At 38.0% G+C, this 57671-nt stretch carries 57 protein-coding genes and 1 pseudogene (2 of these 58 running past the window's edge); 25 read left to right on the forward strand and 33 right to left on the reverse strand.

Annotated features, from left to right (window positions below; genetic code table 11):
- From LEP1GSC202_RS05835 to LEP1GSC202_RS05850, 4 genes are all read left to right on the forward strand, one after another.
- Positions 1-552 carry the 3' portion of an inositol monophosphatase family protein gene (locus LEP1GSC202_RS05835; RefSeq protein WP_015676353.1) on the forward strand. 291 nt of this gene lie to the left of the window's left edge, so the window shows 552 of its 843 coding nt (coding positions 292-843); its start codon lies off the left edge, out of view; its stop codon occupies positions 550-552.
- Between the two features lie 106 nt (positions 553-658).
- Positions 659-1231 (forward strand): superoxide dismutase, encoded by a 573-nt coding sequence (locus LEP1GSC202_RS05840; protein WP_015677243.1) that lies wholly within the window; start codon positions 659-661, stop codon positions 1229-1231.
- 112 nt (positions 1232-1343) lie between these two features.
- On the forward strand, positions 1344-2753 hold the full coding sequence (locus tag LEP1GSC202_RS05845; RefSeq protein ID WP_015677145.1) for an anthranilate synthase component I family protein: 1410 nt from the start codon (positions 1344-1346) through the stop codon (positions 2751-2753).
- Positions 2754-2763: 10 nt separating this feature from the next.
- Positions 2764-3369: an anthranilate synthase component II gene (locus tag LEP1GSC202_RS05850; protein WP_015676566.1), complete on the forward strand. Its 606-nt coding sequence runs from the start codon at positions 2764-2766 to the stop codon at positions 3367-3369.
- Positions 3370-3507: 138 nt separating this feature from the next.
- Here the strand turns inward: LEP1GSC202_RS05850 and LEP1GSC202_RS05855 are convergent, their stop codons facing one another.
- Positions 3508-4731, reverse strand: a complete 1224-nt coding sequence (locus LEP1GSC202_RS05855; RefSeq protein ID WP_039928268.1) for an LIC10025 family lipoprotein — start codon at positions 4729-4731, stop codon at positions 3508-3510.
- Complete coding sequence (locus LEP1GSC202_RS05860; RefSeq protein ID WP_244147642.1) at positions 4706-5275, reverse strand: TlpA family protein disulfide reductase; 570 nt, start codon at positions 5273-5275, stop codon at positions 4706-4708. The genes LEP1GSC202_RS05855 and LEP1GSC202_RS05860 overlap by 26 nt, the downstream gene beginning before the upstream one ends.
- A gap of 31 nt (positions 5276-5306) precedes the next feature.
- Between LEP1GSC202_RS05860 and LEP1GSC202_RS05865 the strand changes: the two genes are divergently transcribed.
- Positions 5307-6044, forward strand: coding sequence for an SHOCT domain-containing protein (locus LEP1GSC202_RS05865; RefSeq protein WP_083929986.1), 738 nt, complete (start codon positions 5307-5309; stop codon positions 6042-6044).
- Here LEP1GSC202_RS05865 and cysE read toward each other — a convergent pair.
- Complete coding sequence (gene cysE, locus LEP1GSC202_RS05870) at positions 6041-6757, reverse strand: serine O-acetyltransferase (RefSeq protein ID WP_015676841.1); 717 nt, start codon at positions 6755-6757, stop codon at positions 6041-6043. The two genes, LEP1GSC202_RS05865 and cysE, sit on opposite strands and share 4 nt — an antisense overlap.
- A gap of 282 nt (positions 6758-7039) precedes the next feature.
- Here cysE and LEP1GSC202_RS05875 point away from each other — a divergent pair, with 282 nt between their 5' ends.
- From LEP1GSC202_RS05875 to LEP1GSC202_RS05885, 3 genes are read left to right on the forward strand one after another with little or no spacing between them, the layout of a single operon-like run.
- Positions 7040-7969, forward strand: a complete 930-nt coding sequence (locus LEP1GSC202_RS05875; protein ID WP_015676591.1) for a site-2 protease family protein — start codon at positions 7040-7042, stop codon at positions 7967-7969.
- Entirely contained in the window at positions 7966-9363 is a 1398-nt protein-coding gene (locus LEP1GSC202_RS05880) for an NHL repeat-containing protein (protein ID WP_015676601.1), read from the forward strand. Before LEP1GSC202_RS05875 ends, LEP1GSC202_RS05880 begins: the two co-directional genes overlap by 4 nt.
- Positions 9308-10132, forward strand: coding sequence for a hypothetical protein (locus tag LEP1GSC202_RS05885; protein WP_244147643.1), 825 nt, complete (start codon positions 9308-9310; stop codon positions 10130-10132). The genes LEP1GSC202_RS05880 and LEP1GSC202_RS05885 overlap by 56 nt, the downstream gene beginning before the upstream one ends.
- A 25-nt stretch (positions 10133-10157) precedes the next feature.
- Here the strand turns inward: LEP1GSC202_RS05885 and LEP1GSC202_RS05890 are convergent, their stop codons facing one another.
- Positions 10158-11351: a DegT/DnrJ/EryC1/StrS family aminotransferase gene (locus tag LEP1GSC202_RS05890; RefSeq protein WP_015677410.1), complete on the reverse strand. Its 1194-nt coding sequence runs from the start codon at positions 11349-11351 to the stop codon at positions 10158-10160.
- A gap of 156 nt (positions 11352-11507) precedes the next feature.
- Between LEP1GSC202_RS05890 and add the strand changes: the two genes are divergently transcribed.
- Positions 11508-12860, forward strand: a complete 1353-nt coding sequence (gene add, locus LEP1GSC202_RS05895) for an adenosine deaminase (RefSeq protein WP_015677008.1) — start codon at positions 11508-11510, stop codon at positions 12858-12860.
- A gap of 9 nt (positions 12861-12869) precedes the next feature.
- Here add and LEP1GSC202_RS05900 read toward each other — a convergent pair.
- From LEP1GSC202_RS05900 to LEP1GSC202_RS05910, 3 genes and pseudogenes are all read right to left on the reverse strand, one after another.
- Positions 12870-13379: pseudogene (locus LEP1GSC202_RS05900) on the reverse strand (VOC family protein).
- 19 nt (positions 13380-13398) lie between these two features.
- Positions 13399-13905, reverse strand: coding sequence for a hypothetical protein (locus LEP1GSC202_RS05905; RefSeq protein WP_156825346.1), 507 nt, complete (start codon positions 13903-13905; stop codon positions 13399-13401).
- Positions 13906-13944: 39 nt separating this feature from the next.
- Positions 13945-14373, reverse strand: coding sequence for an ester cyclase (locus LEP1GSC202_RS05910; protein ID WP_015677237.1), 429 nt, complete (start codon positions 14371-14373; stop codon positions 13945-13947).
- Between the two features lie 213 nt (positions 14374-14586).
- Here LEP1GSC202_RS05910 and ygiD point away from each other — a divergent pair, with 213 nt between their 5' ends.
- Entirely contained in the window at positions 14587-15426 is an 840-nt protein-coding gene (gene ygiD / locus LEP1GSC202_RS05915) for a 4,5-DOPA-extradiol-dioxygenase (RefSeq protein ID WP_015677259.1), read from the forward strand.
- Positions 15427-15472: 46 nt separating this feature from the next.
- Positions 15473-16123, forward strand: coding sequence for an alpha/beta hydrolase (locus tag LEP1GSC202_RS05920; RefSeq protein ID WP_015676466.1), 651 nt, complete (start codon positions 15473-15475; stop codon positions 16121-16123).
- A gap of 276 nt (positions 16124-16399) precedes the next feature.
- Here the strand turns inward: LEP1GSC202_RS05920 and purB are convergent, their stop codons facing one another.
- Positions 16400-17704: an adenylosuccinate lyase gene (gene purB / locus LEP1GSC202_RS05925; RefSeq protein ID WP_015677190.1), complete on the reverse strand. Its 1305-nt coding sequence runs from the start codon at positions 17702-17704 to the stop codon at positions 16400-16402.
- 108 nt (positions 17705-17812) lie between these two features.
- Here purB and LEP1GSC202_RS05930 point away from each other — a divergent pair, with 108 nt between their 5' ends.
- Positions 17813-18580, forward strand: coding sequence for a glucose 1-dehydrogenase (locus LEP1GSC202_RS05930; RefSeq protein ID WP_004786786.1), 768 nt, complete (start codon positions 17813-17815; stop codon positions 18578-18580).
- Here LEP1GSC202_RS05930 and LEP1GSC202_RS05935 read toward each other — a convergent pair.
- The 4 genes from LEP1GSC202_RS05935 to LEP1GSC202_RS05950 all read right to left on the reverse strand — a co-directional run bounded on the left by LEP1GSC202_RS05935 (position 18567) and on the right by LEP1GSC202_RS05950 (position 23846).
- Entirely contained in the window at positions 18567-20531 is a 1965-nt protein-coding gene (locus LEP1GSC202_RS05935) for a M23 family metallopeptidase (RefSeq protein WP_015676960.1), read from the reverse strand. The two genes, LEP1GSC202_RS05930 and LEP1GSC202_RS05935, sit on opposite strands and share 14 nt — an antisense overlap.
- A 94-nt stretch (positions 20532-20625) precedes the next feature.
- Entirely contained in the window at positions 20626-21408 is a 783-nt protein-coding gene (locus tag LEP1GSC202_RS05940) for an enoyl-CoA hydratase/isomerase family protein (protein ID WP_015677555.1), read from the reverse strand.
- Positions 21409-21512: 104 nt separating this feature from the next.
- Positions 21513-22490, reverse strand: a complete 978-nt coding sequence (locus LEP1GSC202_RS05945) for a response regulator (RefSeq protein ID WP_015676972.1) — start codon at positions 22488-22490, stop codon at positions 21513-21515.
- A 6-nt stretch (positions 22491-22496) separates the two neighbouring features.
- Positions 22497-23846, reverse strand: a complete 1350-nt coding sequence (locus tag LEP1GSC202_RS05950) for an EAL domain-containing protein (protein WP_015676595.1) — start codon at positions 23844-23846, stop codon at positions 22497-22499.
- A gap of 88 nt (positions 23847-23934) precedes the next feature.
- Between LEP1GSC202_RS05950 and LEP1GSC202_RS05955 the strand changes: the two genes are divergently transcribed.
- Positions 23935-24180 carry a GlsB/YeaQ/YmgE family stress response membrane protein gene (locus LEP1GSC202_RS05955; protein WP_015676818.1) on the forward strand — a complete coding sequence of 82 codons (246 nt, stop codon included), beginning with the start codon at positions 23935-23937 and terminating at the stop codon, positions 24178-24180.
- Positions 24181-24296: 116 nt separating this feature from the next.
- On the opposite strand, the gene LEP1GSC202_RS05960 is transcribed toward LEP1GSC202_RS05955, so the two are convergent.
- On the reverse strand, positions 24297-25040 hold the full coding sequence (locus LEP1GSC202_RS05960) for a YebC/PmpR family DNA-binding transcriptional regulator (protein ID WP_015676619.1): 744 nt from the start codon (positions 25038-25040) through the stop codon (positions 24297-24299).
- A 123-nt stretch (positions 25041-25163) separates the two neighbouring features.
- Between LEP1GSC202_RS05960 and LEP1GSC202_RS05965 the strand changes: the two genes are divergently transcribed.
- The 4 genes from LEP1GSC202_RS05965 to LEP1GSC202_RS05980 are packed head-to-tail and all read left to right on the forward strand — an operon-like array spanning position 25164 to position 29246.
- Positions 25164-26330, forward strand: a complete 1167-nt coding sequence (locus tag LEP1GSC202_RS05965) for an acyl-CoA dehydrogenase family protein (protein ID WP_015677329.1) — start codon at positions 25164-25166, stop codon at positions 26328-26330.
- Between the two features lie 56 nt (positions 26331-26386).
- On the forward strand, positions 26387-26956 hold the full coding sequence (locus LEP1GSC202_RS05970) for an anthranilate synthase component II (protein WP_015677208.1): 570 nt from the start codon (positions 26387-26389) through the stop codon (positions 26954-26956).
- Positions 26953-28848: an ABC transporter ATP-binding protein gene (locus LEP1GSC202_RS05975; RefSeq protein WP_015676643.1), complete on the forward strand. Its 1896-nt coding sequence runs from the start codon at positions 26953-26955 to the stop codon at positions 28846-28848. Before LEP1GSC202_RS05970 ends, LEP1GSC202_RS05975 begins: the two co-directional genes overlap by 4 nt.
- Positions 28845-29246 carry a response regulator gene (locus LEP1GSC202_RS05980; RefSeq protein WP_015676443.1) on the forward strand — a complete coding sequence of 134 codons (402 nt, stop codon included), beginning with the start codon at positions 28845-28847 and terminating at the stop codon, positions 29244-29246. Before LEP1GSC202_RS05975 ends, LEP1GSC202_RS05980 begins: the two co-directional genes overlap by 4 nt.
- Here the strand turns inward: LEP1GSC202_RS05980 and LEP1GSC202_RS05985 are convergent.
- Complete coding sequence (locus tag LEP1GSC202_RS05985; protein ID WP_015676955.1) at positions 29233-31107, reverse strand: HEAT repeat domain-containing protein; 1875 nt, start codon at positions 31105-31107, stop codon at positions 29233-29235. The genes LEP1GSC202_RS05980 and LEP1GSC202_RS05985 overlap by 14 nt on opposite strands.
- A gap of 143 nt (positions 31108-31250) precedes the next feature.
- Between LEP1GSC202_RS05985 and hflX the strand changes: the two genes are divergently transcribed.
- Positions 31251-32807 carry a GTPase HflX gene (gene hflX / locus LEP1GSC202_RS05990; protein ID WP_015676728.1) on the forward strand — a complete coding sequence of 519 codons (1557 nt, stop codon included), beginning with the start codon at positions 31251-31253 and terminating at the stop codon, positions 32805-32807.
- Here hflX and LEP1GSC202_RS05995 read toward each other — a convergent pair.
- Together LEP1GSC202_RS05995 and LEP1GSC202_RS06000 are read right to left on the reverse strand one after the other, a co-directional pair.
- Positions 32794-33165 (reverse strand): STAS domain-containing protein, encoded by a 372-nt coding sequence (locus LEP1GSC202_RS05995; protein ID WP_015677534.1) that lies wholly within the window; start codon positions 33163-33165, stop codon positions 32794-32796. The two genes, hflX and LEP1GSC202_RS05995, sit on opposite strands and share 14 nt — an antisense overlap.
- Before the next feature lie 4 nt (positions 33166-33169).
- A complete protein-coding gene (locus tag LEP1GSC202_RS06000; RefSeq protein ID WP_015676367.1) occupies positions 33170-34453 on the reverse strand; it encodes a homoserine dehydrogenase in 1284 nt (427 codons plus the stop codon).
- Positions 34454-34597: 144 nt separating this feature from the next.
- Here LEP1GSC202_RS06000 and LEP1GSC202_RS06005 point away from each other — a divergent pair, with 144 nt between their 5' ends.
- Positions 34598-35257, forward strand: coding sequence for a hypothetical protein (locus tag LEP1GSC202_RS06005; protein WP_015676954.1), 660 nt, complete (start codon positions 34598-34600; stop codon positions 35255-35257).
- Positions 35258-35260: 3 nt separating this feature from the next.
- Here LEP1GSC202_RS06005 and LEP1GSC202_RS06010 read toward each other — a convergent pair whose 3' ends face one another.
- Positions 35261-35872, reverse strand: a complete 612-nt coding sequence (locus LEP1GSC202_RS06010) for a hypothetical protein (protein ID WP_015676820.1) — start codon at positions 35870-35872, stop codon at positions 35261-35263.
- Positions 35873-35966: 94 nt separating this feature from the next.
- On the opposite strand from LEP1GSC202_RS06010, the gene LEP1GSC202_RS06015 reads away from it, so the two are divergent.
- Positions 35967-37235 (forward strand): formylglycine-generating enzyme family protein, encoded by a 1269-nt coding sequence (locus tag LEP1GSC202_RS06015; protein WP_015677397.1) that lies wholly within the window; start codon positions 35967-35969, stop codon positions 37233-37235.
- Between the two features lie 8 nt (positions 37236-37243).
- Here the strand turns inward: LEP1GSC202_RS06015 and LEP1GSC202_RS06020 are convergent, their stop codons facing one another.
- Genes LEP1GSC202_RS06020 through LEP1GSC202_RS06030 form a run of 3 tightly spaced genes read right to left on the reverse strand, consistent with a single transcriptional unit; the run spans position 37244 to position 40762 of the window.
- Positions 37244-37705 (reverse strand): MarR family winged helix-turn-helix transcriptional regulator, encoded by a 462-nt coding sequence (locus LEP1GSC202_RS06020; protein WP_015676836.1) that lies wholly within the window; start codon positions 37703-37705, stop codon positions 37244-37246.
- Between the two features lie 37 nt (positions 37706-37742).
- On the reverse strand, positions 37743-39329 hold the full coding sequence (locus LEP1GSC202_RS06025; RefSeq protein WP_015677530.1) for a phytoene desaturase family protein: 1587 nt from the start codon (positions 39327-39329) through the stop codon (positions 37743-37745).
- A gap of 2 nt (positions 39330-39331) precedes the next feature.
- A complete protein-coding gene (locus tag LEP1GSC202_RS06030; RefSeq protein ID WP_015676930.1) occupies positions 39332-40762 on the reverse strand; it encodes a DUF4139 domain-containing protein in 1431 nt (476 codons plus the stop codon).
- Positions 40763-40854: 92 nt separating this feature from the next.
- On the opposite strand from LEP1GSC202_RS06030, the gene mtnP reads away from it, so the two are divergent.
- Positions 40855-41718, forward strand: a complete 864-nt coding sequence (gene mtnP / locus LEP1GSC202_RS06035; RefSeq protein WP_015676417.1) for an S-methyl-5'-thioadenosine phosphorylase — start codon at positions 40855-40857, stop codon at positions 41716-41718.
- On the opposite strand, the gene LEP1GSC202_RS06040 is transcribed toward mtnP, so the two are convergent.
- The gene (locus LEP1GSC202_RS06040; protein ID WP_015677164.1) at positions 41715-42107 is read right to left on the reverse strand and encodes an STAS domain-containing protein; all 393 of its coding nucleotides are present in this window, start codon (positions 42105-42107) and stop codon (positions 41715-41717) included. The genes mtnP and LEP1GSC202_RS06040 overlap by 4 nt on opposite strands.
- Positions 42104-43273, reverse strand: coding sequence for a galactokinase (gene galK, locus LEP1GSC202_RS06045; RefSeq protein WP_015677167.1), 1170 nt, complete (start codon positions 43271-43273; stop codon positions 42104-42106). The genes LEP1GSC202_RS06040 and galK overlap by 4 nt, the downstream gene beginning before the upstream one ends.
- Positions 43274-43317: 44 nt before the next feature.
- Here galK and LEP1GSC202_RS06050 point away from each other — a divergent pair, with 44 nt between their 5' ends.
- The gene (locus LEP1GSC202_RS06050) at positions 43318-44670 is read left to right on the forward strand and encodes a glucose-6-phosphate isomerase (protein ID WP_015676406.1); all 1353 of its coding nucleotides are present in this window, start codon (positions 43318-43320) and stop codon (positions 44668-44670) included.
- Here LEP1GSC202_RS06050 and LEP1GSC202_RS06055 read toward each other — a convergent pair.
- The 4 genes from LEP1GSC202_RS06055 to LEP1GSC202_RS06070 are packed head-to-tail and all read right to left on the reverse strand — an operon-like array spanning position 44647 to position 49541.
- Positions 44647-45369, reverse strand: coding sequence for a nucleotidyltransferase family protein (locus LEP1GSC202_RS06055; protein WP_015676541.1), 723 nt, complete (start codon positions 45367-45369; stop codon positions 44647-44649). The two genes, LEP1GSC202_RS06050 and LEP1GSC202_RS06055, sit on opposite strands and share 24 nt — an antisense overlap.
- Entirely contained in the window at positions 45366-46235 is an 870-nt protein-coding gene (locus tag LEP1GSC202_RS06060) for a phosphotransferase (RefSeq protein WP_015676996.1), read from the reverse strand. Before LEP1GSC202_RS06060 ends, LEP1GSC202_RS06055 begins: the two co-directional genes overlap by 4 nt.
- A gap of 8 nt (positions 46236-46243) precedes the next feature.
- The gene (locus LEP1GSC202_RS06065; RefSeq protein ID WP_015677550.1) at positions 46244-47755 is read right to left on the reverse strand and encodes a hybrid sensor histidine kinase/response regulator; all 1512 of its coding nucleotides are present in this window, start codon (positions 47753-47755) and stop codon (positions 46244-46246) included.
- Entirely contained in the window at positions 47748-49541 is a 1794-nt protein-coding gene (locus LEP1GSC202_RS06070) for an ATP-binding protein (protein WP_015676489.1), read from the reverse strand. Before LEP1GSC202_RS06070 ends, LEP1GSC202_RS06065 begins: the two co-directional genes overlap by 8 nt.
- Position 49542: 1 nt before the next feature.
- Between LEP1GSC202_RS06070 and LEP1GSC202_RS06075 the strand changes: the two genes are divergently transcribed.
- Positions 49543-50412, forward strand: coding sequence for an alpha/beta fold hydrolase (locus LEP1GSC202_RS06075; protein ID WP_244147645.1), 870 nt, complete (start codon positions 49543-49545; stop codon positions 50410-50412).
- Here LEP1GSC202_RS06075 and LEP1GSC202_RS06080 read toward each other — a convergent pair whose 3' ends face one another.
- Positions 50413-50646 carry a ferredoxin gene (locus LEP1GSC202_RS06080; RefSeq protein WP_015676628.1) on the reverse strand — a complete coding sequence of 78 codons (234 nt, stop codon included), beginning with the start codon at positions 50644-50646 and terminating at the stop codon, positions 50413-50415.
- Positions 50647-50695: 49 nt separating this feature from the next.
- Here LEP1GSC202_RS06080 and LEP1GSC202_RS06085 point away from each other — a divergent pair, with 49 nt between their 5' ends.
- A complete protein-coding gene (locus LEP1GSC202_RS06085; protein ID WP_015677376.1) occupies positions 50696-51061 on the forward strand; it encodes a response regulator in 366 nt (121 codons plus the stop codon).
- Here the strand turns inward: LEP1GSC202_RS06085 and LEP1GSC202_RS06090 are convergent.
- Genes LEP1GSC202_RS06090 through LEP1GSC202_RS06115 form a run of 6 tightly spaced genes read right to left on the reverse strand, consistent with a single transcriptional unit; the run spans position 51051 to position 57063 of the window.
- Positions 51051-51830 carry a TlyA family RNA methyltransferase gene (locus LEP1GSC202_RS06090; protein ID WP_015676940.1) on the reverse strand — a complete coding sequence of 260 codons (780 nt, stop codon included), beginning with the start codon at positions 51828-51830 and terminating at the stop codon, positions 51051-51053. The genes LEP1GSC202_RS06085 and LEP1GSC202_RS06090 overlap by 11 nt on opposite strands.
- Positions 51811-52737 carry a polyprenyl synthetase family protein gene (locus LEP1GSC202_RS06095; RefSeq protein WP_208597397.1) on the reverse strand — a complete coding sequence of 309 codons (927 nt, stop codon included), beginning with the start codon at positions 52735-52737 and terminating at the stop codon, positions 51811-51813. The genes LEP1GSC202_RS06090 and LEP1GSC202_RS06095 overlap by 20 nt, the downstream gene beginning before the upstream one ends.
- Positions 52738-52787: 50 nt before the next feature.
- Positions 52788-53201, reverse strand: a complete 414-nt coding sequence (locus LEP1GSC202_RS06100) for a nucleoside-diphosphate kinase (protein ID WP_012387121.1) — start codon at positions 53199-53201, stop codon at positions 52788-52790.
- A 42-nt stretch (positions 53202-53243) separates the two neighbouring features.
- Positions 53244-55352: a cation:proton antiporter domain-containing protein gene (locus tag LEP1GSC202_RS06105; protein ID WP_015676677.1), complete on the reverse strand. Its 2109-nt coding sequence runs from the start codon at positions 55350-55352 to the stop codon at positions 53244-53246.
- Positions 55353-55370: 18 nt separating this feature from the next.
- Entirely contained in the window at positions 55371-55853 is a 483-nt protein-coding gene (gene coaD / locus LEP1GSC202_RS06110) for a pantetheine-phosphate adenylyltransferase (protein ID WP_015677103.1), read from the reverse strand.
- 1 nt (position 55854) lies between these two features.
- Positions 55855-57063, reverse strand: a complete 1209-nt coding sequence (locus LEP1GSC202_RS06115) for an argininosuccinate synthase (protein WP_015676837.1) — start codon at positions 57061-57063, stop codon at positions 55855-55857.
- A gap of 81 nt (positions 57064-57144) precedes the next feature.
- Between LEP1GSC202_RS06115 and LEP1GSC202_RS06120 the strand changes: the two genes are divergently transcribed.
- Positions 57145-57671, forward strand: partial view of a nitrilase-related carbon-nitrogen hydrolase gene (locus LEP1GSC202_RS06120; protein ID WP_039928282.1) — the beginning only. It continues 622 nt past the right edge of the window; 527 of the gene's 1149 nt are visible here — the first part of the coding sequence; its start codon is at positions 57145-57147; the stop codon falls past the right edge of the window.

Consider the following 57671-nt stretch of genomic DNA (forward strand, 5'->3'; position numbering starts at 1 on the left):
CCTGTTGATGGATCGATGAATTTTGTACGAGGTTTGCCGCTTTATGCCATTTCCTTTGGTTTGGAACATAGAGAAACTCCTGTCGGTGGGGTTGTCATTGTCCCACCGCAAGAATCGGTGTACTCAGCTGTGATGGGGGAAGGGGCGTTCAAAAATGGGGAACAAATTGTAACCTCGAGAGTATCCGAACTCAATCGTGCCATCTTTTCGCCGAACCTTCCGACAAAACGTGCCCACATGATCCAAGAGATCATGGCTGACCTTTCCGGATTTTTGACCTATGCACGTTCCTTTCGGCGTACAGGATCATTTGTATTGGATTCCTGTTTCATCGCAGAGGGTGTCATGGATGCGATTTGGGAAAAAACCGTAAAACATTGGGATGTTTCTGCCATTTCTGTGATTTTATCAGAGGCGGGTGGGAAATTGACTGACTTAAATGGAGTCCATTACTATACAGGACTTCCTGAGTTGGTAGCTTCCAATGGAGTTTTACACTCAGAAATTTTAAAATTATTAAAGACAGTTCGTTCTACCGTCAGTCGAAATTGATAGAGAGAATGATTAGAATCATTCTACTTTTTTAGTTTACGATTTGCTTTTGTGAATGAGACTAGAGACAAAATACAAATACACTTGAATCCATCAGGAGACCACAATGGAACATAAACTCCCAGAACTACCTTATGCAAAGGATGCACTCGCTCCCCATATTTCTGCTGAAACATTAGAGTTTCACTATGGAAAACACCACCAAACTTACATTACAAATCTAAACAATCTCATCAAAGGGACTGAATTTGAAAGTGCAACTTTGGAAGACATCGTGAAAAAATCTTCTGGCGGTATTTTCAATAATGCAGCGCAAGTTTGGAACCACACTTTCTACTGGCATTCCCTTTCTCCAAATGGTGGAGGAGCACCAAAAGGTGCAGTAGCGGACCTCATCACAAAATCGTTTGGTTCGTTTGATGCATTCAAAGAAAAATTCACTCAATCAGCAGTAACAAACTTTGGATCCGGTTGGACATGGCTTGTGAAAAAAGGTGACGGATTGGAAATCGTGAACACTAGTAATGCTGGAAGTCCTTTAAAAGACGGATTACAAGCGCTACTTACAATTGATGTTTGGGAACACGCATACTACATAGATTTCCGCAATGCACGTCCAAAATACGTGGAAGCATTCTGGAATTTAGTAAATTGGGATTTCGCAAATAAAAATCTCTAAAATCGGATTCTAATCTGAAACAAGAAAAGGCAGGTTCCGGAATCCGGCTCCTGCCTTTTTTATTTCTAAATTTGATTCGAAATGAATCTTGGTAACAAACATTGAGTACACTATGAGCCAATCACTTCCGAAAATTACGATTCCTAAAAAACCCAATTACACTTCCTTACATTTGCCGGAAGGGATCGAGTTTTGGGAACTCTTTCGGGTGATTGAAAAGGAATATGAAAACTGTTTCCTCTTAGAGTCCGCTGGAGACAACCAGTATGATTCTCGTTATTCTGTGATTGGATTTGATCCCTCACATCTAATCACGGGAGAACCAGGTGTGCTTGAAATTGATGGGAAACCATTCAAAGTCGAAAATCCCTATTTTGCACTCCGTCAAATTACAGATTATAATTCATTGAGCATTAGTTATGCGGGTGGACTGGTTGGATACTTAGGTTACCAAAGTATGCAGTTTTTTGAACCCAAATTACATCTATATCCACACCCAGATTTCCCAGCGATGATTTTTGGGATGTATTTAGATGGACTGATTTATGATAAATTTACCGGGGAATTGATTTATTTTGATAATGGAACCAATCGGATTGAAGTTGTAAAATCGATCCTCAGTTCTTTAAACATCTCCGTTTCCAAAAAACCAGAAGCTAAAGTGAAACTTTTACAAGAGGGACTATCAAAAGAAGTCCATAAACAAATGGTAGAAGAAGCTTTGGAAGAAGTGAAAGCAGGGAATACCTTCCAATGCCAAATCGGTTTTGAAGAAACATACACTGTAGAAGGCAATCCACTTGCCATTTATGAGACCTTACGAGAGATCAATCCTTCGCCTCATATGTATTATGTGAAATTTGGAAAACGAGTGATCCTTGGAGCCAGTCCAGAACTCCTTTTCCGGTTAAGACAAGGGGAAATGGAATCGTTTCCACTTGCAGGTACTACGAAACGAGGAAAGGATGCGAAGGAAGATACAACCTTAGCACGTAAACTTTTAACAGACCCTAAAGAAATCGCTGAACACAATATGCTCATTGACTTACACCGAAATGATGTTGGTCGAGTCGCTAAATTTGGAACGGTGAAAGTTAGGCGAAGATTCGATATCAAACGTTTTTCCCACGTGCAACACATCTCAAGCGAAGTTGTTGGAATACTATCTTCAAAAGAGGATATGTTTTCGGGATTAGCATCCTCATTCCCAGCCGGTACACTTTCAGGTGCTCCTAAAATTGAATCGATGAAAATCATCGAACGTATTGAGAAATCACCACGAGGTCCATATGGTGGTGCTGTGGGTAGTTTTGGATTGAACGGTGATTGTACCTTCGCCATTCCGATCCGTAGTTTTTTTGTCCATGATGGAAAGGGATTTGTTCGGGCATCGGGAGGGATTGTTTATGATTCGAAACCGGAAGACGAATACTTAGAGATCATCAATAAAATGGCATCTGTACGCAAGGCATTGGATTTGCACAAAAATCCATCGGAAAATAAAGAAAAAACAAAGGGTTAAGGAAACAAATATGAAAGTTCTCATTTTAGATAATTATGATTCCTTCACTTATAATTTGTACCAAATCATCGGTGAGATTTTAGAAGAAAAGGAAACACCATTTCGATTGGATGTGATCCGAAATGATGAAAAATCATTTTCGGAAATCAAAGAAGCCAACTACGATAAAATTATCATTTCTCCAGGTCCTGGCCATCCAGCAGATCCAGCTTATTTTGGAGTGAGTGCTGACATTCTAAGAGAGTTAGGAAAAACAACTCCCGTTTTAGGAATTTGTCTTGGAATGCAAGGAATGGCCACCGTATTTGGTGGTGAAGTTGTGCGCGCAAAAGTAGCGATGCATGGAAAACTTTCACCGATTGAACACGATGGAAAAGGAGTATTCTTTGGTTTAACCCAAAATATTGAAATCATGCGTTACCATTCTCTCGTGGCAAAAGAAGATTCGTTACCTAAAGAATTGGAAGTATCGGCTCGTGTTTCAGCGGGGGAAGGAAAGGGTGAAATTATGGGCCTACGTCATAAAACCTTGAAGATTGAAGGGGTACAATTCCATCCCGAATCCTTTGGTTCAGAAGAAGGAAAGGAATTACTTCGCAATTTTATCTATCGGTAGATTTCCCATCATTAGAAAATTCCGAGATAAATCATTCAAAACAAAAATCCTCTTTTCGTTCATTTAACTAAAGATCGTATCAACAAATTTCGATTTGAAAACAATAAGTGGTGTTGATTTAGAATCGTATGAAACCAATTACTTCAAATCACCTAACATAGATTCTTCCCATGCTGCAAAAAAATCAAAGTCATTACTCGCTTTTTGTGAATCATCATTTCCAAACAATGAAAATTTTTTCCTTTTGATTTCATTATAAGTAGTAATGGTATTTACTTGGCCTTGTTTTGTTTTTTGAAACTTAGCATGGATTTGGGAACCACCTCTGCCTTGGGTTCCATGGATAAGAAGTGTAAAAAAATCATCAAAGTATTCGTCCATATTGCCAGGGATAAAGAAGTTAACAAATCCTTGAGGGATTACGTAAAAAAAGTTTCCATTGATTTCCTTTTTCCCAATGCGTAAAAAATTGCCATGAAGTGTATCAGAATCTTTTTCCAAAATTGTTTTCAGTCGGTATTCTAAATTTTCAATTTTCAATGTGATTCCATAAGAACGGATTTCGATATCACCCATAAAATGGATTTCTTTCGGGGAAAGAAAATAATCTTTTGGTGGGTTTACTGGAAAATGGAAAATCAAAGTTTTGCCCAAATTTGAAATTTTTAATTTATGTGATGGATTGGTTTTATCCCAAATTGTGATATTCAGTTTTGATTTTTCTAAACGAGAACCTGACCTTTGGTAAAAACCAGGAAACTTGGCTTTGGTTGTTTCATTGATAGTGAATTCTAAGGTATGCCATTCCGCTGTTTCTGTGACATGACAATACATGACACTACACAAAAATTGCAAATTTTTAGAATTGGATTTTAAATCTTGGTAGGCATTGTGATCATTCACAACTAAAGCAAATTCGTTTAACCATGTAAAGAAATCCTTAGGTTGGAATCCCTTGAGTTTATGTATGATCTTTCGTTCCACTGCATAAATATCTTTTTCTTCCCAGGATTTTGGAGTGTATGTTACATTCGCATAATAGTCGTATTGTTTTGGTTCCACTTCATACCAACGCATTGACCAATTCTGATTTTGGTCCTTTCGACCAGTAAGACTAACCATTGGAATTCCATCAGAATTTTTTAAGAGTTGGGTCTCCGTATCTTCTGACAATGAACCAGCCAGAGCGGCTAAATGAATTTCATTTTTTGCTGTTGATTTAATCGTTTTTTGTAAATGATCATACCCAGTCCAAAACTGATATTGGTCTAGGTTTTTATGCATACATTGATAAGAAGTGAATCCAATCAAAATAACAAGAATGAGAAAATGGATGTTAGATTTCTTTTTTGAGAATTTCATAAACTTCTTGGATGAGTGTTTCCTCAATCTCTGATTTGTAGGTGGTGGATAATAGTTTCCCAGATTTATTGTAAATTCGAATGAAAACTTCTCCTTTCGATAACCCATTTGCCAATTGCCCTTTGCGATCTAATAATATGTTTTCGTATTGTTTGTGTTTAGACTCTTCTATATAGTCTTCTACCAATTTGTTGGATTCTTTTAGGTCTAAGTACATCAAAAAATTGACTTTGTTACTGTCCTTCCATAATAAATTTTGCATTTTCCAATAGAGTTTACGACCTTGTTTTCGGCAAACTTCTACATCTCGTAAAAAACATCCCATCAAAACAATGGGTTTTCCTTTTATGGAACTATCAGAATACGATTGCCCATATTGGTCCTTCATTTGAAATTGTGGTATGGAATCGGCTTCTAGTGTTGCGGAAATACAAAAAAATAAAATAATGAAAAAACTTCGAAACACAAGAAAAAATATCTTCATCAATTCATTAACGGCAAGTTCAAAAATAACTTTTGTTTTGTTTTTTCTTTTTTCTAACATTCGTTGTCATCATTTCCAACAAAAAATCAAGTTGGTTGATTCCACTAGTTCCATTGCTTTTTTTGAAGTGGAAGAAGAAGATTGGAAAGAACTTTTTCCTCAAACTTTATTACAATCGGAACGCAGTATGGATCACTTAGGAGATTTGCCTAAAATTTTATCTTCCATACAATACAAAAGGGGAGTACTTGCATATGAAGATTGGGACCAACTTGTTCCAGATTCCTATTTATCTGAGATTGATAAATTCGTTCAAAAGGTAAAAGACCAACAAGAAAATAAAGTATACCTTTGCAGTTTTAAAATTGATGATCTGCTTTCACCAAATGTAAAAATTCTAAAAACAAGTTTTTATATTCTAGGAACAAAACAAGGATTGGTTATTTTATTTCAGGAGATCAATACCAATATCAGTTTTCCCACACAATATTCTTTCGAAGATTGGGTAATTTTCCAGCCAATGCGAATCAAACCAATTTACAAACCAGAACTATGGATCAAAAACAAAGATTCATTAAGTATGTACAAAGAAAAAAATGATACAAAGACATTGGTATATGGAAATGTGATTGTTTATAAAGATGTGAACTTGTTAGCAAATCCACCTTTGTATCGTTATCCGAAAGAGGATGAAACTTTTCAGAAAGAATTAGACCAATGGAAAACGGTTCCTGAAAAATTAAAAGTTTTGGAAGAAATGCGAAAAAATAAACTCATCACCGACGAAGAATTCCAAAAGAAAAAAACTGAGTTGTTAAAAGAATTTTAAATTCCATCTCCATGGATGAATTCTTGTAAAAACAAATCATCTTCCGGTGGACCTGGGTTTGACTTTTCCAATAATTGTTGTTTTTCGTAAAGTTTATTGATAAGTTGTTGTTGGGTTTCTACCTTTTCCAATAAAACAGAAAATACTTTTGCAATTGGATCTGGCATTTGGTTGTGATCTAACATCTGTTCCATGCTATCTGAAGTTCCATCCCCAGCCTTAACCACTTTTCCGGGAATTCCAACTACCGTACAACCGGCTGGAACGTTTCGCATAACAACTGATCCGGCTCCCACTCGCACATGGTCTTCCACGGTGATGTTACCTAAAATTTTTGCGCCAGCACCGATCACGACATTTTTTCCAATAGTAGGGTGTCGTTTCCCAGATTCTTTTCCAGTTCCTCCTAAGGTGACACCTTGGAAAATGAGGGAACCTGCTCCAACAATGGCAGTTTCTCCGATCACAACACCAGCACCGTGGTCGATAAAAACACCTGGGGCAATTTTTGCACCAGGATGGATGTCTATGCCCGTGAGGAATCGGCTGATATAGTTAAACAGTCTCGGAATGATGGGCAATCGAAGTCGGTAGAGGAGATGGGCAAATTTGTGTAACCACAAAGCGTGTAATCCTGGGTAACAGAGGATGATTTCCAAATAGGATTTTGCCGCTGGGTCAAATTTTTTAATGATTTTTATATTTTCAAACATCGATTTGTTGGGAAAAGGATCTATCCTTAGACAGTTCTATGGCTGCCAAATTTGAGTGGAACCATATTTTTAATTGAACAATCTTCTCAATTGTATCTTTGGTAATTTTCTTTGGTAATTCCGATTGTACTCAGAATTATGCCACGTAAATTAAAAAAAAGCAAAACATTCCACTCACTTTACATCCAGAACGAGAAAGGAAGTTTGGGTTTAGAATCTAATTGATTCTTTTCCGTATATTGATCAAATGAATCATAAAATTATTTTCTAGGTTGTATAACTTTGGAATCCAATAAAACAACACATCTACTGTTATTCTTTTTTACATTTTTAACCCTCACGTATTCAGATATATTTTTAAATCCTGGAGTACCACAAACATTAGAGAATTATAAACTATATTTTTTTGAAAATTGGCCTTATTCAGTTACTTTATTAATCATCTTATTGGCGCACGAGATGGGACATTACCTTCCTGCTCGTTATTATGGAGTGAGGGCATCCTTACCATATTTTATACCGTTACCTTTTGGACCTATTGGCACGATGGGGGCTGTGATCAAAATCAAAGACCAAATACCAGATAAAAAAGTTTTATTTGATATTGGAATTGGAGGGCCCGCAGCAAGTTTAGTTTTATCCCTTTTCGCATGGACAATAGGAATATCACTTTCTAAGGTAATTGAGATTCCAAGTGATTTTGATCGTTCCGGTTTTTTATTTTTTGGGGATAGTGCTTTCACATACTTTTCGACACAGTGGATCCTAGGTCCCGTTGATTTTGTTACGATGGAAATCCAGGCACATCCATTGGCAAAAGCGGGTTGGGTGGGTTTACTCATCACAGCAATTAACTTGTTACCCTTCGGTCAATTGGATGGAGGCCATGTTATATATTCAATGTTTGGTGAATCCTATCGAAAATGGATTCATATATTATTTGGCTTATTTTTAATTTTTGCCCTAATCCATTTCACTTGGTTGATTTGGGGATTTTTGCTATATTATGTTTTACGAGTGGAACACCCATTCATTAAAGATGCTTTGAATGGAATTGGTAAAACTCGATTTTTGTTTGGTATTGTAATTTTAGTATCTTTCCTAATTATTTTTGTACCAAAACCAATTATCCTTGGATCCGAATATGATAATCCTACTTTACTCGATGATCTCTTTCGTCTGATAGTAAAGACAGTAGGTTTAAGCGAATGAAACGATTTTTGATTTTTTTATTAATATTTACATTTCCCATATTGGCTCAAGAGAGTAAGGAATATAAACTTTCAGATAAAGCATATGGTCTTGCTTGGGATGGTGTAAACTTTTGGTACATTGATACAAATCGTCGTGCTATTATTAAAATCAACGAAATTGGTGAGCAGGAAATTTATAACCTTGGTTTGGCGAATTTACGGGGGATAAGTTTTGATTCCCGTGAAGGAAAAATTTTGGTTGTGGCACCAAAACAAATTTTGAAGTTAGATCCAAATTCTGGTGGGATCACAGATAAAATCTCAATTCCATTAGCGAATGTGGCAGGCATTGCAAGCGTAGGAAACTATTATTATATTTTAGATTTAGATTCTGGGAAAGTACAAATTTATGACCAATCTACATCACTTTTGATTGGTGGTTTTTTTACAGATAGAACTAGACCTCGAGATATCTGTTATGGTCGAGATTCACTTTGGATTTCAGACTCAGCTGACAATAGTATTTATCGGTATGATACGAAAACTGGAAAAATCACAGGATCGATTAAAACAAATTTACGATCTGTAAGAGGAGTTCTTTTAAGTGGTTCCAAACTTTGGGTAGTTGACCGAGAAAATAAAGAAATAAAAAACATTCCCTTCATAGAAACAGAACGATTCATTGCTTCCGGTGAAGAAGAATTTAACTTAGAAGTAACTTTAAAGTTCAAACTAGATTCTGTATCTTTGTCAAAAGCTCAGATTGCCATTTTGCACCCACCTTCCAATGAACAACAAAGGATTCGAGGAGTTAAGTTTACTGATGTTTCCTATTCACCTTCGTTCATCCAAAGGAATCGAGTTCATTTAAAAAAATTATCCATTGAAGATTTACCTGGGGAACAAGTTGTAAAATACAAATTTTCTTCAAAAAACCAATTTATCAAGTATTATGTAACGGATGATTATTTGGACAAAGAGGCCTCGTATCCAAATGATGTTGTTTCTTTTTATGAAAAACCAAAAGAAGATATTAAATTAACAACCAGAGATTATTTGGATTTAATTTACCAAGCAAGGCAAACAAGTATTAGCTTTTCTGATTTTAAAGAAATTATGAAGACTAATGGGATACCAGTTCAATCATTTCGAATGATTCGATTTGAAAAGGGAAAACCAAAATCTATTGTTGATTCATTGTCAGTATTTTTGTTAGGTTATGGTTGGATTCCAATCGCGGACTTGGGTTTAGGTAATAATACCGACAAACGTTACTTTGAAAAAAAAGAAACAGATCTCATTTTATACCAAAGTTTGAATCTAAAAAATTCAATATCACCAGTTTATTTTCGGAAAGATGCGAATTCTGAATGGGAGAATTTACCTGCAGAAATTACTTATAAAATTAAGTAAATGTTCCTTAATATTACTCCTTTCTTGTTCGGGATTACAACCTTCCTTACAATTTGTCACGAAAGGAAAAATAACAGAAAGGGAGCAGAGGTTCAAATCTCTTGTAGAAACTACTTGGATCCAATTTTCTAAAATTGGTTTGTTTTGTGAGAAAGAAGTTTCTTATCATAAACTTTTTTGTAAGATACAAACGGTTATCAGTTTACACAAACTTTCCGAATATTTTGGAATAAAGATATTTATTTCCGGCCCACATTCTAAGTATTATTTGGAACGAAATGACCAATTTGATTTTGGGCATTACAACCCTGAATTTCCAAAGAAGTTAAAAGAATATTTGCTTCCCGCAAAACAGAATCCAAAATTATTACAGATCACAAAACCTATATATGAAGAGTGGATCAAACAAACTGCCAGGGATTTTTTTATCATCTATCAAAAACTAGATTCAAATTCTAATTTTTTTCGAAAAGAAGCAGATCGTTATTTAATGTTAGTGGAAGAGGGGAGACTTGATCCATTTTATTTTGATCGTTTCATTTTATTTTTATACCCTGCATTTACAGACAATGAAGACCCTGAAGAGGCTTCAAAATTTAAGGTATTTGTTGGTGATGAAGTGATGGATGCTCAAATTGTAAAAGAATTGGTTGGATTTTGGATTCGCAGAAAAGCAGATGGTACAGACTTAGAATTTATTTCGGGACTTGTTGAATTGTTGAATCTATATGATCCGGAATTTTTAGAATTCCGAACCAATGGCAAATAATCAGTTTTTAATTCAGTGATGACAGTTATGCGAGAAGTTCCTTCATTGCATCAATGACATCTTTTTCATCAGTTTGGGTCATTCCTGCAAATAAAGGTAAAGAAACAGACCTATCATACATCAAACAAGCGTTTGGATAATCTTTTCTTTGGAAACCGTAGGTTTTTTTATAGTAAGGGTGTTCAAAGATTGGAATGAAGTGTAAACTTGTTCCAATGTTTCGTTCCTTTAATTCTTCAACAAGAGTATCACGTCCAATTTTAGCAATTTTCGGATCAATTTCGATTCGATACAAATGCCAACTATGAATTCCATTTGCATCTTCTTTCGGAAGTTTAACTCCTTTCAAATTGGAAAATTCGGCATTGTAATGTTTGGCGATTTCCGTCCTTCTTTCCCAAAACCCATGTGATTCTTTTAGTTGGACCACACCTAGTGCCGCAGCAATGTCCGTCATATTGTATTTATAACCTGCATCCACCACTTCATAATACCAACCTGGACGATTGAATGCATCTCGGTTGATTCCATGGAGGCGCATCCTTCGAATGCGATCTGCAAATTCTTTATGAGAAGTTGTGATCATTCCACCTTCTCCAGTTGTAATCCCTTTCGTTGCATAAAAACTAAAAACAGTAAAATCTCCCCATGTCCCAATCATTTTGTTTTTGTGAACTGCAGGGAAGGCATGGGCTGCATCTTCAATCACATAGAGATTGTATTTTTTTGCGATGCCTAGTATGGCTTCCATATCGCAAGTATACCCAGCCAAGTGGACAGGTAAGATTGCTTTGATTTGTTTTCCTGTTTTTTTACTTGTTAGTTCTTTTCCGTTCCATTTGCACTTTGTACTGATGGTTGCTTCTAAGGTTTCCGGAGTCATTAAGTTGTGGATGGGATCTACATCCGTTAAAATCGGTTCTGCTCCAAAGTAACAAATCACTTCTGCTGTGGCAGTAAAGGTGATGGCACTTGTGATTGCTGCATCGTTTGCTGTCAGTCCAATCGCTTCTAAGGATAAATGAAGGCCTGCCGTTGCTGAGTTGACTGCGATGGTTTCTTTACTTCCGACAAAGTCACCAAACTCCATCTCAAACTGTTTTACTTTGGGACCTGAAGTCACCCAACCGGATCGGAGGACTTGGGCCACTTCTTCTATTGCATCTTCTGAAATGGAAGGAAGAGCAAACGGTAGGAAAGTTTTACGAGATGTGAGCATATTCATTTATACGACATAATTCGGAAAAAATTTCCAGTCTTTTCCGCTCCCAAACTTCCTATCGACGGGATTTTTCAAAGCTAAATAGGGATTTTCACCTAAGGTTTAAAAATCTACTTGTAGGCACTCATCAAATTCGGCATTCTTTCCTGGAACATGGAAGTTCCTTTTTCTGAAATCCTTAGCCGAATTGCCGTCATTGACCGTGACATTGCGGAATTAAACCGACTCAAAAGTCGATTGCCAGCTGACAGACCCTATTCGCCAACCATCCAGCTAACCTTCGATAAACAAATCAACACCCTACTCAATGAAAGGGTGTCACTCATGGAATTGCCCGTACTCCACCCACCACTTTGGTTATTGCCAAAAGAGGGAGAGGGAAGCGCAGAACAAGTTTCCATACTGAAAGAGAGAAAATCACTGCTTGCAGGTGATCTTTCTGTAGCCCATCCTAATGAACAAGACGTAATCAATTTTATCCGTGAAATACCAAAAACAGAAGTCCATTTACACTTAGAAGCGTGTGTGAATAAAGAAACACTTAAGTTTTTGTATAAAAAAAATGGGATCGAGGTTACAGACCAAGAATTCGAAGATAAATATAATTTTAAAGATTTGAATGGGTTCATCCAAGTATTCTTTTTTGTTCAAGGTTCTGTTAAAGAAGCTTCCGACTTGGGATACTTTATCGATAGTTTAGCGGACTATTTGCGATCCAATAACATCGTATACTGTGAAGCCTTCTTTGCTCCATCTAAGTTCATCCAAAACGGTTTGGACTTTGATGAAATGGTTGAAGTGATGGTGAATCGAATTCGCCAAATCGAAGTGAAAGATGGAATCTCAATTCGTTTGCTTGTTGACGTTTCTCGCTCTTTTGGTCCTGAAAACGCAATGAATAACCTAAAACGAGTATTAGGTCTAAAACACAAAGAAGTGATTGGGATTGGACTTGGTGGGGCTGAACTTATGGGTCCTGCAAAAGATTATGCCGAAGTTTTTAAAATCGCTCGTGAATCTGGATTACGTTGTGTTGCTCACTCTGGTGAGGATGATGGACCTTGGGCGATATGGGATGCGGTGAATTTATGTAAAGCGGAACGAATTGGACATGGAACATCTGCTATCCAAGACCCTGAACTGGTTCGTTACATGAAAGAAAACAAAATTCCAATTGAAATCTGTGTCACATCGAATGTGTTCACAGGAAAGTATGTTAGAAAAGAACAGAACCATCCAGTTCGATACTACTATGACCAAGGGTTGATGCTTTGTATCAATACAGATGATCCTGATATTTTTAACGTAAACTTAACTTACGAATTCTTTAAATTGTATCGCTTTTTAGATTTTTCCATCGATGAGATCATTGATTTGGTGAGACAAGGTGTACTGTGTACTTTCCATCCAGAAAAAGAATCTCTTTGGAAATCCATGGAAGAAAAAATTGATCGAATCAAAGTGAAATACAACTTAAACACAGAAAAACAAGTGATTTCAGTTTAATTGCTGGGGTCACTTGACAGCTTCTTTTAAAACGCTGATATCAATTTTACGCATTTTTAACATAGCCTGTGTTGCCTTCTCACGTTTGATTGGATCTTTGTGAGAGATGAGCTCTAAAAGGATATTTGGTGTGACTTGCCAAACCATACCGAATTTATCTTCTACCCAACCACACATCAGTTCTTTGCCACCTTCGGACAACGCATTCCAATAATGATCTACTTCTTTTTGTGTTTCCACATGGATCATAAAGGAAACACCCCAAGAGAATTTAAATTCAGGACCACCGTTATAAGCAGAAAACCTTTGTCCATTCAACACAAACTCTGCTTACATCGGATTCACTGAAATGACTTTGGATTGTTTGAAGATCCCAGTGTAAAAATTTGTTACTTCTTCCAAGTTCGCATTGAACATCAAAAAAGGAGTAATGGGACTCGAACTTTTTGAGTTAACAGTGGTTTTGATCTTGGGTGACTTCTTTTTTGCAATGTTTTTCTTTTTTTTGGGTGTAGCCATCGGGTAATCCTTTTATCCTTTAATCTTCGTTTTCTTCATCTGGTTTTGGAATATAATCAGCAAACGGTGATTTGTATTTTTTTACATCTTTGCAAATGAGTGTTGCTACGAAGATGCCAAAATTGGAATCACTTACCATTCTTGCACGAAAGTGATCGCAGTTAAAAAATTCTATATCTTTGGAACACCTATCAATATCTTCCGATTTATATTGATAATCCATACTAAAAACTTCAAAACGAGAAATGAGTTGCACCATGAGAAACAAAGCGTTGTTTGTTTCTGTCGAAAGGCTCCTGCGCCAAGGATCAGGATTGGAATCTCTTTCGTTGTAAGTGTAATTGAGTAATCCACAACTATTGAGTTTGCCAAGGATTCTACTTGTAACCCTTTTGTTTGCTTCAGTCCCCGAGATAAAATCTGAACCAATCACTAAAAAGTTACAGCTTATATTTCCAATTCCCATCCATAGGAGTAAAATTCTAATTAAGAAATATTTAATACGTTGCACGTGAGATAAATTCAATGGATTTTTCCTTTAAGATTCTGGTTTAAAAAATTCCTTTCATTTATGTTGTGATCGAAGTGATGATTTCTTTTTAGTTTTTGGAAGTAATGCTCCCAAAAATTCACTTGAAATCCATTCTTCTTCAATTTTAGATCCGTTAAATTTGGAGACGATCATTTCTTCCCATTTGATTATGTTTCCCACATTTTGATTTTGAAGGGAAGAAGATTTTATTTTTCCTTTTAAAGTACGTTTCCATACGACCGTATCATCAGTTTCATGAATGAATTCCAAATTTACGATTTTTAAATCGGACAAAAATGAATTTAAGTTTTGAATCCATTGGCTTACGATCTTAAGTCCGTTATATGTTTTCTTAGAAGTGTGGGCGATATACTTAGAAGAAAAATATTCTGGAATCACTTTCGTTTTTGGATTGGAAAAAAGTTCATGTAAAATCGAAGTAATCCGTTGTTTATGATCCATATTTTTCCGTTTCCAAAAAATCATTCTTAGGTGAACAAAATGTAACCTGAGTACAATGTAAAAATTGATACATTTGTTTCGTATTTGGAAATCAGAAAAAAGTAGAATTGGGAAAAATTGTTTACCAAGGGTTAAAATAGGTTGACAATAAATAGTTTGATATTAAACTATATGGAAAGAGGAGGCATTGGGTATTTCTACCTGAGAAGCCATATGGACCAAAAAGAATTGAATACAGAAAGGAACGAAAATGGTGGAAAACGAGTTTATCCATCCCTTTTTTTGGGACATGGAAGCCCTATGAATGCAATCGAGGAAAATGAATTTGTCGACGGACTTCGCTCTCTATCGAAAACAATTCCAACACCTCGGGCTATTCTTGTGATTTCTGCGCATTGGCTAACAAATGGAACCTATGTCACGGCAATGGAACATCCTCCCACCATACACGACTTTGGTGGATTTCCAAAGGCATTATTTGAAGTCCAATACCCCGCGCCTGGTTCTCCTTCTTTAGCGAAAGAAATTCAAACATTGGTAAAATCACAATCGGTTCAGCTGGATTATGAATGGGGTCTTGATCATGGAACGTGGAGTGTTTTAAAACATATTTATCCAGAAGCAAACATTCCGGTTGTCCAATTGAGTATGGATTACAAACTTCCTCTTCAAAAACATTTAGAGATAGCAAAGGAGCTTTTGCCATTAAGAGAACAAGGCATTCTCATTATTGCCAGTGGTAATATTGTACACAATCTAGGAATGGTAGCTTGGGACAGATTGAATGAAATTTATGGTTTTGACTGGGCAATGGAAGTGAACCAAAATGTGAAAGAATGGATTTTAAAAGGAGATATTGAATCTTTAATTCAGATTAAAACGAAAGGTAAAAAATTCGAATGGGCAATACCAACAACCGAACATTATTTACCTCTATTGTATACGATAGGAACTCAAATGGAATCGGATTCGATTTCTTTTTTCAATGATAAACCAGTTGCTGGGGCCTTGACAATGACCTCTGTACGTTTGGATACTCACCCAATCAAGTGATGAACAAAAATTACAGTTTTCCAATGAAGGTATCGAAAGAATCAATATGAATTCACCATTAACATATCTAATCCGAAAACCAAACGTTTCGATTGAGAATCCCCCACTTTTGATTTTGTTACATGGTGTCGGCAGTAATGAAAATGATTTATTTTCTCTCACAGATTTTTTACCAGATTCACTTATGGTTGTTTCTGTAAGAGGGCCCATCACTCTCGGCCGAGATCGATTTGGTTGGTATGAAATTACTTTCTCTGGTGGCGTTCCCAAAATTGATACCGAACAACAAGTAAAGAGCCATAAAATAATTTTAGAATTTTTAGAATATTTAAGTAATAAGTATCGATTTAATTCCAAACAAGTTTGGATCGGAGGTTTTAGCCAAGGTGCAGTGATGTCGTATTCCGTTGGTTTAGAACATCCCGATCGCATCAAAGGGATCATTGCTTTGAGTGGTCGGCTATTAGAGGAAACAAAAAGTCAAATTTTGATCGAGGATCAATCCAAAGGACAACGAATTTATATAGCCCATGGAACAAACGATAATGTGATTCCAGTCACTTCTGCAAGGGCCTCTAAAGATTATTTAGAGTCGGTAGGATTGGTGCCAATTTACAAAGAATATATGGAAGGCCATACCATCAGTCAAGAAATGTTAAAGGATTTGGTAAGTTGGTTGGAAAAGGAATTGGCATAAAAATGTTTTTGTTAGGTAACATATCCCATTCGCAATAAAAGTGGAAAGGAAACTTTTTTCTCTTTTTGAATTACCCAAAACGGTTTCATCAATGATTCTAATTCTGCCACTGGATGATTACCAATCGAAAATGATACGCTTAAGTTAAATAGAATGTGTTTGCCATCCGAGAATTTTTAGACGATTTTACCAAGGTAAAATAAAAAGGGTTAGGTTTGTTTTGAATGCATAACCTAACCCTCTAAAGAGTTTAAAAAATCTTTGAATGAATGATTTTTAATCAGTGATTCCCAATCGTTTGAAGATGAGCGGAATTCTTTCTAAATATGGTTTGATTTGGAAAATTTCATCCAAGTCAGAATCATTTAATATCGAAGAACAACGAGGGTCTTGTTTCAATAGGTCTCTTAGATTTTTGGATTGGTCAGCCCAAACCGCCATTGCATTTTCTTGTACGATTAGGTATGCATCTTCACGAGTGATTCCACCTTTTTCGATGAGCCACAACAATACTTTTTGTGAAAATATTAAACCACGTGTGACGTTTAACGTACGTTCTGTTGCATCAGGATACACATGAAGGCCTTTTAGAACGAAATTCATTTTTTCTAAGATGTAATCGAGTGCTATTGTAGAATCAGGTAAAACAATGCGTTCCGCAGAAGAATGGGAAATATCCCTTTCGTGCCAAAGACCAACGTTTTGTAATCCGACATTCACATTGGAGCGAATCACACGAGAGATACCCGAAATTCTTTCACAAACCACAGGATTACGTTTGTGCGGCATTGCTGATGATCCCTTTTGTCCCTTTGCAAATGGTTCTTCCACTTCGCGACCTTCTGTTTTTTGTAACAAACGAATTTCCGTTGCCATTCGGTCTAAGCTAGCTGCAACCACACCAAGTACTGACATATAAAATGCATGTCTGTCTCTAGAAATCACTTGTGTTGCAATTGGATCTACTGTTAAACCGAGTTTGGTTAATACATACTCTTCAATTTCTAAATCGATATTGGAATACGTTCCAACGGCTCCAGAAAGTTTTCCAACGGCAACTTGTGCGCGGGCATCTTTCATTCGTTCTAAGTTACGAGTCATCTCTGCATAAAAGAGTGCAAACTTAAGGCCAAGAGTCATGGGTTCCGCATGGATTCCATGTGATCTTCCGATACAAGGAAGGTCTTTGTACTCTTTTGCTTTTTGTTTGGTTGTTTCTAATAATGTTTCTGTCCGTTGGATGAGGAGGTCCATTGCTTGCACCATTTGCACACAAAGTGCGGTATCACCTACATCACTGGAAGTGAGACCGAAGTGAACATGACGGCCAGCTGGTCCTATATAAGAATTTAAATTGGTTAAATACGCGATCACGTCATGATGCACTTTGGATTCGATTTCTAGAATTTCATCCACATTGAATTTTGCTTTTTGTTTGATGGTTTCGAGGTCTTCTTTTGGTACTTCTCCTCGATTGGCGCGCGCCTCGCAGGCATAAATTTCTATATCTGTCCAAATTTTAAATTTGTTCTCTAATTCCCAAATGGCGGAAATTTCTGGATGGCTATATCGATCGATCATAAGGGCAGTCTCTCAATGCAAACTTCTGCTTCAACTGGTAATTTTACGATTGCCGAACGATGTTCGAGTTTCATGTTTAGAATCTAGTAATAAATCCTAGGGGGGCATATGTCCAAAGAATTCGAAGGAAAAGTAGCACTGGTAACGGGAGCTGCCTCTCCCATTGGTTTGGGAAGAGCAATTGCAAACCGAATCGCATCGCATGGTGCAAGTTTGGTGCTTGTTGATTTGAATCAGGAAAAAATTGAAGAAGCGGCAAGAGAAGTCGAAGCAAAATTTGGTGTAAAGGCAATCGGAGTTGCATGTAACGTAACTAAACCTGAAGATTGTGACGCTGCGATCAGCAAAACTAAGGAAGCCTTTGGAAAACTTGATTTTCTAGTGAACAATGCTGGTGTTTTGAAAGACAACCTACTCATTCGTATGTCAGAACAAGAATACGACTTTGTTATGGATGTTAACTGCAAGGGTGTTTTCCTTATGACTAAGTCTGCAAGTAAACTCATACTCAAATCTGATTCAGGAAGAATTGTGAATATCTCTTCCGTATCAGGATTAACAGGCCAACCTGGCCAAGCAAACTACTCTACTTCTAAAGCGGGAGTCATTGCTCTGACAAAAGTTTCTGCACGTGAATTTTCAGGAAGGAACGTACTCGTTAATGCTGTATGCCCAGGATATGTACAAACAGAAATGACAGGCACACTTTCCAAGGAAGTACAAGAAAAGTTAACAGATCCTGCAGTCATTCCACTCAAACGTCCTGGAAAACAAGAAGAGATCGCATCTGCAGTTAAGTTTTTCTTAAGTAATGATGCATCCTATATTACAGGAACATACCTCCGCGTTGACGGTGGTGCTGCTATCGGGATGTAGACTTTTTATCCTTTGCCTTAGGTGCGATCGTGATTGGTTTTACCACCTTTTGTACCTTAGGCGAAGATTGTTTTGATTTGGTTTCTTTTGTAGATTTTTTTTCTTTTGGATTTTCGACTACCGTTGTTTCGGTGACAATTTTTTTCTTCTCTTCCACAACCGGTGGGGCCTGAATTTCATAATCGTATCTTACCGTAGAACTCCAATTCCCAGCAAAATCTCTTACGCTTGCAAGAACTGTGTGTTTGCCAGGTTCGTATAAAATCTCTGGTTCAAAAATTTCAAGGCGACCATCTTTTGGAAAAAATTCCGCCTTACCAGGAATTCCATCCACCGTAATATCAAATCCATCTGGCATAATCCCTGATCCAATATCCACAGCTTTGAGATATAAAGCAAAGTCCTCTCTTGGATAAACCGATTTATTCATCAATTCATGCAAATAGATGTTTGGTGGAGTTTGATCGGATAAAACCACAAACAGTCCCGTTTTGCGGAGGCGGACTTTAAAAAAATGCCCCCAAGAACTAAAGGAAGAACCGTTGATTTTTTTAACATTTCCATCTGGTAATACTTCATACAAATCAGCCGAATTGATATCTTTCGTTTTGGGGACTTTCACATACAGATCGTAACCCAGATTAAAGTCTTTGAAATCGGGGCCAATTTTATACACACTTGAAAGTTGGTTTAGACCTTGTGTGTTGATTTTGATATGTTCTTGTGCTTCAATTTCAAAGAATGCTTTTGAATAAACTGCATTCACGGGAAAAAATAATTCCACCTTCGTATCCTTTGATTTGAATGTAGTATAACGATCATAATACACATTATATTTCCATTCTTTAGTGACAATGTGGCTGTAATCCCCTTGGTCTTTTAAAACATAAAAAGAAGCAAGAGACATCTGTCCTCCCATACCAGTGGCACGAATGGTTACCTCTTTCGGTTCACCCATTTTCATTTGTTCACTGTCAAGAAGGCCTTGTTCACGACCGTTGCTTCGCATTCCAAGTAAATCATTTCCATCTCTGGTATGTAAATAATAGGAGAAAGGATTTCCATTGGGTTTACTGACGGAACTGTCGTACAATAAAACATTTTTTCTAGTGTGTTCTTTTAGAATCTTTGAAAGTTGAAAACCTTGTAATACATTATCACCAATTAACATATCTAAGGTGAATATACCTAATCGATTATTATTCGATTTTTGATGGATCGCAATCTGAATGCCCACTTTTCCTTGGATAAAAAGTGTTGGTGATTCTGATAATTCAAAACGATTCCCACTAGTTTCATAAAATGGTATTTCAATTGTTTCATTTCGGCCATTGATGAATGTTCGTGGAGTTTGCGGGGTGATTCGTAAGGTATTAAATACAATTGGTTCTGCAGCATTATACCCCAATCCAAAATGCATTGGATTGTAATACACATTGTCTTTAAAAAGTTCAAAGTGTAAGTGAGGGGGACCAACACCCGTGTCTCCAGAGAATGCAATGGTTTCACCTGCCTCCACGTCTACAGGTTCTGGAAGTGCAATGTCAAAATCCGTTCTGTCTTTGAATCGTCTCGCTTGTTTGGATTTTAAGATTTGTTTGACAACTTTTGGCGCGAATTTGTGCAAATGGCCATAACGAGAAGTCATTCCATCATCATGTTGTAAGAATAGCGCATAACCAATGCTAGTCCATCTCCGTTGGACTCTGGTCACTTTTCCTTTTGCCACAGCAAGGATGGGAACACCTATCTTTCCACCCGTGGAAAAATCCTGACCCATATGAAAATGACCAGTTTGAAATTCGCCAAAGGCTCCTGTGATGGAATCAAAACCTTTTACAGGCCATACATAGGGATTTTTTAAAACAAATCCTGGTGGATAATCAGAGGATGATATTGCAAAGAGAGTGAAAAAACTTGGAATGAGGACTAATACGAAAAAACGCAACATCAGATTTCACTATAATTTTCGGCAAGTATGGTGAAAAGACTTATAAGAAATCAGGAGACAGAATTCTAGACTCCTGACTTTCAATGTAGAACCGTTATTGGAAAACAGGTCTCCTTTTTTCTTTGAGTGCAGTCATTGCTTCCAGTAAATTATCCACTACACCTGGTTGTTCAAATGATTTTGTCGTATCAATTTTGTATTGTTCCAAGTTACGTAAAAGATTTGCATTCAATGTATTTTTTGTCGCACGGAAAGCGGAAGATGGAACCTTTGCGAGCGACTCTAATTTTTTTAGAGCAAGTTTTCTAACTTCTTCAGGTGTTGGAGCAATTTCATCAATGAGACCTATTTTTTTGGCTTCAGGTGCTTTATAAATGGTTCCCTCCAAACAAACTTCTGCCCAATATCTCGGCTCGACACACATCTTAATTCGATCAATGAAACTACCAGGAAGTGGTAATCCAACATTCACTTCAGTAAAACCAATGCGACATTTACCGTCTAACATGTATTTGAAATCAGATGCAACTGTTATCACTGCACCTCCACCCATTGCATAACCAGTAACTTCAGTAATGAGAGGTTTATCGAATTTCACAAGTTCTCCAAAAAGGATAACAATGCCACCCACTTCGTCTATTAGTTTGTCTTTAGGTGTGGCTAAAAGATTCTCTGCATCAAGTCCATTACAGAAAAATTTTGGATTGTCAGTTGCAAAGATCACACCTCTTTTTTTAGGATCTGCTTTGATTTCATTTAAAATCTCACCGAGGTCTCTCATGTTTTGGCCTGTGAGTGAGTTTTGTTCATTCATTTGGAAACGAATGATTTCTCCTTTTCCATTAGGTAGATCGATTTCTTCTCTTTTATAGTTCATATATCTCTTCTTTTATCTTAAATTTCTATTGTTTTACTAAATATTTTCCGCTTGGTTGGAATCTTGATTCCCTTATATTAACAGGTAAATGGCAATTATGATTCTTATATAGGATTTGTATCTTTGATATTGTTTTTTATTTCGTTTGCAGTAGTTTGAGATGTTTCCGCTGGGTTCACTTCAGTAGATGGCGATGGAGTCAAACTCGTTGGACCAATTTCCACTTTGACATCACCTAAATTGGTTGGAGGAACTGATGGACTTTGTGAAGCTTCTTTGTTGGAATCTTTCGCAAACTTTTCTTTTTTTTCCTTTTTTCGTTGTTCCTCTTTTTTCAATTCTTCCATCTTTACGTATTCATCGAATTCGTTCGGTGCCATAAACACTAACATTCTTTCATCGTCTTTTGCATGTTCAATAAAAGCACCCATATGTCGGCCCGCAATGAAAATGATTTTATCGTGATTCTGAAATATTTTCATTACACGTTCAAAAACTTCGACTTCATCTTTTCCAAGTTCTGGAACTACCCTAACATCAAAACAAATTCTTTCTGCCTGGATCGATTTTAAAAAATTAATCGTAAAAATTTTTTTAAACTCTGGGAATACATATCGTTTTAAATTGGCACGGCATTGGAACAATACCCGACCATGACCTCGATCAACTACGACAAATGAAACATTATCCCTTGTTTTGGAAGATTCACTGAATTTATACTCTTCAATATGAGATTGGATTCTATCAAGTAATGCCTGTTTAGCGAGTGGTTTTATCATGTAATCTGTAAAACCAAGTTTTTTATGATTCGTGATAAAGTTATTTTCTTCCTTCGGAATCATTGCCAAAATAGGAATGTTGTGTGTGATTACGTCGCGGCGAAGTTCTAAAATGAATTCTAACTCTTTTTTGTCCTTAAACGTTAATCCCATTAAAATAATATCTGGGTTAGAAGATTTAACATATTCTTGAACGGTCACCGAAAACTTGGTGATCACTACACGTTGGCGCAATCCTAAAAAAATATTTTCCAAATCTTGAGAGGAATTTGGATCATTTTCGATAGCCATGATAAAATGCATAAAATTTTAAATGAGTCCTTCTTCGGATGCAACTAAGAACAAGTTGCCAACTTTCTTTTGTTTTTCCGATAAAATTTTATCTGTTAATACTTCTTTCACAACATCCTCGTGAATGGAATGGAGTAAATCAAAATCCCTTTTGTAATCCGTAACTGTCATTTTTCCAAATAAGATATTGGCTTGGAATTGATAAATTTGGTGTTCCATTAAGAAATTTAAGGTATCAAAATCTTCGACAGCTTCGGCCGTAATCACTGCTTCGCGGTTGTCTGCCAATCGTTTGCAATAATCAATAAAAGCTAAATTATCCAAAAATTTAATTTGGTCTTCTTCGATTTTAAATTTAAAACTAATCGGATCCAATTTGAATTCTTTGATCATAATCCCGAGATCGAGTACAATTTGATGAGACTGACTTTTGACTCCAAAGTCATCAGCAGCAAAACTCATTCCGTGCGAATAAAATGCATGGCACACATCTTTTAAATGAAATTTAGATTCATCGTATGGTTTTTCTACAAGTTCAAATCGAACATTCTCAGGTGATAGGTCTTTGCTTAGGATGAGTTTTTTTAATCGGTCGACTCTGTCGTTTTGTGAGAAGGTATCTATCAATGATTGGGGAGAAATATTAAACTTTAATAACCCTGGTGCACCTTCACATGCTATGATCAGTTTTTCTAAAATTAATAATTCGATCCGGTTGATGTCCTGGTCAGATGGGATGTCATTGATTAGATCTTTATAACCTATGTATGCCCCTCCACCTAAAAACACTTCCCCACCTTTCACAGAATAGGTTTTGTCTTTTGGATTGAAGATCACTGTCGGTTGGATCATGGCTTCATGAACAGAACCTGAAATGTATGTATTGGCTTTGTTGTAATAGGTCCAACTCCAACGCACTAAGTTGTCGTTAAGATTTTTTTCAGAAGACTTAAATAGTTCTGCAAAAATTTCTTCGTTATCAGAAATAAAGTTAGATTGTGTTCGGGATACACCAAAGTGAAAGGAAACGATTTTGTTCTGCAGGCATTGTTGTTGGAATTTTCCAACTGAGTTTTCGATATTGGGAAATTTTTCAATGTCCCATTCAAATAAAGGTGAGATTCCCATTAACAAGATGTTTTGTTTTTCCAAGTAGTGGAACCCAAAACAAATATCTTCCAAATCCAAACAGGAATAAAATTCAGTGCGTAATAAATCTAAAAATTCGGTAAGTTCAATGCCAGTGATATTTTCGAATCGAATGAGAAAGAGTGGTTTTCCTTTATTTTCTTGGATGAAATGTTTTTTGAATACTTCCAAGTCTTTCATTCCGAAATAATAGGGACCTGTTAAAAGTTGATTTTTCAAATGTTACCTTCGTATATGATTTGATTCTTTAACGACGTCTTGTAATTTTATGAGAATTCAATAGAAAAGGCAACAAGGATAGTCACTTATGTATAGTTTTATTTGGTTTTTACTCATCGGACTGGCGGCAGGTTGGCTTGCAGGTCGAATCCTCAGAGGGAAAGGTTTTGGGATCATTGCCAATTTAGTGATTGGTGTGGTAGGATCGTTTTTAGGTGGAATTGTATTTGGTTTACTTGGTTTCCGTTCTTACGGAATCATTGCCGAACTCATTGTCGCCGTAATTGGAGCGATCCTTTTGATTTTCATCGCAGGCATCATCAAGAAAAAATAAACCAAACACAAGGAATCGAAGTGTTCCTTGTCGCTACGTTTATCAATTGATCTGGAATTTGACAGGGAGACATAAATCCCTGTCTGCTGGTTGATTTTGTAAGGCAAATCACCGCATCAATCGAGTTCGACACCGTCGCCTAACTCAAAATTGGAACTCACACCTTGCACATCATCGTTTGCTTCCAAGTTCTCAATCAATTTCATTACTTTTTCAGCAGTCTCTTTATCATTCACTTCAACAGTTGTCATCGGGATGTATTTGATTTCCGATTCTTCCATGTTCAATCCTTTAGATGAAAGGGCTGACTGTACTGCTTCATACTCTGCAGGCGATGTGAGGACCACATACATGCCATCGTTCACTTGGATGTCTTCTGCGCCAGCACCTAGCGCCAAATCAAACAATGCTTCCTCTGAAATTTGATCTGCTTTGAGTGTGAGTTGGCCTTTTCTTTCGAACAAACGTGAAACAGCACCCGCATTGGCAAGGGATCCACCAAGTTTTGTTAAAATACTTTTGATTTCGGGAGTTGTACGGGATTTTTTATCTGTCAAAACATCCACCATGATGGCAACGCCACCCGGTGCATAACATTCATAGAGACACTCTTCATACACCATGCCTTCAAGACCACCCGTTCCCTTTTTGATGGCACGTTCGATATTGTCTTTGGGCATATTGGCAGCTTTCGCTTTTGTCACCGCTAATCGAAGCCTTGGGTTTCCTTCTTGGTCCCCTCCACCTTCTTTGGCTGCCACAGAAATTTCTTTGGCTATCCTTGTAAAGATGGCGCCTCTTTTGGCATCAATGGCTCCTTTTTTTCTTCGAATCGTCGCCCATTTCGAGTGTCCTGACATTGTTGTCTCCCATGGCTAGGATTTTGGATTCAAAAGATTTTTCAACAGATTTAAGTCGCCCTAGTTTCTTGACTCATAGAGAAAATTCCAAAGTACTGTAAAAAAACATCCATAAGGCAACCCATGATCGACTTTTCAATCACCGATGAACAAAAAGCCCTCCGCGATTTAGCCAGAGATTTCGCAAAAAATGAAATGATTCCGAAAGCGGAACACCATGACCACACTGGTGAGTATCCAAAAGAAATTTTGAAAAAAGCATTCGATGTGGGGCTCATGAATATGCACATCCCTGCCGAATATGGTGGAGCAGGACTTGGGGTTCTCGACGAACTCATCGCTTCCGAAGAATTATTTTATGGATGTTCTGGGATGGCGACTGCAATCCTTGCAAACAATCTCGCACTCGCACCAGTACTACTCGGTGCTGATGATTACGTGATGAAAAAATTCATCCAACCGATGTCGGAAAATTTTACCTTAGCCGCCTATGCTGTAACAGAACCAGGTGCTGGATCCGATGTTGCCGGTATCCGTACAACGGCAAAACGTGTGGGTGATGAATACATCATCAACGGATCCAAAATGTGGATCACAAACGCAGGTCATGCTGATTGGTTTTTTGTATTAGCAAAAACAGATCCAAATGCGGGACACAAAGGGATGACTGGATTTATCGTGGATGCCAAAACTCCAGGAATCATCATCGGCAAAAAAGAAAAGAATATGGGACAACGTTGTTCCGATACCCGTGGTGTAACTTTTGAAGATGTAAAAGTTCCAAAAGAAAATATGATCGGGAAAGAAGGGGAAGGTTTTAAAATTGCGATGGGTGCTTTTGACCAAACTCGTCCCGCTGTTGCAATCGGAGCAGTTGGTGTAGCTCGTGCAGCGCTTGACCATTCCATTCGTTATGCAAACACTCGTAATGCGTTTGGAAAACCAATTTCCGTAAACCAAGGTGTGAGTTTTATGATCGCTGAGATGGCTCGTGACATTGAAGCAGGTCGTTTGCTTTGCTGGCAGTCTGCATGGCTCATCGACAATGGATTCCGAAACACATACCAAGCATCGATTGCAAAAGTTTTCTGTGCTGATATGGCGATGCGTGTCACGACAGATGCAGTTCAAATATTTGGTGGATACGGATTCAACGAAGAGTACCCAGTAGAAAAATTGATGCGTGATGCAAAAATTTTCCAAATCTACGAAGGAACCTCACAAATCCAAAGAGTGATCATTTCGAAATTCCTCAACGACGGAGTTGGGATCGAAACTCCAAACGCTTAAAAGTTGGAATTAGGATCGGTGGATTAGAAACTCAATTCCACTGGTCCAATCCTAGTATGTTTTTACTCATCGATAACTACGATTCATTCACCTATATTTTATACCAATACCTAAACAAAATCGCACCAACGACTGTTATGCGAAATAATGAAACGCTTCCACTGGATTCAAATCAAAAGTTTAAAGCAGTTGTATTATCTCCGGGACCTGGTTTGCCGAAAACATCAGGGAAACTGGTTTCCCATTTTACTAATTTATATCCCAGGTTACCAATACTTGGAATTTGCCTTGGGCACCAAACCATTGCGGAAACCTTTGGTGCAAAATTAGAACAAACAAAAGATATCCATCATGGCCGACCGTCACCCATTGAACATACGGGAGAGGGACTCTTCAAAAAGATTCCCAACCGATTTTTAGCAAATCGTTACCATTCGTGGGCTGTTTCAAAACTGAATTTTCCCGAGGAATTGGAAGTGACAGCAGAAACAAAAGATGGTGTGATCATGGGAATTCGTCACAGAAAATGGAAAAAGGTTTTTGGGGTCCAATTCCATCCTGAATCCATCCTAACGGAATATGGAGAGACCTTACTTCGTAACTTCTATGAGGAAGTTCTTACATGAAATATTTTTTAAGATTACTGAGTTATAGCGTTCATTATAGACAAAGGTTTGTTTTAGGACTCATCTTTGCTTTGTTAACTGCTGTACTCAATGGTATCTCCCTTACTGCATTAATCCCTCTCTTTGATTCCTTGGGAAGTGACAAAAACAATAGGTTTCACTTAGATCTCACACTACCAGAAAAAACCATATTGGTGCAAGAAGTGTTACTTGGTGAGGATAGCCTTGATGGGCTCGAACGTATCAAAAGGGTGATCATCTCTTTTAAACTCCAAGTCAACGACTACACCAAAGACATGGAACCAAAAGAAGTTGTTTGGGCAGTATGTATTGCAGTATTCCCATTGTATTTATTAAAATTAGGAACATATCTGTTATCGGTGTATTGTATCGCCACTGCTGGTTACAAAGCTGTCCGCGACATCCGTCAGGAGCTTTTCCAAAAAGTTCAAAGATTACCTCTCACCTATTTTTATAAAGAAAAAACAGGACTCATTATGAGTCGTGTCATCAACGATGCAGAAATTGTGGCAGCAGTGATCTCAAGTAACTTACGTGATGCGGTAATTAATTTCTTTTATGTGTTAACACATTTGGTCATTCTAATTTATCTAAATTCAGAACTATTAATTTTGGCATGTTTGACAGTGCCTGTAGTGATCTTACCAGTTACACTTTTCACACGTAAAATATCCTCATCAACAGCAAGGTTCCAAGAAAAAATAGCCGATCTCAATGGGCATATCCAAGAGTTTATTTCTGGTATCAAAGTGATCCGTACGTTTCGACAAGAAACCCAAGACCTCAAAAAATTTGATAATATCAACCAAAAAGTATATCGTCGAACATTCAAAGGCCAGTTTTATCTGCAAATGGCCCCCAGTCTTGTGGAGTTAACTTCTTCCATTGTGGTTCTGGGTTACTTTGCGTTAGGTGCAAAATTCATTTATTCAGGTAAATTCACGCAAGGTGAGTTTATGGCATTTTTATTGACCTTATTATTTTTAATGCGACCACTCACACAACTTTCCCAAATGGTTGGTAAAATCACCCAAGCCAATTCGGCCGGGAAACGAATTTTTGAAATTATCGATCGGGACCCAGAAGTCATCGAACATGGTGATGAAACTGTTTTGGAGAAAATCACCGAAGGGATCAAGTTTGAAGACATTCATTTTTCTTATCCTGGAACCAACCAAGAAGTTCTCAAAGGGATCAATTTAGATATCAAACTCGGAGAAACCTATGCCTTTGTTGGAACCAGTGGATCTGGTAAATCAACAATGATGGATTTGATTCCTCGATTTTTTGATCCAACTTCGGGTAAAATTACAATTGATGGGATAGATATCAAACATTACTCCCTTAAGTCTTTGCGTAAGAAAATAGGAATCGTCACTCAGGAAATTTTTCTCTTTCATGGAACCATTGCCGAAAACATCGCTTATGGAACAGGGGCCGCGACAAGAAAAGAAGTGGTGAGAGCCGCTCGTTTGGCGAATGCTCATGATTTTATCACAAAAATGGAAAATGGTTACGACACCATGATTGGAGTACGAGGTTTGGATTTGAGTGGTGGCCAAAGGCAACGTTTAGTCATTGCTCGTGCTTTGTTACGAAATGCAGAGATTATGATATTGGATGAGGCAACAAGTGCATTGGACGCTGAATCAGAACGACTGGTGAGCCGAGCTTTAGAAAGGCTTTTCCAAAATCGAACTACATTTATCATTGCGCATAGATTATCTACCGTTAGGCGAATCAAAAACATTGTTGTCATCGAAGAAGGTGAGATCAAAGAACAAGGAGACCATGATTCCTTACTTCAAAAAAATGGGATTTATAAAAAATTATACGATAGCCAATTTGCTGATGCAGAGATCCAAATATGAAAAAAATATTGATTGTTGATGATAATGATCGTTATGCGAATCACTTAAAAAACTATTTTGACCAAAAAAAAATCCAATCGGATCGAGCTTATGATGCAAAACAAGGTTGGGAATTATTTCAGAAGTCAAATGACTACGATATGATTGTGTCCGATGTCACCATGGAAACACAAACTTCAGGTTTGTGGATGATGCGTAACATTTACAAATCAGGTTACAAGGGTGTGATGGTCATCGCATCCACTGGGTTTGATGTTTGGGGAGTGATGCCTTTTTCTGCTTATTTTTTAACTTGGTTTTGTGGACTGCATTGGATGATTCCAAAGGTTCCACTCAAACAAGGGATAGTGGAGTGGGTCCCCACCATCCTCGTGAAAGGAAAATCTAATCCTTTTTAGGGAGTTTCACTTCTTTTTCTGGATTGAATAGGTTTTTGTGTTTTCCTTTTTTTAACTGAGAATACTTACCTGAATTCCCATCACTTCCTAATTGTTTTACTTCAATGATGTCAATTTTTGGATAAAAGACCCAACCAGAAACAAACGCACTCCTTGCACCAGGTAAAGTGGATTCCATTTTCACTTGGATGTATTTATCTGTGACAATGTTTTCACCCATACGAACTGCGAATTCCTTTTTCGTTTCTGATAGAATGAGACCAATTTCTTTTTCCTTGATATAAGAAATAGGTGTAGATCGTTCATTTGCTTCTGCTCGCAAGTAATCATCTTCAACTAATATGATTGCATACTTACCAAAGGCTTTTCTTTGTAATAAGGATTCACCAATTCGTTTGGTGAATTTTTCATCGGTGAGTGATTCATTCAATCGTATCAAAGCAAATGTTGCGGATAAAGAAGGATTCTTTGTAATCTCGTCAATGGCCATTATGGCTAGAGTTGGGTCTTCCGTAGCAACCCTTTCTAAGATTCGTAAACTTTCTCGGCTACCATGAATGGCTAAAGCTTCAATTGCTGCTTCTTTGATTTCTTGTTCTTGGGATTTCAAAAAACGATCAAATATTTCAACATCCGCATCTAATTTATGATAAGCGAGTCCCCGTAAAGCACCCGAAACGATGACTACATATTCGGAAGCAATCCCTTGCGTTAAAATCAATTCACGGCCTGCAGGATCTTTAGTTTTACCGAGTCCTTCAAAACTGACGGAAATCACTTCTGGGTCTTCAGCTTTGGTTCCTGCGATAAAATATGATAAAGAACGTTTGTCTCCTAAGTCGGACAGAGCTTTATAAGCAGATGGCCTTACTTGGTAACCATCTTTGTCAATGGCCGTTTGCAGGGCGACTCTACCAGCTTTCAATCTTCCCAATGCCAAGGCTGCTGCAGAACGAACTCTTGGAATTGGGTGTGTTGCTAAAATTTTCTCAAGGTTTTTTGGTTTGCGGTAGTATTCCCAACGAAAGACTTGTACGAGTCCGTTTCTGATTTGTTCTGTGTATTCCTTGTCTTTTTTTTCTTCATCAGATAGGACTTCTTCCTCTTCCTTTTTTACCATCTCATCAATTTGTTCAGTGGCTTTTCCCGTAACTTTTGTTTTGCGATTCAATCGTTTGATGGAAATTTTTTTGGAAGGATCTTCTTTTTTAACGGTTGGCTTTTCCGGTTTTTTTTGGGTTTCAGAATCTGTATTGATAAGGATAGGATCCGCAGTTTCTGGTTTCACATCTACTTCTGCGATGTCACGACCTTGGTTGTAGTTACTGGAATCAGCTCTTAGATTACGGATTGCATTTTGAATTCCGATTGCCTTTGGACTATACTGTTGTAAGGACTCTAAAATTGTTCCTAATTCACGAGTCACTCTTCCAATGGTTGGTCCGTCAAAATCATTTGGTGTGCTATCAATCAGTGATTGGTTGGTTTGGATGAGTTCTGGAAGTCGAGTGATGACAGAAGGTAAATCTTCTTCTAAATAGGCAGCCGCTTGCATTTCTTTTTCAACTGGTTCCCCAACGGTTTTTTTGCTATCGGCTCGTAAGGCAATATTTTCACCAAATTCCAATAAGGCGATCGTTTTATGGGCTTCTTCAATAAAGTTATCATATTTACGATTTTTAGTAACGGGGATGATTACATTTTTTGATTTATGAGGATCGAGTTCACTGCCTTGGTATTCGCGATACTTTGGTGAAACATCTGTTAACTGAAAGGGTTTGGTGCTGGAACATCCAGTGAAAAGGAATAAGACCACCCATAAACTGCCTTTCCAAATTATGTCTTGACCCTTTTGAAACATATGATAGCCTACTTCCATACTTTGAATATCGGATACGTACTATAAGTAAAATTAGCGGCAACCTCGCCGGTCTCAAGCCAAACCAACTAAAAAAGTTAAAATCTCTCTCAGAAAGGCGACTTCGGGAGGATTCTATCATCTCCATGGAGCTCGCACGCCTTGTTGGAGAGATTTCTGTCGAAATTGGTAGGCAAGTTGGACTTCTCATCGAGAGGACAGGTTATGTCACTCATCTCATTGTCGGCAATGACCATTCCATCGAAATTCCTCATTTGGATCGTTACCGTGTTGCCCACTCACGCCTTCGTGGCTTGCGACTCTTCCATACCCATCTCAAAGAACAACCGTTAAATCAAGAAGATTTGATGGACTTAGTTCTCAACCGGTTTGATTCGATCACAGCGGCTTGTGTGGACAAAGATGGGATTCCCAAATACTTTTTTTCCGCCTTTATCAATCCAGATCCAGATGCAAAAGAACCGTGGATATTATCTCCGAAACAATACCCTGGTCAAATTAAGTATGGATATTCGGAACAAGTAGAAGCACTTGAATCCGAATTCACTAAAAAAACATCCAACCTGAAAGAATCACAAAAAGAAAACAGAGCATTCCTTGTTGGTGTGTATGATGTAAGGAAGATGAAACGTTCTCCCGAACACTCAATGGAAGAACTAAAAGAACTTTGTCGAACTGCTGGGATTCATGTTGTTGATACTTATGTACAAAAACGGGATCCGGATCCTCGCACAGTTGTGGGGAAAGGTAAATTACAAGAAATCATTTTGACTTCAGTTCACAAAGACATAGAACATCTGATTTTTGATTTGGAACTCACTCCTTCCCAAGCCAAAAAAATTTCAGATGCGAGTGATTTAAAAATCATCGATCGCACCCAACTCATTTTAGATATTTTTTCCAAAAATGCGAAATCCAGAGATGGAAAACTACAAGTAGAACTTGCTCAATTGAAATACCTTAAAAACAGATTGTCTGAATTAGATGACAATATGAGTCGCCTAACGGGTGGTATTGGAGGTAGGGGGCCTGGGGAAACCAAATTAGAAATTGGAAACAGACGTGTGGAAGAAAAAATCAATCGTTTGGAAAACGAATTGAAAGATCTCAAACGAAGGAGGGAACTCAATCGTAAGTCTCGTTCTCGTAACGAAATTCCCATTGTGGGAATTGTTGGTTACACCAATGCAGGAAAATCAACTCTTCTCAATGCCCTAACCAATTCCACAGTCATTGCTGAAGACAAACTATTTGCTACTTTGGACCCAACGACTAGAAGGATTCGTTTTCCCGAAGAAAGAGAAATCATCATCTCTGACACTGTTGGATTTATCCATGACCTGCCACCGGATTTATCACAAGCCTTCAAAGCTACGTTGGAAGAATTAGGTGATGCAGATTTATTATTACATGTAGTTGATGTCACAAACCCAAATTACTCGGAACAAATGGATGCAGTTGATACAATTCTCAATTCTCTGCAATTAAACGAAATTCCACGAATGGTGGTTTATAATAAAGCAGATGGTTTGGATGAGGAAACACGTGAGAACCTACAAAAAAACGGATCCTTACTTGTATCAGCGGTGACCAGGGAAGGCCTTTCTCGTTTGTTAGATTTGATTGAATATGAAATTTGGAAAAAACAAGAACAAAAACAATTAGAAGTTACGTCCAGTTGAGGATGGCTTCTTCTTTAGAATTGTGAATGTGTACTTTTTTGGGTAGGTCCATAAGTTGGATCACATTTTCCAAAAAATGATTCAATCCCCCGATACGAATTTTCCCATTTTGATTTTCTACTGTTTTGATGATCCCAATGAGCGTGGCAACACCGATGCTATTGATGTATTCCAATTTGCTTAAGTCCAAAATGATTTGGTAAATGCCACCTTCGAAAACCGAAGCAATGTTTCGATTGATCTCATAAGCATTTGTGTTGGTGATTTGGCCCACAAATGAAACAACTTGTACCGCTTCCCCTTTGATTTGAATTGATTCCGTTTCAATTGTGAGTGAAGGGAAACTAAAGATAGTCATGGGATTAGAGGTTCTCCAATAACCGAATTGCCACCGTCTTCTGTTTGATGATGTTTGTCATGGTATCAATTTCCAATAATGATTTTTGGAATTCCCCTTCGGTAGCGGCATGAGTGACAACAATGACAGAAACGGGTTCCGAAGAGGATTCCTTTTGTTGGACGGAAGCAATCGAAATATTATGACGTCCTAAAATTTGTGAAATTTCAGCAAGTACACCTGGTTTATCAACAGTTGAGAAACGAAGGTAATACCGTACTAAATTCTCTGGTTCAGGGAAACGTTTCCCTTCTGGAAATAAATTATTCTCTTTTGCGATGTCCTTACTTCCTAATCTGGAAGCATAATAAATGATGTCAGAGAGGACTGCACTTGCGGTTGGCATCCCACCAGCACCTTTCCCTGTCATCATCCCAGAATCCGCTTCTTTCGTTTTATAAAATACAGCGTTTGATTCATTCATAACATTGGCAAGTGGGTGGTCGAGTGGAACAAGCGTAGGATGGACCTTCGTTAGGATTCCCGCCGAACTTCGTTTAGAGATACCTAATAATTTGATCCGGTAACCAAGAGAGAGTGCTGATTGGATGTCAAGGGATTGTAATTCAGAAATTCCTTTGACCGATACAGTTTGGAAGGAAACAAATTCCCGAAACGCAAGGCTTGCTAACAAACTGATTTTATGGCCGGCATCAATGCCTTCGACATCAAACGTAGGATCGGCCTCTGCAAATCCGAGTTCTTGTGCTTTCTTTAATGCAGTGGCATAATCCCAAGATTCTTGTTCCATTTTGGTTAAAATAAAATTGGTGGTTCCATTCAGAATTCCACAAATCACTTCAAATTCACAGGAAGCAAGACCATCTCGTAATGTTCGAATGATGGGAATGGAGCCTGCAACGGCCGCTTCGTATCCTAATTCCACACCTGATTTTTCCGCGATTGCGTAAAGTTCTCGGCCTTTTTCGGATAACAATGCCTTGTTTGCGGTGATGACTGATTTGCCATTTTCAAGTGAGGAGCGAACGGCCTTGTAGGCGATGTCTGTTCCGCCTATCAATTCAACAATCATATCAATATCCGAACGTTTTGTAACGGAAAGCACATCTTCCGTTAGAGAAATGTTCGTTTTTCCTTGGAGTTTTCCCGGGCTACGGGTCGCAATGGCTGTTAGTTGTAAGTTGATTCCATAATGACGTTGGATTTTTTCTCGGTTTTTGTCCAAGAGTTGGAGTAGACTTGTGCCGACAACTCCGGCACCCAATAGACCAATGCGAACTTCTTTCATCTAGGATCATCATTTCTTAGGAGAAACGGAAACACACTTAAAAAAATTTTAAAAAAAAACAAAATTGAGAAGAAGTTCTTCAGCTTTTTTTGATTTTATGTGATAACTATAATTAGAATTGTCTCGGCAATAAGGATTATCATTATGGCAACGAAAAAATCATCATCTGCCGCTAAGAAGAAGGCTGTTAAAAAAGCGGCCAAGAAAACAAATACGGTTAAGAAACAATCTACAAGAAATGAGAGTGCATCACTCTTCGGAAATGACGAGTCGGCGCAAGCATCCCTACAATCGCCTGTTTCCCATTCAGATAGTTCTGATCACGGAACGAAAGAATCCGGAAATGGTGTGTATCTATTTTTAGTATTAGCGGGAATTATCGCGATTGGATACCTCGGGTATGCCAAATACCTCAAACCAAAGGCTCCCACTGCGACTACACAAGTAGAAGCAACAAAAACTCCAGCGGATGCCCAAACAAAACCAGTTGCTGATGCATCTGAGAAAAAAGCGGAAGAAACTCCGAAAGAAGTGGCAACGGCAGGTTTCCTCACTGACAAAATTGCTTCCAAAAAGTTCACAGAAGCAGCTGCGTATTGCAAGTCGGTTGGTGGAGTCGTTCCTTCGAAAGAAGATTTGGTGAAATTTGCTGCGACAGCTCCAAATGAAATCAAAACTAGCGAAGACAAGTTTTGGACAAAAACGGAAGTTGATAAGAAGTCTGGTTTGGCTTACCGTTTTTCCAACGGGAAAGCACCAAAAGTTGACAAAGCAACTTCCCTAAAGGTTCTCTGTAAAAACTAATCTCTAACGAGAGTTTGATTGGATCGGGGCAAGGATTTCTCTTCTGATTTTGAGAGCAAGATCAGTGGAAGCAAACATCTGCCCCGAACCATCTGTTAAATAAAAACTATCCTTCGCCCTTCCTGTTTCAAAATCAGTTTCAATCGTAGCACTTAAAATATTGATTTGGTTTTGCATTAGGATGCGAGAAACATAATACAACAAACCCCGACCTGCACTGCTTTCTAAATACAAACAAGTTTGGTTTCTTTCGGGAAGGTCTGAAAAGATAAACTCTGGGGTTTCCTTAAAGAAGGTAGCAACTGCAGGTTCTTGGATTTGTAATTTCTCTAAGATTTCTTCAAATTTTGCATTTTTCGAAAATACGGAGTCCATCATCATTCCCAATTGGAACGCTGCTTTTGTTGTGTCACCTTCAGCTGCTTGCAAAATAAACGAATCGATCGTAAATTCATTTCCTTGTTCAATGACTGTGCTAAGTTCACCCGAAAGGATGTCCATTTTGAGTGCATAAATGATGGTCGCAATCCTATGAAAGGTTCCAATTTGTGTGGAATCTGTTTTTAAGGAAATGAGGATGTTTTCTTTTTCCCGTTTGTATTGAAACTCAATCAATTTTGCATTTCCTTTTCCCACTGATTGTATAGATGCACGGGAAATTTCAATCAAAAGGTTTCGGCGAAATAGGCCGATGATGATAAAAGACAGTATGAAAAATTTACTTTTGGTTCTATTCGTTTTGGGGTTTTTCTTCACACCCCTAGTTTCAGAAGAGGAAACGTCGGAAGAATCACCCTTCGCTACGACTAAAAAGAAAGTCCAACTCTGGAAAGGGGAAGTTGTTGGCGTATACAAAAATCGACTTTGGATCAAAGTTCGCATTTATCGAAATCAAAAGATTTCCAAATACTCAGTTTCTGAATTAAAATCTCTTTTTAGCGAAACAAAAGAGTTTCCAGTTTATCAAAAACTTACCCAACTCAAACAAGGACTGCTCATTGTTAGAGATACGATTTGGGAAGAAAAAAACATCAATAAAAACAATCAATTCATTGAAGTAGTGTTAGTTGGAGATTATAAGCCAGACCCTACTTCCAAAATGAAAGAAATCACAACAGATGCTTATATCTCGAGTTATGTGGAAGAAGATTTTTTCACAGAACCAGATGCCTTTTTTAAAGGAAGGTATACCTCGCCTCGTAAAACTGTTTTCCATCCCAAAGATAGAAAGGAAATGGTTCTAGTTTCCCGAGGTTTATTTTTATACGGTCAGGGGACTGATCCCTCTTCAGATAGTTTTAACCCTTATTTTTTAGAACCGAAAGCTTCTAATCTCAAAGAGATACCATCCTTTTACATAGATAAGTATGAAGTAACGAATGCAGAATATGAATTCTTTTTAAAACAAACCAATACAAAGGCACCTCCCCACTGGATTGGAGGCAGATACCCTGAAGGGGAAGCTGAACATCCTGTGGTCCATCTCACTTATCGTGAAGTTGAACGTTATGCAGCATGGGCAGGCAAACGAATTCCCACTGAATGGGAATGGGAAAAAGCGGCAAGGGGACCAGGAGTGGTGGAATATACGAACCGAGATGAAACGTTGGGATACCAAATCACAGCCACCAAATATCCTTTTGGTGATGAGTATGATTCCCTCTATTGCAATACGAGAGAATCAAAATTGGGAAAAACCCAATCGGTATTAGAACTATCCACAGAAGGGGCAAGTCCCTATGGAGCCATCGGAATGTGTGGGAATGCACCTGAATGGACATCTAGTGATTACCAATTGTATCCAGGGCATCATATCAAAAACTTTTCTTTCGGGAAAATTTATAAAGTGGTGAGAGGAGGTTCGTATTCGGACTCAGCGAAAAATGCAACAGCAAGTGCTAGATCATATGGAGGGATTCCAAACCTAAGTGAAGATAGGCGAGCGGGGTTTCGATTGGTAATGGATTACCGTGATTAAAATTTCAATTACTTGGATGTAGGTTCGGTTTTTTTGCCGAGTTTTTTGCAGATTTTTCCTAACACGTCCTGTTCTTCTGGAGATAGGACAGAAAATTCAGAAGTGATCCTTTTGACATGGTCAGGAAAAATTTGTTCGATCAGTTTTTTACCTTCGTTGGTTAAGTGCACAGAAATAAACCTTCGGTCTTCCACACCACGTACTCGTTCCACCAAATTTCGTTTTTCTAAGTTATCGATGACTAACGTGATGTTTCCCGTACTTTTTAGGATTTTATCGCCTAAGTCTTTTTGGCAAAGGGGACCTAAGTGGTACAATGTTTCCAGAACACCAAACTGGCTTTCTGAAATATTCCATTTTGAGAATTCAGAAATGAGGCGAGAAGACAAGGATTCCGAGGCTCGTTTGAGTTTGATAAACGAGTCTAGAGCTTGTACTTCTTTTTTAGATCCTTTGAATTTTGTTCCCATTGGTTTAATATCAAACTATCAAACTTCAAACCATTTGTCAAACGGTTTCTTGGCTCTTTTGGAAAAGTTCCTTCATGAGCCGTAAAGTCCCTGTCAGCCCAAGTACGACGGAAGAAGTGGCAACACCACCCATCAGCGCACCAGCAACGCCAGGAGAACAGGCATCTGCTCCCGTGAGGTAAAGGTTTTTCACAGTTGTCCTCACTCCTAACCATTCTTGGCGGAACCGTTCTGGTGTACAGGAAAGTCCGTAAATGGAACCTTCTTTGTGTCCAGTAAAGAATTCCGTTGTGATGGGAGTTGAGAGCTCGGTGAACTCGATCAGGTCTCGGAAACCAGGGAATCGTTCTTCCAAAAACTGCAACATCCCTTCTGTAATCGTTGCCTTCAATTGGTTGTATTCTTCCCCTCGTTTTTTCCAAGGTTCTTCTTTCCATTTGGCAAAGTTGGAATAATCAGCAAAACTTATCGCCTCGGCCGTATGCCCTTCTGCCTCTGGGTTCTTTAAGGATGGAAACGACAAATACATCATTGGTGGGTTTCCATGGATTAGGTCATTCCGTTTCGCATAACTTTCGTCATGGTTAAGATTTGGGAAAATCCAATGGTTTTCGCCATGAAATCCCAATTTTGTTGGAGATTCCTTAAAACCAATGTAAAGTGTGATGGAAGTTGTGCCTTGGGTGCTGAGTGATTCCAAAGGAATTTGGAAATCATTTGAAAATTGTTTCGGCAATAGTTTGTTGTAGGTGGTGTAAGCACCAGCATCGGAGATGATGAGATCAGCAAAAAAACTTTGTTCTGAAAAGGTTTTTCCTTTTTGTACATCTACCTTGACACCAATCGCTTTGTCTCCATCCAAAATGATTTCTTTTACTATATGGAGGATCTTCATCGCCCCACCATTTTTTTCCACGATCGGTTCGATTGACTCCACAATTTTACTGGAACCTCCAATCGGGAAATAACCTCCGTTAAAGTAATGGGTTACGATCATCGAGTGAATGGCAAAGGAGGAATCTTTTGGTGGTAGTCCATAGTCCCCCCACTGGGAACAAAGCAATGCTTTTAGACTTTGATCCTTGAAATGGTTGTCCATATACTCTTTTGTTGTGATGTAAGGAGTGGAGATATGACCAAGTCCAAGTAATTTTGCGGCCTTTTCAAAAAAAGCAGGTAAGGCTTTCAGAGTGAAATGCCTACCAAACCACTGTGTAAAGGTTTCCACATCTTTGAAGTATTGGTCAATGGCGCTGGATTCGTTCGGGTATTTTGATTTTAGATCGTTACGGAACCGTTCTTTTTCACCGTAAACAGGGAAACTAAAATTTGGATAATCGAAAACTTCAAAGGGTTCTTCCATTTTTTTCCATTGGACACCACGTTTTGTAATCGAATCAAAAAGGGTTCGTAACATCGAACCCTCAGCCAAATCACCGATATAATGGATTCCTACGTCCCATTCAAATTTTCCCAATCGTTTGAATGTATGTGTAAAGCCACCTAACTTAAAATGACGTTCTAATACTAAAACTTTTTTGCCCGCGACTTGTGATAAAATGGAAGCGACGGTTAGCCCGCCGATTCCCGATCCAATGATGATGGCATCATACTTTGTTTCCATGTTTAGTATTTAGTTTCGACTGTGTATTCTAATGTGACCACTTCATTTGCTTTGAGAGGAACATCTGCATAGGTTTTGGTTGATGATTCTTTGGTGAATTTATGAGATGACTTAGTGATGTTCCAATCTCCCCATAAACTTGCATAAAATCGAATTTCGATTGGTTCCTTTTTTCTGTTTCTAATTTCAACAGAATAGGAAGATTTATCCCCTCTTGAGAGTTTGAAAACTTCATACGAGAGTCTTTTTCCATTGGCAACCACGTCAAAAGCTTGGCCTGTTTTGATTTTTACATCTTCATTTTCTGGAGTGTGATCAATGGTATCTTCCCCAAGTAATTGTTGTCTTCCTTTGGAATCCGCTTTAAAAACACGGATGGTTCCTTGGGGGAGTGGTCTACCTAAATTGTTTTTTTTAGCATTTTTAAAAATGTATTTAATGGTGGCGTTGTTAAAATTTTTCTCATTGCCTTCATACATCGGTAGGTTTTCAAAAACAAAGTATTTTTTGATTTCAATTCCTTCTGACTGGAAGAGTTGCACTTGTTTAGTTTGGTTGTAACCGATATTTGTGGGTTGGTCCAAAGTATATAAATAATACTCGGAAAGATTTTCTTGGCTAAATTCAGGAGCTGCATCAGATTCCTCATACTCTTTTACCATCGTTTTTTTCGCATAACGAGGTTGTGGTGAGTATGCTGGGCGGTTGGAAAGTAAATTCACTTTTCCAGCCACTAATTGCAAAACGGCATTTTTAAATTCGGCTCCTGAGTTGTTATTTAAAGTAACCCAAGAATTGAGCCCACATTCATTTTCTTCTTTATCCAAAACGAGGATGTAATCTGCCGACCATCCAAGTCCATTGGTTTGGTAAGAAACTTCGAGAGCCTGCTCTTTCTCGGTGTCATTTTTTAACTTCCAAACTAACGTTGGTTTAGCGAATAAATTCTCTGGGATGGTAGGGACAGTGACTCGGCCATTGTACCCAAGGGAAACCTCGTTTCCAATTTGGTAAACGGGACTTCCATTATTGGCGATGAGTTTTGCTTTTACGGAAGTTGTTTTTTCCTTTCCGTCCTGGTAAAGGGTCACCTCTTTGCCAATGTATTTATCCATCAATCGTTCTGGAGAAATGAGATCATATTCATAGTTTTGTTCGAAGACTGTGAGTTTTTTTGGATCTTCCCCTTTCACACGAACGGTTTGTGGGATGATTTGGGAAGGGACATCTTCAAATCGTAAGGTGCGAATTCCTTTTGCCAGGTTCAAAACACGTGTTTCTCTGACGAGGCCGATGCCTCCATTATAGATTGTGACACTCACTGATTTGCGATCGGAGTCGGTGGATAAATCAAAGGAACTATCAGATGTGATGCTGGCACTGATCAAAAAAAGAACTGTGATACTTGTGATGGAAACGAGTTTGGATTTCATGTATTCTCCCATGAGCATTCTACAGTTTGGAAACTGAAAAAACGAATGCAACCAAAATCGTTGGGGGAAAACTGCACTTTAAGAGGATTCATATGGCAAATGTAGTGAAAATCGGGGTGATTGGTGGAACAGGTTTGTATTCGATTGATGGGATGGAAATTCTAAAAGAAATCCATCCGGATACACCATGGGGAAAACCATCTGATACCATCACCATTGGTCGATTTAAGGGGAAAGAAATTGCTTTTTTACCGAGGCATGGTAAGGGCCATTTTTTAAACCCAAGTGAGGTTCCTGCACGTGCCAATATCGCCGCATTAAAACAGTTAGGTGTTGAAGAAATCATAGCCTTTAGTTCCGTCGGAAGTCTCCGACAAGAAATTGCACCACGTGATTTTGTGATTCCATCACAGATCATCGATAGAACAAAATCGAGACATGCTACATTCTTTGAAAATGGAATGGTTGCCCATGCTCCTTTTGCCGATCCGTTTTCTCCAGGCCTCGCGAAAAAAGTGGAAGAAGCTGCAAAACAAATCAATCTCCCGATCCATAGCAACAAAACATTAATTTGTATGGAAGGACCATTGTTTTCGACTCGAGCAGAATCCCATATGTACCGGTCATGGGGTGCAGACATCATCAATATGACAGTTTTACCAGAAGCAAAACTCGCAAGGGAAGCTGAGATTTTATACCAAATGGTATGTATGTCGACAGATTATGACTGTTGGAAAGAAGACGAAGCCCATGTAACGTTGGAGATGGTTCTTGCTAACCTAAGTACCAATGCGGAAACCGCAAAAAAACTTTTATCAACATTGATAGATTTATTAGGAAAGTCGGATGATACGAGTTTGGTGGGAAGTACAAAGTTTTCACTTGTGACGGCTCCCGAGAAACGGAACCCAGAACAAATTGCTAAGTTAAAATTTTTGTTTCCAAGTTATTTTTAACTGTGGGTTACAGCCTGCTCTAATGTAGGAAAAATTTGGAGTAGGCTTTTCAGTTTCGTGAGTTCTAAAACATAACGCACTTTTTCCGACGGGGATACAATTCGTATGTATCCTTGTTGTTTGACAAGCCTGGAATGGATTCCTAAACAAACGCCGAGTCCTGAGCTATCGATGTAACTTACCTGCTCGAAATTTAAAAAAATATGATGGATACCTTTTGAAATTAAAATTTCCAGATTTTCTTTCATCACCTGGGAATTGTATAAATTGATTTCGCCGGATAACTCGAAATAAACGGCAGATTCAGGGAGTGGGACAAATTTTTGTTGTAGGACTTCCATTTTGAAGTCTCCACTTTCGACGGTATACTCATCCCAATTTTCGATCATATAGAAATTTCCTTCACCCCGTCTGAAATTTGAAACTTGTAGAAGTCTAACGCAAGGTTAAATTTTTGTTGATAACTTTTTTTCATTTCTTCATTTATTTTAGCAAAATGATCCTTTTTGTCTAGTACGAGTACGCACCCACCAAACCCACCTCCAATCATCCTCGCACCAATGGCTCCTAATTCTTTTAGGGTCGAAACAATAAAGTCAGTTTCTTCACAAGACACTTCGAAATTTTTTGACAGAGATTCATGAGTTGCAAACAAAGCATTTCCAACTTCTAAGAACTGGTTTTTTTCCAAACCATGGATGACTTGTTTTGTCCTTTCTCGCTCTGAAATGACATGGTTAGTTCGTTTTCGTTCGTTAAGGGTCAGACCACAATCGATCAATTCCTTTTCTGATAAAGTAACATCATAAAGTTGCTTAAAATTCGGGTATTTTGTTTGTACCTTTTCCAAAGCCGATTCACATTCTAACCTTCGATTGTTATAAGCGCTGTCTTTCAGGTTGTGTTTTACATTTGAATTGATGAGGTAAAATTCATGATCATCTAAGTCAAAATGGTGGTAGGAGTAAGAAAGTGTTTCTGTGTTAAGCGAAATACAATCGTTTTCCTTGCCGACAGCAATGATGAACTGATCCATAATCCCACATTTGGTTCCCACAAAATTGTTTTCGGCCTTCTGACCGATGACAGCGATGGTTTCCTTTTTGATTCCCAACCCAAAAGATTCGGAAATTGCAAATCCAGTGACCACTTCTAACGCCGCTGAAGAAGAAAGACCTGATCCTTGTGGGATATTTCCATCCACTAAAAGATCAAAACCTGGCACATCGTAACCAAGTGCTTCGATTTCAACAATGACACCTGATATATAATCTGTCCATGGAGAAGAGGGACTTGGTCGAAAGGGTTTTTCGATTTTGATGGTTTCATTGTAGGTAACGGAGTGGAATTGATAAAAGGATGAATGGTTCGGACGAAGATAAACTTGAACCGAGAAGTTGATCGCTGCAGGTAATACGATACCACCCAAATAGTCTACATGTTCTCCAATGATATTGATCCTTGCGGGTGCAACAAACAAACGTGGATGGGAATTTGTTTTTCCAAATATACGTTCAAATTGATTCAAATTTTCTTTACTTCTCAATGAATCCACATCATCTTCCTTTCGATGCTATACTTTATTTTAGGACAGGTGTTATGTCGAATCTAAAAATTTCAGATCGCTTTGTGAAACCATTTCTTTCTCAATCCAATTTGGAAGTTGAATTGGATAGAGCAGAAAAAGCCCGTCAAACGGTTCTCACTCGATCGGGGTTAGGTAAAGAGTTTTTAGGTTGGGTAAACCTACCAAGCCAAACCAAATCAGAAGATTTGCAATCCATACGAAAGGCAGCTGAATTGATTCAATCCCATTCTCAGTACCTCGTGGTAGTGGGAATTGGCGGGAGTTACCTTGGGGCTCGCGCTGTCATTGAAGCACTTACGCCTGAGTTTAGCAGTCCAGAATCGCAGAAGAAAACGGTTAAAATTTTATATGCGGGCCATCATTTGGATGCAGATTATCACTTTCGATTGCTCGCTTTTTTGGAGAATAAAGAATTCTCAGTCAATGTGATCTCCAAGTCAGGCACTACAACAGAACCTGCTATCGCATTTCGATTATTACTCTCTTTACTAGAACGAAAGTACGGAAAAGAAAATATCAAAAATCGTGTATTTGCCACAACGGACAAGTCCAAAGGGGCACTCAAAAATTTGGCCGATGAGTATGGATTTCCATCTTTTGTCATCCCAGACGATATAGGAGGCAGGTATTCTGTTTTTACACCCGTAGGTTTACTACCCATTGCAGCCGCTGGCTTTAGCATCAACAAACTGATGGATGGCGCAAAACAAATGGAATCTGAACTGATTTCGACGACTTCTAAAGATGGGAATTTGGCATGCCTTTATGCGTCCATTCGCAATGGATTGTATTCTCTTGGAAAAACTACGGAAATTTTTGTATCATACAATCCTTCTTTAGGGTATGTAGCAGAATGGTGGAAACAGTTGTTTGGCGAAAGTGAAGGTAAATCTGGAAAAGGAATTTTTCCTGCATCGGTACAATTCACAACAGACTTACATTCTATGGGCCAATACATCCAGGATGGTGAACGTAAACTTATGGAAACTGTCATCAAAGTTGAAACTCCAAAACAAGATGTTTACCTAACAGAAAAAACGGATGATAATGATGGATTAAATTATTTGGCAGGGAAAAAACTTTCTGAAGTCAATCAAAGTGCTATGCTTGGAACTTTAATTGCGCATAAAGATGGGGGAGTGCCATGCTTAGAAATCACATTGCCATCCATCACGGAAGAAACATTAGGTGAACTATTGTATTTTTATGAATTTTCATGCGCTATTTCTGGTTATATGTTGGGTGTTAACCCCTTTGACCAACCAGGTGTGGAAGATTACAAAAATAATATGTTTGCTTTGTTAGGGAAAAAAGGTTTTGAAACACGAAAATCGGAAATTTTAAGTCATATTGAAACGACTTAAGAAATTTTGAATCTTTGTGAGTTTGTTACCAAATACATCCTTTGTTTGGTAACTCTCCCATAATTCTTTTGTACCTAAATCCAAAACTTTTCCTTGGAAAAGTTCACCAGTGATTTCACCTTTTTTGCCACATTCCTTAAAGATATCTGACAAATCATAATACCGATTTTTCTCTAAATGGAGTAAACATTTCGGATCCAATACAGCAAGTCCTATATAATAAAAATTACCTTCGCCAAATTTTAAAGTTTGGTCATCGGAAATTGAAATTTTAGTATATGATTGTCCTTCCGGAATCGGTAACAAATAAAGATGAATTTTGCTATTATTCGCTAAACGATCTTTAGGTGAAAAATCTGCACTTGGAAAAAATAATGTATCGGGATTTATGATTAAAATGGGTTCGGTATAGTGATCCTCTGGTAACGCTGTACGAATTCCGCCAGCAGTTCCTAAAATTTCATTTGATTCATGGGAAACAACCAATGAGATTCCAGAGAACTTTTTTAGATGGTTCAAAATCTTTTCCCCTAAATAATGTGTATTGACCCAAATATTTTGGATATTCCAAACATGCAAAAGATACAAAGCATAATCTAAAAGTGTTATGGATTGAATTTTTAAAAGAGGTTTCGGCGTATTTTCAGTTAGAGAACCCATACGTTTTCCAAAACCTGCAGCGAGAACAAATGCATTCATATGTTGAATTGACGAAAGTCCTTATGTAAGTTTAATTCATTTTGTAAACTTTTGACAAAAATATAGAGGGAATCCGAAAACATTCCTAATTGAATGATTTCTTCCAATTGGTTGAGACAGGCAAGAATAGAAGGTTTGAATTTACTTTTATCATGATCGACTACCATTCGAAATTCTCTAGGAAGTGGGTAATATGCATCGAACAAAATGGAAGCCAAATCATATTGAGGTACCCCCATCCTTGCATCTTGAAAATCAATGAGTACATAATCGAAGTTTGGTGATCTTAATAAATTACGGCAATGAAAATCGCGGTGAGTGAAAACATTGATATTGTATTGATCCAAATATGCAACAGTCTCTTCTATAAATGCAATCGCTTCATTTGAAATTGAAGTTTTGATTTTGAAACGTTCTTTGAAGGCATTGAATTTTTCTAGGGTGAGGTTTGTTTCAAACAATAATTTTTCAGAATCAAATCTTCGATTCTTCACAAAACTTGGTGGATCAAGAGTTTGTAATTTTAGGATTAAATCAATCAATTTGGGAAATTGGGTTTGGTAGTCATTCAGTTGAAGGGAACTAAAATCTAATTTTCCTCCAAAGGACATACACAGAATTCCAAGGGAATCATTTCGCTCAAAAATTTTTGGAACATGAATTCCATTTGCATCTAAAAATTCTGAAAGTTTGACAAAGTCGTCATTAATAGTTTCATCAATACAAACAACTTCTTCTAGGTTGGAATTGGTGATTTGAAAGTATCTCCTAGTTGATGCTTCTTCTTGTAATGGAATGATGTTACAGTTTTTACCGTAACGAGATCGAATAAAATCTATTTGGGATTCGTTGGTTCCAGAAATCACGATACCAACTAGGTTTCGGGAACCTCAGGAAAAATAAAATGAAATTTAGAGCCTTTTCCTGGGGTTGAATCAATTTCTAATTCGATTTCGAAATTGTCCACAATCTGTTTTACAACAAACATTCCAAGGCCAGTTCCCTTTCCTAATTCTTTCGTTGTGAAATACGGTTCGTAAATTTTTTCTAAGGTTTCCTGTGACATACCCTCTCCATCATCTGTAATGATTAGGTGGGCTTTCCTTCCTTGAAGGTATGCTTTGATTTCTATGGTTCCTATATTATTGGTGGCATCGGCAGCATTTAATAGTATATTCGACAGTAAAAGTGCAAATTGATCTGAATTCATTCGGAAAGGAATGTTTTCTTCTGATTCACTGCGTTTGATTTGGCAGTATTTTAATTTTGCTGTTTCCTTAAACACATTTAAGACAGCCGTAATTTCAGAATTTAAATTTAATATTTCTGATTTTTCATTTGTAGATTTCACCGATTTTCCAAGTTGTAATAGGTTGGAAGTAAGTGCCCTTAATTTTTCTGTTTGATTCAAAGTGACTTTCAGTGCTCGATCTTTTAACATCATATCAGCGTTCTCACGGGAAGCCATTTCGACAAATCCTTGGATGGCTGTAAGGGAATTATTGATTTCGTGTCCAATGCTTGCTGCAACCACCGACAAAAATGCCCTTCGCTCAGAGTGAATCAGTTGTTCCACCATCAATTTTTTTTGTGTCACATCACGGATCACACCTGTATAATAGGAATCCCCATCCAAACTATAAGAACAAATAGCAATGTCTGCCAGAAATGTTGAGGAATCAGATCGTTGTAAGGTGACATCTGAAAGTTGCAAAGTTGACTTATTGGGCTCCTGACTCAATACATTTGAAACTTGATTCATATACTTTTGCATTTTATTTTCGGTAAACAACAATCGTACATTTTGTCCAATAAGATCCAATGGCGCGTCATATCGAAACATGTCGAAACTAGACTTGTTCGCAGAAACAATGATTAATTTGTGATTGATAGTGATGACAGCATCTGATGTTGCATTTAAGATCGCCGCATTTTGTCTGTTTAAATCTAAATTTTGTGTACGAAGTGCTTTTTCTAATTTTTCAGACAACATCAATTTTTCTAAGTCTGAATCTTTTTGGTTTTTTACTTCTAATGCGCGTTTTACGACGGATAATAATTGTGTTCGATCAACTGGTTTTGATATGTATTCGTAAGCATGATAACGAATTGCTGCCTCTGCAGAAGATAAATTAGGATTACCTGTAATGAGAATGACAGGCAAATTGATTTTTTTGTCCGCAATGAATTTAGTAAAATCGATGCCTGACATTCCCGACATTAAAATATCGGAGATGACGATGGAAAATGATTCGCCAGATTCAATTCTATGGACAGCTTCTGTAGCTGATTCAGAAAGTTCGATTTGGTATCCTTCTCGTGATAAAACACGTTTTAAGGCAATCCGAATGTCTTCTTCATCATCGATGATTAGTATCTTATCCATTTTCGTCACTATGAGCTGGAAGAAAAATTTCTACTTTCGTTCCAACTCCTTCCTTGGTTTTCATATAAATTTCACCACCATGTTCAGCGATGATCTTTTTTGAGATTGATAATCCTAAACCCGTACCTTGTTTATTCCTTCTCGTTGTAAACAATGGTAAAAATACCTTTTCTAATGTCTCATCATCGATTCCTGGCCCATTATCTTCTACCGAAAAAACAACCCAGTCTTTCTTTTGACTCTTAACAAAATCAATTCCCAACTCTATTTTGGGATTCTCTCGCGGAATTTCCATTTCCGATAATGCATTGATGGCGTTCACTACACAATTGATCAACACTTGTTCGATTTCCTGCCAGCGTACGAAAATTCCGGGCAAATTAGGACCAGCATGTCGAGAGAAATGAATGTTTTTTTTCCGACAACTGACTTCTACCAATTCGCTTGTCCTCACCAAAATATAGTAAGGTGATACAAAATCTCGATTGGGACTTTCCATCCTTCCTAAATCCAATAAGGCTTTTACCAAGTCTCGGATCCTTAAGTTAGCCGATTCAATTTTTTTAAGTATATTCCTTCTTTCTATAGGATCGGTTTCATCCACGGTGATTAAATCTTCTAAGTACAATAGTGCACTTTGAAGTGGATTGTTGATCTCATGTGCAAGACCCGCAGCGATTTCTCCAATACTTGCGAATTTCATAGATTCTATGAGTTGACGATCCAAACGTTTTGCTTCCGTTATATCTGAAAATACCAACATCACTTTTTTATCATTTGGATTCAATCGTCTAACAGGAATGTACTTAATTTCAAATGTTTTTTCTTCGCCTAACAATAGAAAATCAAATTCTGCCACTTGGATAGTTTGTGTTTTGATGGATTCTAAAAGAACTGAAGTTAGTTTTGATTTGAGTTCTAAATCGAAATAGTGAAATATATTTTCTCCGATTTCAAATGCTAATAACTGGAATAATAAAAACTTAAAAATAGGAGCAACTTCCAATATAATTGCTTCTTGGTTTACGATCACGAATCCATTATTGATAGTAGCAAAAAATGTTCTGAGTTTATCTTCGCCATACTTAATTGTTTGTTCAGCATTTTGTATGATGGAAAGATCTAATAATAAAATCGTGATTTCCTGGTTTGTTGGATTTCCTTGATTTGTGATAAAACTTTGGAGTTGGAATTTTTGTTTTTCACCAAAACCCGATTGGATTTCTAAATTTTCTTTTATGTTTTCTTTTAATAAATTTTGTTTTGTTTCGTCGGAAAGGGACAGGATTTCAAAAATAGATTTTTTTCGTATTTGGTCGATGTTGAGTGAGAAAAAATCCAAAAATCTTGGATTCGCATACAAGATGTTCCCAAACGAATCGGTTTTTAAAAATGGAATTTCAAATTCATCTGTTTGTTTGAATGAATTTGATTCCGATTTCGTTTTCCAATCTAAGTACAATACATAAATCTCTGTTGTTTCTTCAAAAAACTCTTGTAACGAGGAAAAGCGAACATTCCCAAGTATTTTTTCCTCTTTGTTTTTTTTGAAACTGACTGACGTGGGATAACTTCCATTTTGTATTTCTTTTATATAGGAGAACAAATCATTTGATTGGTCGATGATCAAATCGATGGAAAAAGGTAAGGTATGATTGGTTTCCAAAAGGTCTTTCAAATCGTCATGACAATACAATACATTCCGGGATTTAAGATCGACGAAAAGAAATCCACTTGCGGAATGGGAAAGTAGCTGCGATAGCTTTAGAATTTTTGATTCCAACATTATGATTAAACTTTTTTACCGAAGCCTTTATCGAAATTATCAGTCCCAGAGACGTAAATCAATGAAAAATATGGGTGGAATTCCCTCTTATGTCAATATGGGAGGCCACAAAATTTTCTATTGGAAATTTGGAAACGGAAATCAAAAACCGATTGTATTCTTTCATGGCTTACTTGATGAAAGTTTTGGATTTCGACGAGTCGTCAAAGAATTGTTAAATGATGGATATCCTCTCTATGTATTTGATTTACCAGGTTATGGAAAAAGTAAATTACCTCTTGTAAAATACCTTTTCCAAATTGATGTTTGGGCCAAATTACTTTTGGAGTGTCTTGAAATTTTAAATCTGACCCATGTCTGCCTAGTTGGGCATTCTATGGGTGGACTCATATCCCAACACCTAGTATTATCCGATCCGAACAAACGGGTGGAAAAATTGATCCTACTTGCACCCGGTGGAATTCCACATCCCGAACGCGAAAAAATGCGGAAAATTTTATTTCCCAAAACGGAACGACAAGTGGTTTTACTTTTACGTTATTTGTATGGAGAAGAGTTTCCTGAGCCTGGTTATTTGTTTCGCCATACGCTTGTTACTATTTGGAATGACAAACCAAATGAATACTTACAAGAGAATACATTACGTAGAGAAGAAGAAATTTTTTTTGGTGAAAAAATGAAAGAAATTCGAATCCCAACGTTAATTTTGGCAGGTGCCGAAGACCAAATCACACCTCCATTTATGATGGAAAAAATGAAATCTTATATCAAAAAGAGTAAACTCGTTTGGATTCCCAAAATTCGTCATGCCATCCACTTGGAAAAACCAGATGTGGTGGCCACGAATATTAGATCCTTTTATAAACGTTAATCACTCCCCATCATCCCCAATCGCGTCCACAGGGCACATAGCCATGGCAGCTTTTGCTTGTTTATCTTCCGTTGGGTTAGTTGGTTGTTTTTTGAAAAAAATGTGCGTTTCGTCCGCATTGTATTCCAAAAGGTTTGGTGCTTCTTTGACACAATCGTTACACGGAACACATGTCTGGTCGACATAGTATTTTCCTGGTACATTTTCGGGTTGTTTGATACTTTTATCTGCCATACAGTATTTTTACTTTTTAACAGACCCCCCCTTATAAAATAAAGCATATATGACGAAAAAGAACATCCTCATCGTCGAGGATGAACCATTCCTCGGACTCAATATCAAACAGAAAATCGAATCCTTCGGTTTTCATGTGATTGCAGTTGTACCATCGGGGGATGAAGCGTTCCAAATTGTTTCAGAGAAAGTACCAGATCTCATCCTGATGGATATCAATTTAGAAGGATCATTGGATGGAATTGAAACTGCTGAATCTTTGCGAGATCAGTTTTCCGTACCAGTATTGTTTTTGACAGGTTTCTTAGATGAAACATCCAAACAGAGAATCAACCAAAATCCGTCTTATGCGTATCTGATGAAACCTTTCTCCACCGATCAATTGAAAGAAGCCGTCTCTGGATTTATGGCTTAACCATTTCCCTTTTTTCCCAATAAATCAAAAATTCACGATTGCCATCTGCTCCTTGGATAGGAGATTCCTTTATTCCTTTCAATCGAACATTTGGATTTACACTTTTGATGTTGCGCCAAACCGACCGAAGCGTATAACCAATATCATGCGAGTTTTTTAAAATTCCTTTTTCGAGTTTAGAAGGGTGAACCTCAAATTGAGGTTTGAGGAGTGTGATACCTTTCCAAGTCACATTAGGAAACTTTTGAAACAAAGGTAATAAATACCCAAACACTGGGACCAGGGAGATGAAACTTAGATCCATTGTGATCCAAGTTTCATCTGAAAGCGGTTCTAATGGAAGAGTGGGTAACTCTTTTAAATGGGTTCGGTCAAAAACCACTACCTTGGGATCATTGGCAATTTTTTGAGCCAACTGTCCATAACCCACGTCTACTGCAAAAACCTTAGAAGCTCCTTTTTCCAATAAGACCTGACAAAATCCTCCGGTTGAAGCTCCCAAATCAATACAAGTTTTCCCATCGATTTGGATTTTTTTCCAATTCTCAAATGCTCCAAGTAATTTATAGGCACCTCGGGAAACATAGGTTTTAATTTTTTCTTTTGTGCGAACTTTGTCTTTAATGGAAACGAGGCTTCCCACTTTGGAAACGATTACATCATTGATTAGAACTGATCCCGAAAGAATTAGGGACTGGGCAAATTTAATATCCTTCGCATAACCTTCGCGAACGAGGAATTCATCGAGTCTAATTTTTTCTTTCTGCAATGTACTTTGGTAAACCTAAAAAGAATTCATGGTTCAAAGAAGGAAGTTGTTTTGCAAACGATATTGCTTTGTCTACAGATTCTTTTCGAAGTGATTTCGCTTTTTCCATTCCAAATAAACCTGGATAAGTCAATTTACCAGCTTTGGCATCTTTACCAGGAGTTTTCCCAAGTTCTGCAAAATTTCCTTCTACATCTAAGATATCATCGGTGATTTGAAACAAAAGACCAATTTCTTTCGCATAACTTGAAAGAATGGATTCTCTTTCTTTCCAATCCAGGCGCAATCGGTTCCCTAATAAAAAGGATGATTCGATCAAGGCTCCAGTTTTTTTCTCATGGATGGAATGGAGTTTGGACTCTTTGTTGGTATCACTCGGATTTTTTTCTTCTTCGATATCTTCCATCTGCCCTTGGATCATCCCTGTCATTCCCGCTCCTTTGTGGAGGATTTGGATTAAGTCGCGAATCAAATGCAGTTCATTTGTTTCGATCATTGATAATAGATAAAAACTTAGAGAGTTGAGAGTGTCGCCTGCAAGAATGGCTGTTGCTTCATCAAATTGTTTGTGGCAGGTAGGTTTTCCTCGACGAGTGTCATCATTGTCCATGGCAGGCAAATCATCGTGGATGAGTGAGTATGTATGGATACATTCGACTGCTAAGGAAGCAAGCAATACAGAATGATTATTCACTTCGGAAATCGAATTAGGCAAATCTTTCGAATCAAAATAGGAATTGATCACAAATATAGGTCTGATTCTTTTTCCACCAGCTTCTAAACTATATAGGCAAGCATCTGTTATGCGAGTTTTTGGAGAAAAAAGTTTTGGTGTATAGGAAGTAAAAAAAGAATCAAAAAGTTGTTTGGAGTTTTGTAGGATTTCGGTAAAGGATTTTGACACGATCTTTGAGACCGGTTCATTCAGTCGAACCGATCTATTGATTGATAAGATGCTTAGTTTAGCTCGTAACCTTTGAAGAAAAACGCAATCTCTTGTAATGCGTTCGCAACAGAATCAGAACCGTGAACTGCATTTGCTTCCTTACTTTCAGCAAAAAGTGCTCGGATGGTTCCAGCTTTTGCTTCTTTCGGGTCAGTCGCACCAATCACATCTCTCCAGTGTGCAACAGCATTGTCTCGTTCAAGAGCACAAGCAACGATCGGACCAGATGCCATGTAAGTGCAAAGGTCATTGTAAAATGGACGAGCCGCATGGACTGCGTAAAATTGTTTTGCGTCTTCAAGGCTCAGTTTTAGGAATTTCATTCCTAGGATTTTGAATCCTTCTTTTTCGATTCTTTGAAGGATGTCCCCGATGTGTTTGTTTTTCACTGCATCGGGTTTAAGCATGATAAAAGTTCTTTCCATATCTCCAGTTGCTCGGAGAAACCGAAAAAAGCAATCGAATCTTTAGGTGGTTAAAAAACGTACCAATAGAAAAGAAGTGGGGAGAAGGTCCATTTTTTCGAATCCCAATTCTTCCCATACATTCAGATCGATGAGAATGAGTGAATAACCTGTGATTTGGCTTACAGCAATGGGATAAGGATTGAGATCCGTTTCTGGTTGGATGAGGTTCTCCACTTTAATTTTGTTAGATTTCATTCCCTTGAGAGAAGTGAGTTTTTGAGCAAAACCAAGGATTGGATCTTTATCCCCTTTGTAAAGGATGGCCACCTTTTCAATGGTTTCGAGCCCATTGTCTATGAGTACTCCCACAGTTGCCGGGCAGTAATTCAGAATGCCTTTGATTTTTCCTCCGGTGTAACTGCGAGAAAACAAAGGTTTTGCGGCACCTATCAAAAGGATATCCGAATGTTTGATTTTGGCAAAGTTTACAATTTCGTAAGTGACATTGTCGGTGATACGATATTCGGTTTGGACTTGGATTCCTAAACTTGCGCCTGTTTGGCGAATTGCTTCGAAACTTGCATCTCGATACTTTCGAATTTCCTCATTGGACAACGAGTCATTAGGTGAAATATGTAAGGCAATGATTTCTAAATTTTTCTTTTGGTTTCCGGATAGGGAAAAAGCAAATCGAACCAAACTTTTACCCATCTTTTCTTGGGCAAAGGCAACGAGGACTCGGAGTTTGCTGTCAGATGGTTTTTCCGGATAACTCGTATGAGTTGTTTTTGAAAAAAACTTTTGGATTCCATCAAGTAGTGGTCCGGTGGATAGTGTTGTCACCAGTGCCATAAGAACAAAAACGGCAAAGATTTCTGGACTTAAGATCCCAAGGTCATACCCAATATTGAGTACGACAAGTTCCATAAGGCCTCGGGTATTCATGAGTGCCCCAATGGAAAGAGAATCTTCCCAATTGGAACCAGCAATCCTTGCGGCAAAAGCACTTCCAATGAACTTTCCAACCACTGCAACAAGTAAAACCAATCCGAATACGAGCCAAAGGTGAGAACCATTGAGAAGGGTAACTTCTGTTCTGAGACCTGTGATGACAAAGAAAATCGGAAGGAATAAAATAACGGCAATGTCTTCAATTTTTTCAGCGATGAGTTTTTTTAGGTTCCCTTCTGCTGGCATGATCACTCCAGCAAGGAAGGCACCAAACAGTGCATGGATGCCGATCACTTCGGTTGTTAATGATGATAAAAATAGAATCATCAAAATGAGAGCAACGGCTGTTCTTGTTAGGTTTTCTCTGGAAATATAAATGGAACCCAATCGTTTGAGAAAGGGTGCCACAAGATAAATCATGGTGAGTATGTACGCAAATGAAAGACCAATTGTGAACAGTGCCGTGTTGAGGTTACCTGCTTTGGAAATTGTGACAATGATAGCAAGAAGGATCCAAGCAGTGATATCATCGGCTGCGGCACAAGTGAGGACCATAGCCCCGAGCGGTGTCCGCGTAAGATTCCTTTCTTGCAAAATGCGAGCAAGTACAGGAAATGCGGTAATACTCATTGCAATTCCCATAAAAAGAGAAAAAGATAAAAATCCTACATTCTCAGGTGCATAGTCCGTATAAAAATAATACGCCAAAGTCATTCCCAAAAAGAAGGGAAAAATAATACTCGCATGACTGATGATAATTGCGGAATGGGCTTTGTTTTTGAGAACAGAAAGATCTAACTCCATTCCGATGATGAACATAAACAAAACCAGTCCAATTTGGCTTAAGGTACCAAGTGTTGGAAGACTGGCTGGTGGGAATAAAAATCCCATCGTTTCCGGAAAGTAATACCCAAGGAGAGATGGTCCAAGTAAAATCCCTGCCACAATTTCTCCCATCACGGAAGGTTGTTTTAATTTTCTTGTGAATAGGTATCCGACAAAACGCGCAGATCCGCAAACCACAATGATTTGAATGAAGAGTAAAGCGAGAGGGTGGTGAAATCGATTGAAGAAATTTTCTGTGTCTAGATGTTCGCTCGCTGTGACACTTAGATTTTTTGCGGTTTCCAAAACACTGCCCGCTTGGAGTAAAAAATACCCCAACGATCCAAACAGAAGCAAAGTGAAACCGTAAAATGTAGAAGAACGAGTTTTCATAGACCCTCAAGGTTCCGATCAAACGGAAAATTTTTTCACAAGTGCTTCGCCGACCACATCAGGGACTTGGTTGGATACCGCTCTGCCGTGTCTTGCTACTTCTTTGACGATTGTGGAAGACACAAAAGAGTACTCATTGTCTGCCATTAAGAAATAAGTTTCGATTTCGGGGGCTAATTTTTTGTTCATGAGAGAAATCGCATATTCATAATCAAAATCGGTTACGGCACGAAGACCTCTAAGAATGACCCTTGAATTTTTTTCCTTACAATAATCCACGGTAAGGCCTTCAAACGAATCTATTTTGATTTTGTCCCAACCATGAAAGACTTTTCCAATCATCTCCACTCGTTCTTCAGGAGAGAAAAGGGATGTTTTTTTGGAATTGATGGCAACAGCGATGATGATCTCTTCAAAAAGAGGATGGGCACGCCGTATAATGTCTAAATGCCCATTCGTAAATGGATCAAATGAACCTGGGTATACGGCGATATTTTTCATCTTAATGGTTCACCCTTGCCCATTCTTTCATTGGAAGGCCGTACAAATTGATAAACCCTTCGGCATCGTACTGATTGTACAATTCTTCTTTCTCAAAAGTGGAAAGGCCAGCGTTGTACAATGATTTGTTGGATTTTCTTCCTACAACAGTGCAGTTTCCTTTGTACAATTTAATCCGAACGGTTCCATTCACAAATTTTTGTGTGTAATCCATATAAGCTCGTAGGGCATTCATTTGGTTGGAATACCATTGGCCATTATAAATATAACGAGCAAACTCTTGCGAAAGTTCGTCTTTTTTGTGTTGGGTATCACGGTCGAGAGTGATGGATTCTAAGTCACGGTGTGCAATATGTAAGATGGTACCACCGGGTGTTTCATAAACTCCTCGAGACTTGATACCAACAAGTCTGTTTTCTACGATATCCACACGACCCACTCCGTTTTTTCCACCTAAATCATTTAAGGTTTCCATCACTTCAAGAGGGTTCATTTTTTTTCCATCGATGGCAACACAGTCTCCATTTTCAAAATCCAATTCCAAATAGGTTGGTTTATCAGGTGCTTTTTCTGGAGACACGGTGAGGATAAACATATCTTCTTTTGGCTCGTTGTATGGATCTTCCAAAATTCCGCCTTCAAAGGAAAGGTGCATTAGGTTTCTGTCCATACTATAAGGTTTAGCGGCTGTTACAGGGACAGGGATTCCTTTTTTCTTTGCATATTCAATTAAATCAGCTCGGCCACCAAAATTCCATGTCCTCCATGGAGCAATGATTTGTAAGTTAGGTGAAAGGGCTTTGAAGGTGAGTTCAAAACGTACTTGGTCGTTTCCTTTTCCAGTGGCGCCGTGAGAGAATGCATCTGCTCCCTCTTTTTTGGCAACCTCAGCCATAGCTTTTGCAATGAGAGGCCTTGCAAGAGAAGTTCCGAGTAAGTATCGCATTTCATAGATCGCATTTCCGCGGATTGCAGGGAAAATAAAATCGCGAGCAAATTCTAAACGTAAGTCTTGGATGTATACTTTTGAAGCTCCTGTATTTTTTCCTTTTTCTTCAAGGCCTGTTAATTCTTCTTTTTGGCCAACATCGGCACAAAAAGCGATGACTTCACATCCATAGGTATCTTTCAACCAAGCAAGGATGACGGAGGTGTCGAGTCCACCTGAGTAAGCGAGAACGATTTTTTTGGGAGCAGGTTTCTCTTTCATAGAATAAGGTCAAAATAAAAGAAAAAACTAAGAACACAATTAAATATTGTCTGAAACGAAGTTGTGTAGTAGATTTGGTGGATGCGTTTTTTTGTCTCTTTTTCTGTTTTTCTATGCCTGACAATTTTGACACTCCAATGCAAAAAACAACCACACGAGTCCACTTCACTATCTGCAAAACTTCCAAAACCAATTTTTTACCAACAAACGGAAGGAAAAGGAAAACGAGGCACAGTCATTGGCATCGAACCCTATCTGAACAAATACAGTTACGCTACAGAAGAAAGTTTTTATTTGAGTATAAGAGAATACTTCCAAAAGGCTAAAGACAACGAGAACATCTTTGTCGACCGAACCATCATTGTTTTGCCCGAATACATCGGAACATGGTTTGTGGTAACATCCGAAGACAAATCCATTTTTGAAAAGGAAACCATCAGCGAAGCCATGGAAGAATTGGTGAAACTAAACATTGGTTCCTTCCTCTGGCATTATGCCTTCAGTCCTTCCTATTCAACTGATCATCTAAAAGAAACACTCTTTCGGATGAAGGCTTGGCAAATGACGGATCGTTACCAGTCGATTTTTTCGCGGTTGGCTCGTGAATA

It is taken from the genome of Leptospira yanagawae serovar Saopaulo str. Sao Paulo = ATCC 700523, from assembly GCF_000332475.2.
Taxonomy (GTDB): Bacteria; Spirochaetota; Leptospiria; order Leptospirales; family Leptospiraceae; genus Leptospira_A; species Leptospira_A yanagawae.

Excerpts from the sequence above, each read along its gene's own strand:
- LEP1GSC202_RS06085 (WP_015677376.1), top strand. The coding sequence starts at position 50,696 with ATGACGAAAAAGAACATCCTCATCGTCGAGGATGAACCATTCCTCGGA.
- LEP1GSC202_RS05855 (WP_039928268.1), bottom strand. The coding sequence starts at position 4,731 with ATGAAATTCTCAAAAAAGAAATCTAACATCCATTTTCTCATTCTTGTT.
- LEP1GSC202_RS06005 (WP_015676954.1), top strand. The coding sequence starts at position 34,598 with ATGGCAACGAAAAAATCATCATCTGCCGCTAAGAAGAAGGCTGTTAAA.
- LEP1GSC202_RS06030 (WP_015676930.1), bottom strand. The coding sequence starts at position 40,762 with ATGAAATCCAAACTCGTTTCCATCACAAGTATCACAGTTCTTTTTTTG.
- LEP1GSC202_RS06070 (WP_015676489.1), bottom strand. The coding sequence starts at position 49,541 with ATGTTGGAATCAAAAATTCTAAAGCTATCGCAGCTACTTTCCCATTCC.
- LEP1GSC202_RS06040 (WP_015677164.1), bottom strand. The coding sequence starts at position 42,107 with ATGATCGAAAATTGGGATGAGTATACCGTCGAAAGTGGAGACTTCAAA.
- LEP1GSC202_RS05890 (WP_015677410.1), bottom strand. The coding sequence starts at position 11,351 with ATGCTCACATCTCGTAAAACTTTCCTACCGTTTGCTCTTCCTTCCATT.
- LEP1GSC202_RS05975 (WP_015676643.1), top strand. The coding sequence starts at position 26,953 with ATGAAATATTTTTTAAGATTACTGAGTTATAGCGTTCATTATAGACAA.
- LEP1GSC202_RS05935 (WP_015676960.1), bottom strand. The coding sequence starts at position 20,531 with ATGTTGCGTTTTTTCGTATTAGTCCTCATTCCAAGTTTTTTCACTCTC.
- LEP1GSC202_RS05955 (WP_015676818.1), top strand. The coding sequence starts at position 23,935 with ATGTATAGTTTTATTTGGTTTTTACTCATCGGACTGGCGGCAGGTTGG.
- LEP1GSC202_RS05980 (WP_015676443.1), top strand. The coding sequence starts at position 28,845 with ATGAAAAAAATATTGATTGTTGATGATAATGATCGTTATGCGAATCAC.
- LEP1GSC202_RS05840 (WP_015677243.1), top strand. The coding sequence starts at position 659 with ATGGAACATAAACTCCCAGAACTACCTTATGCAAAGGATGCACTCGCT.
- hflX (WP_015676728.1), top strand. The coding sequence starts at position 31,251 with ATGGAGCTCGCACGCCTTGTTGGAGAGATTTCTGTCGAAATTGGTAGG.
- LEP1GSC202_RS05995 (WP_015677534.1), bottom strand. The coding sequence starts at position 33,165 with ATGACTATCTTTAGTTTCCCTTCACTCACAATTGAAACGGAATCAATT.
- LEP1GSC202_RS06115 (WP_015676837.1), bottom strand. The coding sequence starts at position 57,063 with ATGAAAGAGAAACCTGCTCCCAAAAAAATCGTTCTCGCTTACTCAGGT.
- LEP1GSC202_RS05880 (WP_015676601.1), top strand. The coding sequence starts at position 7,966 with ATGAAACGATTTTTGATTTTTTTATTAATATTTACATTTCCCATATTG.
- LEP1GSC202_RS06105 (WP_015676677.1), bottom strand. The coding sequence starts at position 55,352 with ATGAAAACTCGTTCTTCTACATTTTACGGTTTCACTTTGCTTCTGTTT.
- cysE (WP_015676841.1), bottom strand. The coding sequence starts at position 6,757 with ATGTTTGAAAATATAAAAATCATTAAAAAATTTGACCCAGCGGCAAAA.
- LEP1GSC202_RS05860 (WP_244147642.1), bottom strand. The coding sequence starts at position 5,275 with ATGTTAGAAAAAAGAAAAAACAAAACAAAAGTTATTTTTGAACTTGCC.
- LEP1GSC202_RS05885 (WP_244147643.1), top strand. The coding sequence starts at position 9,308 with ATGCGAATTCTGAATGGGAGAATTTACCTGCAGAAATTACTTATAAAA.
- LEP1GSC202_RS06020 (WP_015676836.1), bottom strand. The coding sequence starts at position 37,705 with ATGGGAACAAAATTCAAAGGATCTAAAAAAGAAGTACAAGCTCTAGAC.
- LEP1GSC202_RS06000 (WP_015676367.1), bottom strand. The coding sequence starts at position 34,453 with ATGAAAGAAGTTCGCATTGGTCTATTGGGTGCCGGAGTTGTCGGCACA.
- coaD (WP_015677103.1), bottom strand. The coding sequence starts at position 55,853 with ATGAAAAATATCGCCGTATACCCAGGTTCATTTGATCCATTTACGAAT.
- LEP1GSC202_RS05930 (WP_004786786.1), top strand. The coding sequence starts at position 17,813 with ATGTCCAAAGAATTCGAAGGAAAAGTAGCACTGGTAACGGGAGCTGCC.
- purB (WP_015677190.1), bottom strand. The coding sequence starts at position 17,704 with ATGATCGATCGATATAGCCATCCAGAAATTTCCGCCATTTGGGAATTA.
- LEP1GSC202_RS05940 (WP_015677555.1), bottom strand. The coding sequence starts at position 21,408 with ATGAACTATAAAAGAGAAGAAATCGATCTACCTAATGGAAAAGGAGAA.
- LEP1GSC202_RS06025 (WP_015677530.1), bottom strand. The coding sequence starts at position 39,329 with ATGGAAACAAAGTATGATGCCATCATCATTGGATCGGGAATCGGCGGG.
- LEP1GSC202_RS05850 (WP_015676566.1), top strand. The coding sequence starts at position 2,764 with ATGAAAGTTCTCATTTTAGATAATTATGATTCCTTCACTTATAATTTG.
- LEP1GSC202_RS05985 (WP_015676955.1), bottom strand. The coding sequence starts at position 31,107 with ATGTTTCAAAAGGGTCAAGACATAATTTGGAAAGGCAGTTTATGGGTG.
- LEP1GSC202_RS05920 (WP_015676466.1), top strand. The coding sequence starts at position 15,473 with ATGAATTCACCATTAACATATCTAATCCGAAAACCAAACGTTTCGATT.
- LEP1GSC202_RS06065 (WP_015677550.1), bottom strand. The coding sequence starts at position 47,755 with ATGGATAAGATACTAATCATCGATGATGAAGAAGACATTCGGATTGCC.
- LEP1GSC202_RS06015 (WP_015677397.1), top strand. The coding sequence starts at position 35,967 with ATGAAAAATTTACTTTTGGTTCTATTCGTTTTGGGGTTTTTCTTCACA.
- mtnP (WP_015676417.1), top strand. The coding sequence starts at position 40,855 with ATGGCAAATGTAGTGAAAATCGGGGTGATTGGTGGAACAGGTTTGTAT.
- add (WP_015677008.1), top strand. The coding sequence starts at position 11,508 with ATGGAAGTTCCTTTTTCTGAAATCCTTAGCCGAATTGCCGTCATTGAC.
- LEP1GSC202_RS05960 (WP_015676619.1), bottom strand. The coding sequence starts at position 25,040 with ATGTCAGGACACTCGAAATGGGCGACGATTCGAAGAAAAAAAGGAGCC.
- LEP1GSC202_RS05945 (WP_015676972.1), bottom strand. The coding sequence starts at position 22,490 with ATGCATTTTATCATGGCTATCGAAAATGATCCAAATTCCTCTCAAGAT.
- LEP1GSC202_RS06050 (WP_015676406.1), top strand. The coding sequence starts at position 43,318 with ATGTCGAATCTAAAAATTTCAGATCGCTTTGTGAAACCATTTCTTTCT.
- LEP1GSC202_RS05910 (WP_015677237.1), bottom strand. The coding sequence starts at position 14,373 with ATGGATCATAAACAACGGATTACTTCGATTTTACATGAACTTTTTTCC.
- LEP1GSC202_RS05970 (WP_015677208.1), top strand. The coding sequence starts at position 26,387 with ATGTTTTTACTCATCGATAACTACGATTCATTCACCTATATTTTATAC.
- LEP1GSC202_RS06055 (WP_015676541.1), bottom strand. The coding sequence starts at position 45,369 with ATGAATGCATTTGTTCTCGCTGCAGGTTTTGGAAAACGTATGGGTTCT.
- LEP1GSC202_RS05965 (WP_015677329.1), top strand. The coding sequence starts at position 25,164 with ATGATCGACTTTTCAATCACCGATGAACAAAAAGCCCTCCGCGATTTA.
- ygiD (WP_015677259.1), top strand. The coding sequence starts at position 14,587 with ATGGACCAAAAAGAATTGAATACAGAAAGGAACGAAAATGGTGGAAAA.
- LEP1GSC202_RS05845 (WP_015677145.1), top strand. The coding sequence starts at position 1,344 with ATGAGCCAATCACTTCCGAAAATTACGATTCCTAAAAAACCCAATTAC.
- LEP1GSC202_RS06080 (WP_015676628.1), bottom strand. The coding sequence starts at position 50,646 with ATGGCAGATAAAAGTATCAAACAACCCGAAAATGTACCAGGAAAATAC.
- LEP1GSC202_RS06100 (WP_012387121.1), bottom strand. The coding sequence starts at position 53,201 with ATGGAAAGAACTTTTATCATGCTTAAACCCGATGCAGTGAAAAACAAA.
- LEP1GSC202_RS06075 (WP_244147645.1), top strand. The coding sequence starts at position 49,543 with ATGATTAAACTTTTTTACCGAAGCCTTTATCGAAATTATCAGTCCCAG.